The following is a 56,672-nucleotide window of genomic DNA, read 5'->3' as shown; positions in this document are numbered from 1 at the left end:
CTTTCCATCCTCGGTGCATACTTGCCCGTAGCCGAAGTCTTGTGACTGTTTTTGTGTTCCGCGGTCACGGCTCATCGCCATCCAACCGGCATCGACGATGGCCCACCCCTTCTCTTCTTGGTGGCCAATGACGGTCGTGAGGACACTTAGGGCGATGTCGTCCACTGTGCACACACCTACATTGCGCATCACTAGGTCGAAAAACACGTAGACGCCGGCACGCACCTCTGTCACACCATCGAGGTGTTCGGCCGACAAAGCCGTCGGAGTCGATCCGACGCTAACAACAGGGCATGACAAGCCAACATCATACAGTCTCTGCGCCGCACGCACGGCGCCTGCCCGTTCTTGTTCAGCGATGGCCAGCAAGGCTGCGGGGTTGTCATAATCGTAGCTGGATCCCGCATGGGTCATGATGCCACCCAGGCACATGCCAGCATCATGAAGCACACTCGCCACCTCCAGCAGGGCATCTTCTTCTGGCTTGATGCCCGAGCGGTGACCGTCGGTGTCAATCTCGATCCATACTTCAAACACTTCCTCATGCGCTTTACCGAAGCTGCCGATTTCCCGGCCCACCGCGACATTGTCCACGATGATCTTCAGGTCGCAGCCACGTTGACGAAGCGCGAGCGCTTGCGGGAGCTTGCTCGGTACCATGCCAACGGCATACAGGATGTCGGTAATCCCCGCGTCGAAAAACTGCTCGGCCTCCTTAAGTGTCGAGACGGTGATGCCCTGCGCCCCGGCTGCAATCTGGGCCCTAGCGACGGACGGGCATTTGCTCGTCTTGACGTGTGGGCGGAAGCGCACCCCGAGGGCGTTCATGCGCTCCTGCATGCGCTCGATATTGCGCTGCATGCGCTGAGTGTCGACGAGGGCGGTGGGCGTACCAAGTTCTTGCATGATGGTCATGGGAGGAGCTCGCTCAGTAAACATGGTGAAGTTGCATATTGACAGATTGTCCAGATTTATACAAACTGTCAAAACATCAACAACACCGGCCCTTGTCATGACACAACGTACTCAGGAGCAGCGATTGCTGCTCGAACAACTCAAACAGGTAGCAGAGGGGCTCGCCAAGACGTTCGCGCCCTTCTGCGAGGTCGTGGTGCACGACTTGCTGGACCCCTCACACGCTGTGCTTGCGATTCACAACAACCTTTCTGGCCGCGAAGTCGGCCATCCAGCTACCGAGCTCGGACTTGCCCGTATCATGGACGCCAAGTTCGAGCAGGTCATCGCCAACTATCCTAATAGCTTCTCTGATGGCCGCCAGATCAAGAGTACTTCGATCGGCATCAAGGATTCAGAAGGACGATACATTGCAGCACTCTGCATGAATATTGACCTCACCGTGTTTCAGGGCTTTCAGGGCATGTTGAATCAGTTCGTCGATATTCAGGTAGATGCCCCCGCCAAAGAGTCGCTGGACCCTACGGGCGCAGACGCCATTCGTGCCCGTATTGATGAGTTCGCGGCACGCCTAGCCACGACGCCACGAGCCCTCAAGGCGGAAGACCGTCGTATTTTGGTCAAGGAGTTAAAGGCGGAGGGCTTGCTGGAGTTACGTCGCGCGATGGAAATCATTGCCGCGCACCTGGGAGTCTCCCGCGCATCGGTATACAGCTATGCGAAGTGACAGCCGCAACTTGAGCTTTTGGAGTACAGGCTCAGCCACACTGATAATGCGTGAGGCTCTTGAGCCGCATTCAACATGACTGAATTCGTGCTGCAGGCGCTGAGCGTAGATCAGCTCGTTTACCACAAAGCATCCGCGGTCAGCGCGGGTGTCGGAACTGTGCGGCCTAGGATACAGGCCAAGAGAGGACTCCAATGATCAATCTTCCCACTTTTGACGACGTGTCCGAAGCGTCTGAACGCATCAAGGGCCAGGCCCACAAGACACCGGTGATGACATCTCGCACCGTCGACGAAGCGCTTGGCGCCCAGGTCTTCTTCAAATGTGAAAACCTTCAGCGCATGGGTGCCTTCAAGTTCCGCGGTGCGTTTAACGCGCTGTCGAAATTCAGTTCCGTGCAGCGCAAAGCCGGTGTCGTCGCATTCTCTTCCGGCAACCATGCCCAAGCCATCGCGCTATCAGCCAAGATCCTAGGCATTCCGGCAACGATCGTCATGCCGCACGATGCACCGGTAGCCAAGGTGGCAGCTACTCAAGGCTATGGCGGCAACGTAGTGTTCTACGACCGCTACACTGAGGACCGTGAGCAGATCGGTCGCGACCTGGCCGAGAAGCATGGCCAGACACTAATTCCTTCTTACGATCATCCCGACGTACTCTGCGGCCAGGGTACGGCCGCGAAGGAACTGTTCGAGGAAGTCGGCCCTTTGGATGCCTTTTTCGTGCCATTGGGGGGCGGTGGGCTGCTCTCCGGCTGTGCGCTGGCCACGCGGGAATTGTCGCCGAACTGCATGTTGTACGGCATCGAGCCAGAGGCGGGAAATGACGGCCAGCGCTCGTTCCGCGAGGGCAGCATCGTACATATCGACACGCCCAAGACCATTGCCGATGGTGCACAGACTCAGCATCTCGGGCATGTGACCTTTCCGATCATCCAGCGTGATGTCGACGACATTCTGACTGTCTCGGATGCTGAGCTCATCGACTGCATGGCCTTTATGGCAACGCGCATGAAACTTGTCGTCGAGCCCACTGGCTGCCTTGGCTTCGCCGCGGCTCGACAGATGAAAGCCGAACTGCAAGGCAAACGCATCGGTGTGCTCGTCAGCGGAGGCAACGTCGATATGGCGCGATTTAACAGTTTGCTGTCCTCGTAGCGTCGCGCCAACCAGACACTAGAGCTTCAATTTCCGTTCCACCCCCAGCCGCCGGTCTCTTCCGATCGAGGGTAAGGGACTCCTTTGTCCAACACTCAGAGAAATGCTCACCATGAATCAAGCCATCCAACGCCCCGATATTTATTGCACGAACAGTTCGGAGCTCTCTTCTCCTGCCGGCCATTATTCCCATGTCTGCATGACAGCCGGTCAGGTCTTCATTTCCGGCCAGCTCCCGATCCAACAAGATGGCACGCCTCTAAGCGATAGCTCATTCGAGGAACAGGCCCGTCAAGTGCTTGAGAACGTTGATGCCTGCCTTGCATGCGTAGGCCTTGATAAGACAAGGCTGACACAGGTGCGTATCTACGTCACCGATATCAGCAACTGGCCGCTGTTCAACGAGATTTATGCAAGCTGGCTTGGTGATCATCGCCCTGCCCGATCCGTTGCAGGAGTCAAAGAACTTCACTTCGGTACAGCGGTGGAAGTCGAAGCCATCGCATTGCTCCAGCCCACCACCGATTCCCACAAGGAGATCTTTTAAACCAAAGCGGGCAAGCCCGCCTACTAGAGCACTCTTCAAGTGCTGTCCGGCCGTGCGCCATGCTGCATCGGGCATGGTGTATTGAGGCCTTACCTCAAAAGGCGCCAAAAATTCCGACTCTCGCGTTCCTGTGTTCGCCAGACACGCAGAGGTGATGGCGTCAAACCTGACACAAAGAAATGTCGGAGAAATAGGAGAAAAACAATGACAAAGCATGTCTCTCATCCGCCCACTCGTCGTGGCCCCTTCGCATTATGGAGGGGTATGCCACTCTGGAAGAAAATATTCATCGCGCTAACGCTAGGGCTGGTTTTGGGTATAGCGCTCAATCAAACAGGTAATGCGGATATTGCTACCAGCATCAAGCCGATCGGCGATCTCTTTATCCGCGCGATCAAGATGTTGATCGTTCCGCTGATTTTCGTTTCGCTGGTCGCTGGCATCGCCTCACTGCAGGATCTCGCCACCATGGGGCGGCTCGGAGCAAAAACGTTTGCTCTGTACTTGGCTTTAACAGCAGTGGCGATTTCGATCGGTCTCGCCTTATCGATCATCTTCAAACCCGGCGTCGGCGTCGATATAGGCACGTCCACGGCCAGCAACGTAAACGCTGATGCCAGTGAAGCACCGACCATTATCGACACCGTTCTGGGTCTTGTTCCAACCAACCCCATTGAAGCGTTCGCGACCGGTAACGTATTGCAGATTATCGTCTTTGCCGTCTTGTTCGGTATCGCGATTGTTCTCGCTGGCGACGTCGCCAAGCCAGTGAAAAACTTCTTCGATGCAGCAGCTGAGGTGATGTATCGGCTGACATCGATCATCATCTCCTTTGCCCCCTATGGTGTGTTTGCGCTGATGGCCTGGGTGGCCGGCACCTATGGTCTCGATATGCTGGCCCCATTGGCCAAGGTCATCGGCATGGTCTATCTCGGTTGCGCCATCCATGCACTTGTGGTTTACGGGGGGTTGATCAAGTTCGTCGCTCGGCTTAACCCCGTACGCTTCTTCCAGGGCAGCATCGAACCGATGATGGTCGCCTTTACCAACACATCCAGTTCAGGAACGCTACCTGTCACGATGATGGCAACCGAGCGTAATTTAGGCGTGTCACGCCGCATCTCAAGCTTCGTCCTGCCGTTAGGCGCCACCATCAACATGGATGGCACAGCAATTTACCAAGGCGTATGTGCTGTATTCATAGCGCAGGCCTATGGCGTCGACCTTAGCACCAGCCAATATCTGACCATCGTGCTGACCGCGACGCTGGCCTCCATCGGTACCGCTGGAGTGCCCGGCGCTGGGTTGATCATGCTATCACTGGTACTGACTTCAGTCGGCCTTCCGCTCGAGGGCATCGCAATCATCGCGGGCATCGATCGAATCCTCGATATGGCGCGCACGTCGATGAACGTAGTAGGCGACTGCGCGGTAACCTGCTTGGTCGCGCGCAGCGAAGGTGAACTCGATCAAGCCGCCTACGATACCCCACATGTACTTAAATCCGAGGAAATAAGCGGTCGGGCAAAACCGGACACAACCCTCGCTTGAGCCCTCCTCAGCCTAGCCTTTTGCGGGGCGGACTCCGGCCCGCATACCACTCTTCCGCTGGCACTTGGGCATCGGCAAAGATAGTCATTTGACGACATGGCAAAGGATGATCGATAGGTTCTATGTTGTGCGTACGACCAACGAGCATCTGGAGAAGGTCCGCAAGGCACTCAGAAAGGAGCTAACAGCCAACCAGCGACGGGGGCCCCTCAAGGATGATCGGAAGATCCTATTGAAGCGGGCTCACGACGCTTCAGGCCGTGAGCAGCTCATCATGGAAATCTGGACAGGGGGCTCCCTCAACTTCTGGAAGCCTACGAGCTAAGGAGCGGTTCTACCACATTCGGAACTGTGCCACCCGGCGTGAAAACTTCTGTACTTAATGGGTTCAGCAAAGTCAGTAGCACTTTCCCCAATAAAGTAACCATCGCCGTGCCCCCTCAGGCTTGTGATACTAATCAACGACAAACAATTTAGCTCCTAGCTTTGTCGAAGAGCGATGAAGTTCGGCATTATCGGCAACTTGATAGCTCGACCCAGGCGTGAGAACAAAGCAGCGTCCATCGTCTAGCTCAGTATGAAGTTCACCTTCAAGGCAGAGCAATATGTGGCCTTTAGCACACCAATGATCCGCCAAATAGCCAGGACTATATTCAACCATACGCACCCGGATATCCCCAAAATTTCGGGTCTTCCAATAAGCAACGCCACTTTCTCCAGAATGCTCAGTCTGCTTAACCTCAGACCAATCTGTCACCCCAAAAGGTAAATCTGTAATGTTCAAACTACGTCTCCATAAGTAGATAACACCAAGTATTCCAGCACGGGCTTTGTTTGGTATCGAACAAATCAAAGCACTTCTCTACGATTAACTCAAGGTCTCCGCTCTGTTAGCCAGAGAACAGCGCAAGGGCTCCCTACTGTTGCCTTTAACTAAGCTAACCGCTTCATAGCACGAATTCTCTCAAATACTAATAAAGTTGCTTAAATTCTCTAATGCTACTCGATATTCCAAATTGAGGCGCATTGATGCACTCATCAACGACAATACTGAAGAAAAGACACAAAACCCTAGACTGATGGATGCCACTGCGAGTCGACCTCGCGGTTGATCCCAACAACTATTAGTAAGATTAGAACCTTAATTAAGTATTATTAGTCAATGAATTAAAAAATTACATTACGCAAAGAAAAAAAAACATCAAATTTTAAGGTTGTTGCTATGTTAAATAAAGTGAACCTTCAGGTATCCATGCGTAGGGAGTAGATAAATGTCACAACAATTTGACGAGCTTGCCGCCTTATATGAAAAAATGGCCGAATGGCCATTTCGAAAGTACTGCGAGATACCTTCCACTATTGAAGCTCTCGGAGATATTAGCGGGCTTTCTATTCTTGATTTCGGCTGTGGAAGTGGCTTCTATACCCGGCTGTTAAAAAAGCATGGCGCCAAGGAAGTCGTCGGCTACGATATATCTTCAGGAATGATAAGTTACGCACGTCGTCGCGAAGAGAAAGAGCAACATGGCATCTCGTATATTGATAATAAAGACAATATCCCAGAGAAACACTTTGATATCGTTCTTTCTGTATATACTTTACCCTACGCGAAAAACCTAGCGGGCCTTATGGAATTATGCAGTGATATGGTGCGCCCCATAATCCCAGGCGGTCGTCTCGTAACACTTCCTCTTCACCCGAACTACGCGCTACAAACATCTTACTATCGCCCCTACGGTTTCGACCTCATCAGCAGCACTACCACTCCTAGAACTGACGAAACGCCGCTGAAACTTCACTTGTGCAAGCCCCCCTATGATGACTTTGTAACGGCTTACTACTGGTCGAGTGAGGCATTAACTAGCGCCTTGGAACACGCCGGGGTGAAAAATATTGAATGGCAAAACTTTCATGTAACCGATGAGGGCAACGAGGTTCACAAGAGCAATTTCTGGGAGGCTTATCAAACATGCCCACACTCAATCATTCTCTCAGGACACAAAGGAGTGTGAACGTGCTGACACCTCACGTGTCCACCACCACCTCCCTGCCTCCCTTCGGAGCCGTTTGGGTCCGCTGGTTCAATTCGATCAGCTCTCTTGACCATCACGAGTGGGACTCATTGGTCGAAGACAGCAATTTTTTTAATAGCTACAGATGGTTACAGTCTCTCGAATACTTCAGTCGACCACGCTCTGTCTTGACGGTTTTCGGCCCAGGAGGGCTCTTGGCAGGCTGCCCGATATGGGAAGGACAGCCTGACGATCCTCTGTTTTCCCCCTCACACTGGTTTACAGGGCTGCCAGGACCGTGGGAGGAAAAATTTCTGTGGGTGGGGGCATACCGATCCACGCATAATGAGTTGATTTGCGGACATGGGGCTCGTCATCAAGAAGCGCTGGCACTGCTGCTTCATGAGCTCCAAAACAAAGCCAATCATGATGGGTTGGCTGGCGTTCTACTGCCCTATATGCCGTTGAAAAGAGCCCTGTATGTAGCCTCATACCACCCTGATGCACAAGTGCTGCTACATGATGCCGAAGCTTCCCAGCACATCTCTCCAGGAGGCTTAGACGACACCATCTCGTCCTGGAAGAAACACTATAGAACACGGACACGAGCCGAAATAAATGCCTTTCACAATCAGGGAAACCAAATAGAGTGGTCACCCATTACGCCAGCACTAGAGGAAATACTGGTCAACCTTGTTGCCATGAATCGATCCAAACACGGTGCGACCACTGGAGAATCATGGATGCGCAAGGTGTTCATGAGTCAACACCAGTCCAAAGCCATTGATCACTCAATCGTTGCCCTTTCTCGAAACAAGGGGAAGATTAATGCTGCCACCATATTTTATCGTTTCGGAAACTCGCTTCACGCCCGATATTTCGGTTCCGACTACACGGAAGAAAAGGATGACTTCCGTTACTTCGTTCTCAGCTACTACGCACCTTTAAGATACGCACCCAAATATGGCTTAAAAACATCCCATCTCTCAGTTTCAGCCTTGGATGCTAAAGCAAAACGTGGAGGATGCATCGAGCCGCTCGCCACCGTCGCAATTTTTAGAAAAGAAAAGTTAGCGGACGACCTTGTGAAGAAGCACAACTTCGCTGTTGTTGACAGTCACCAGAACAGGTTTCGCAAACACCTGACCCCGGAATGGTTCGACGATGGAATCATCTGATAATAGGAGAGATTCATGCTTCATCTAGTCTATATTCTTCAGCCTACCGAGCATGCACGAACCCACACAAAAGAACTCTGGGAGTGGATACGCTCACGTCAGTCATGGTTCTACGATGGCTTGGACATGGTCCATGAGCCCCGTTGGTTCAACTACGTTATCGGTAATAACGTGCACTGCCTGGAGCACTCGGTAGCTTTCGAAGACGAAGCGGCCTGGGGCGCCTACCGCAAGGCAGTTTCACTGCGCTCTAAGGATCCTGAGTGGGAGGCAAGGCGAATCGAACAGGAAAAATGGTGGGAAATCATTGACTCCCGACTCATGAACGATATTCAACTGGAGAGTTAAGAATGACGGAGCATACAACAACAACGCTACACACACGTGCGAACCGACTTCTGGATACAGCCTCTTTCATCACATTGGCCACCTGTAACGATACTGGAACGCCTTGGGCATCCACCGTCAACTATGTGGTGCTTCGCTCTCCACTGCGCCTTATCTGGTACTCCATGACCCAGGCGCAACATTCGATTAACATCGAGCGACAACCCATGCTATCAGGTTCAATCTTTCGCACCGATCTCGGCGAGTTATCACCTCCCGCAGGCTTAGATGGTTTGCAGCTCCTTGGAGATGGACGTGCCCTACCCGATGAAGAAGCAGAGGCTATCCATACCTTGTACTACCGCTTGAACTTTCCCGATCCAGAGCTAAGAAAAACCTGGCAACTGCCACTCACAGAATTTCTCGAAGGCGGACGAAGACGATTCTATGAAATGCGCCCACATAGTCTATGGTTGCTCGATCTGGACCAGTGGCGAGAGGACAAGGTGGACCAACGAGTAGCGGTCGATATTTCGCAGTTGGTTTGAAACGGCACGAGCTACTGTAATCTTCACAATACGCTTCGTGGCGGCTAAGAGCGTTGATCAACAAGATAGCCAAGCCACTCAGCGTATCCATAAAGAACTGCATCCATGAAGAGCTAGCCAGCGGACGGCAAAAGCTTCTCAAGCCTGCAGCTTACAGCAAACGCCCATATTAGCTGCCAGCACGAGCCAAATACGCTTTTGCGCATTCACCTACAAAGCGTCGACCGGGATTATCACCCGCTATCCAGTCCTCAATAGGAAAAAGGTCAAACAGGCCAACCTTCACAAGCGTTGGAACGGCAAGCTCAAGCTCTTTTTCTACTTGGCCTCGTTCGCCAGCGTTATAAAGATTAATGTTATAGAGCATCGTTGCAACCGTTCCCGTCTGAACCTTACTGCCATCTTTGAGATGAACCGAAGGAAGAACTTCCCCACCGCTAACGACTTTCTGATTTACAGCGGCCAACTGCTCCGTATGCTCAACGCTTTTTTTCATTAGCACTCTCCTTTTTTCAAGCGGCTCTACTTTTAAACAGCTCAGCTTTCTCGCAGCAGCACAGCGGGTAGTCGATCAGTATTACACTGATCGAGAAGTGGCTGAAGCCATGAATGCCGGATATTCGAGCATGGATAAATGGGTGCGAGTGCGTCAACTACGCCAAGAGCGTGATGATCAAACCCTTAAACAACGCCCATGACACCCACGCCGGCACATTGTTTGATATTAAAAACATCAACCCCAAATTATGGAGATTCTTTATTAAAGCCAGAATTATCTTTCATTATACCATGGGTCTATATCAATACCTCCGTCACATGTGATTTCAGCTCGATAATATCCTGAGTCCGTCTCAAAACTTTGTAATATCAAATCTCCTGAGTCCCCTTCAAGATACTCAAAACTTTCTTGCATACGAAACCCACTCATTGCAAAAACTTGTGGAAAATCATTATGAAAGCCATCAATAGTACTTTTAATTTCCTCATGCGAAAGATTATTGCACCCCGTGCCGGTACTGCTATATTTCATATACAAGGCATAAGCTAACATCAACAACCCTACAGCCAGCACCATTAACATAAAAAAATATATTAAAAATTTAAAATATTTCATAAAAAACCCGAACCCACCTCGTACTATTTAACTCATAGCCTCGCCTCAAAACCCTAAGAAACTGACCTATAAGTATTAATTGCATAATCATCATAACCAAAGAAATCACCTATTGCTCAAAATACATTAGTTTCCGCTTCGCGAAAAGGATAGCAAAAACCTTTATTTCGATGATGACCTAGTTTAGTTAAAATATGATTTAGGACACAAAAAGCCGTTTCATAAGCAAGGCCTTACTTTTTTTGGGGTTAACAATCCGGACAATGTCATAAATATGACCTCCAAACCAAGCGTTGCGAATCTGCCCTGAACACGTTGTTAAACGATTTTCTCACCATCTACGGAAACGCCCAAGGTTATTAGCCTCGGGCGTTTCTTCTAGCAAGCTTGGTTACCACAAATCGAGCCTTAAAGTGTCATATGCAGAATTGGAAAGGGTTTTCCCATATCATCAATGGGTGAGCGTGAAACTACCTTGAACCCCATATGCTCGTAAAATCCAACAGCCTGTGGGTTTTGTTCATTGACGTCCACGTTGGTTGCACCTAACTGCTCAATCGCATATTGCAGTAGTGCCTTACCGATACCTTGCCCTCGCGCTTCATTCAGGATGAATAGCATTTCAATCTTTGAGTTTTGGGCACCCAAAAAACCTAGGATTGAACCACGTTCATCTTTAACGCACCTCAATGTAACAGCGGGAAACGCCTGCTCAATGATAATTGGTTTAAAAAACTCAATATCTTCTTCCGTTATAAAGTCATGAGTTGCTCGGACTGACTCTTCCCAAACATTAAGCATCTCTGCATAATTTTCAGGGAGCACATTTTCTACGATCATCGTACTTCTCTACAGTTGACTGAAATTCATGCGCAGACGCACTTCTCTAGTGACTATTTTCATCACTCTTTCTCCTCGAACCTCCTCACCTGTCACTGGGTGAATTACCTGGCTCCTCGTTCTCACGGATAGCGCAGACATCTTCGATATCCACCGGCCGTGCGAGTATAGATTTATACCGCACCAGATCATCCTTAAGCATAAGAGGAAGCTCAAGACCCAACAAATGCACCGTCAAATAACGAGAAAAATCTATGTTGAGCGGCACCCAGGTTTCGCTACTTGCATCGAAAATTTGTGAGCCGTCAACGTTACCCACCTCCACTTTAATACCTTCATACTTGAACTGGACGTAGGTTAGATCCCAGCCTTCCTCCTGGCGGTGAGCGGCAGCTTTGGATACAAACTGCTGACCGGCCTGAACCACTGACGCAAAGTACTCGCCGGGGACAAACAAGTCGATGTCATTAAGCTCACGCTCTGAACCATACCCCTTTGCTGCAAGCCCCCCGCAGATCAAAAAAGGAATACTCCTTTCTCTCAGTAACCCCACAATCCATTGAGCTGCTAAATGATGCACGTCTCCTCCTTTTTCACATACCCTCCTTCAACCTTAACTGAATAGACCACACGATCAGATATTAATTGAATGCGTAGCGCTGCTATCGCGGGTGCCTTATGGCTCGTTCCTCGCCAAGCGTTACGCCGCACACAAACGTGCCATCGTTTGATTTTGTAGTGCGTGGTAAGCGCAGCGCACCCGCAATTGTGGCTCGAAAATATGCGTGGCTTAAAGCGACTCCACTGCCATGGTCGGCTACTTAGTAAAAGCTAATCTACTTAATAAACACTAATAATAATTCAAACTCACCGTATTCGGAATTTTAAAAGATCATAAAAAACAAAACGCACCATAAAAAATCACTTACTATTCATTAAGTTAATCTCTGTCCTTTGGTCATAAACTGCGCCATTCCACACAATTGCGCTAATTATTCTATTCGAGTAATGAATGGCTGCTTTTACGCTATACTGCGTCATCTTTTATTTTTGACACACCTGACGACCATCTGTCTGAGCACCTCATGCCATTTTCAAAACTAGGCTTATCCCGTCCTCTTGTTCAAGCGATTACCGAACTCGGTTACAAAACGCCAACGCCCATCCAGGAACAAGCGATTCCAGCCATTCTTTCGGGCAAAGACTTAATCGCCACCGCACAAACAGGTACAGGCAAAACCGCGGCCTTTGTTCTGCCATTGCTAGAACGATTCAGCCAAGCGGAAGCATTGCGCGGCAAACGCATACGCGCGCTGATTCTGGTGCCGACCCGCGAGTTAGCGGTTCAGGTCGAAGCCAATGTGGCTCAATACGCTAAACACACGCAGTTAACCTCTATGGCAGTGTATGGCGGTGTGGATACCGCGCCTCAAAAAGAGCGGCTAATCGAAGGAGTGGATATTCTGGTCGCCACGCCGGGCAGGTTGCTGGATTTAGCGCATCAGCGTGCGCTGCACTTTGATGAACTTGAAGTTATGGTGCTGGACGAAGCGGACAGAATGGTCGATATGGGTTTTGTCGATGACATCCACAAAATCTTAGTACGCCTGCCTGAAAACCGTCAGAACCTACTGTTTTCAGCCACCATGACCGGCGACGTTCGCGCCCTGGCCTACGGTTTTTCAGATAGTAAGATGACCGACCTGGCGTCTGACATCTCCATCTCTCCCAGCATTCGCGCCGCCGCCACTATCAAACAGTGGCTAATCACGGTAGACAAAGACACCAAGTCTGCCCTGTTGAGCCACTTGATCAACGAGCAAGCGTGGGATCAGGCGCTTATTTTTGTCGAGAAAAAACACAGTGCAGCCAAGCTGGTTGCTCAACTGGAAAAGCGCGGTATTCAAGCGGATTCCATTCATGGTGGTAGAAGCCAGGCCATGCGCGAAAAGATTTTGGCGCAGTTCAAAACAGGCGAACTGAAGTACCTAGTGGCCACGGGCGTCGCCGCTCGAGGGTTGGATATTGGTGAGCTGAGCCGCGTGGTGAATTACGATTTACCTTTCCAGCCAGAAGAGTACATCCACCGCATTGGCCGCACCGGCCGCGCGGGAGCCTCAGGTGAAGCCATCTCTCTTGTCGACATCAGTGACTTTAAGAACCTTTGTGCGATTGAAAAGCGCTTAAACAACATTATTGAGCGCAAAGAAGTTGAGAGCTTCCCGGTTAAAAAAGCCGTCCCCGCTTCCAACTTGAACCATGCTAAAAAAAGCAAGCGCTAAGAACTAGCAAAGAAGCTCACCTCTTACAGAAGTGAGCTTCTTGATCGCATACATTTACGAGGCGGGTAAAAACGCATCTAACAGCTCGGCATTGGTTGGATATTTATCCAATAACGCCAGCAGTTTCTGCGCCCCTTCTACTGGCTTAAGATGTGTCAACGCTCGACGCAATGCGCGTACTTTTTCAATATCTTTCGCATCAATCAATAGCTCTTCTCGGCGGGTACTGCTTTTGGCAATATCTATCGCCGGGAAAATCCGTTGATTCGCCACTTCCCGTGACAGCACGATTTCCATATTGCCCGTGCCCTTAAACTCCTCGAAAATCACCTGATCCATACGGCTTCCGGTATCCACCAGTACGGTGGCCAGAATGGTGAGTGACCCACCGTTTTCGATCTTTCTCGCAGCGCCAAACAGTTTGCGTGGTATTTCCATCGCACGGCTATCCAGTCCACCCGACATGGTACGACCATTGCCGCGCTGCTCGGCATTATGCACCCGCGAGAGTCTGGTAAGCGAATCGATCACAATCATCACATTATGACCCTCACCCGCCTGCTTACGCGCCGTCTCAAGAAGCTTATCGGCCAAATGCACATGGTGTGAGTAGCTTTCGTCTGAAGATGAGGCATGGACTTCTGCCGACACACTGCGCTTAAAATCGGTCACTTCTTCAGGGCGTTCATCAATCAGCAAGGCATACAGCTTTATGTCAGGATACGCGCCTGCCACGGCCTGACAGATATGTTTTAACAGCGTCGTTTTGCCAGAGCCCGGCGGCGCAACAATCAACCCGCGCTGCCCCATCCCAATAGGCGTAATCAAATCCATCGCCCGCACACTACGCTGCGAAGAGCCAAGCTCTAAAACAATGCGTGGGCTAGGATGAATCGCCACGCCATTTAAAAAACGTTTTTCGAGATCATCAGGAAATGGACTTTCAACTTCATCGGCGGGCTTGGCATCTAGCTGCCTTTTCGTTTTCAAACTGAGTGTTTTTCTCGCCATAATATTGATGGATCGCCTTGAATAGCCTGGATTAATAGCATAGCCATCCGAGCAGTCGCACAGTTGCGGTACTCGGCATGGAAAACGGATAGGTCTAACTGGTGCTCAAAGATACTGAGTTGGAGCAGATCTTGGTAGTTTATAGAGCTTAAAACGTGGCATGCAGAACACTTCTCGACTGTTTTTCCGATCCTAGCAAAACTTAGCCTTCAGCGGAGTTTTTCTACAGGCGACGTCAGGAGCCTCCCTTGCCTGCATTTGTTAGAAATTATTGGCTATCCCGCCATGTGAGGAAGAAGCAGGTATTTGGCTCGTGCGGGCATAGCCAAGTCATATCGCATTGCTCGCATTTTTTGCCATTGTATAAAAGCTTCTTTACCCAAAAACTCTGAATCAATTTTCTTCATCAGCCGAATCGCCTTCGCCACAGCGACAGTTAGAGTTGCATATGTGATCCTGATATCACCTTTCTGAGGCCACTCTTCCGGCTGTTCACGATGAGCAATCTCACGATTTCTTTTTTCTTTGAGCTTGTTAGCCACTATGAACCGTCTGAACTCTTGAACCTCGTCCTGCAGTGTTCCTAGCTTTTCAGACGCGAAATAAAACGTAGTTTGTCCGATCTTCTGTTCCGAAAGCTCTGCCAACGTAAGCACCAGGTCATTGCTGATCCGATCTCTTACTGCGTAGATAAATGCGAGGCTTTCGTTCTTCATATCTGCTTGAATATCATCAGTTTGCAGATGATTCGCTGAACCGATTAGCTGCCTCAAAATTATCCAATTGGTAATAGCTTCACCGACTTCGCCGCGAAGGTTGCCAATTAGTACCTCAGGGTTAGTCTTTTTTAGCCTTACGCGGGAGTCAGCCACAGCTACCTCGAATTTTTAACGCCGCTAAGCACACGCGGCTTCGGAATGGAGGCGAAGCCGCAATGCAGTAGACGTCGCCGTGACTTGCCTTGTTAAGCTTCTTGATGTTGTCCATCCACCATTTTGCGCCTTATTTCCGAACTCATTCTGAGAGTTTCTTTGTCATCTGGAGGTAAATAACCAATCTCGTCTAGCTTTTCCGCCAGATGCCGGATAGTAGGCTCGTAAAAAAATAGAAGCGCATTATTATCACGGTACTGAGCGAGCATTGTGAGCTGCATTGATAGCTTTACAATCGTTAGATGAAGCTGCATCAGGAGTGACTTAGTCTTCACCAATTCAGTTTCAAATTCTGCTGGCGGGCTCTCTTCTGGCTTAATGATCTGCTGCAATGCGTCATCAGTTGCAAAAGATAAAACAAAATACAGCTCACGTTCTCGAAGCTGATCTCCAGCGACGAAATATATTGGCTCTCGATACAGTTTTTCAAGCCGTCCTTCTAAAACCTGGATGGTTTTATATACATCAGTTTTTTTGCTTTCATTCTTAAAGTGAGCCACTTGTTCCTGAGCGGCAATCCTTGATTGCGAAATTTCTGCCCTAGTTGCCTCTAATTCCCGATTTTGAAGAACTATCGTGAGCAACAGTGCCGTTAAGGCTAAAAAGCTTAGTATGGGGCTTAACGTGCCTCCCATGAAATCACCAAACGTGCCCCAGCGTTCGTGCTCCAAAGTGAGACTGCCCTGAAAGTTGAAGATATAGAAAATGAACACTGCCGCGACTGCAGCAATAGCTGAGACAAATATCCAAACCAGCCACTTCAGGAGCTGGTCAGAGCTTGCCAACTTGAATTTTTCTTGGAGGTTTCGATTTTCCACGAATCTATGATCCTTGTGAGGCTTAACGCTCGGCTCTGGGGCTGCATAGAGCGTAGTGTAATGCAGCCCCTAGCAGCCGCTTGTTATGCCATTACCTCTGATCTTTCGCTTCTTGTGTTTCAAGAAGCTGTTTGACAAAGCACGTTTTGATTATCTTACCAAATGGAATCCTAGTTCTTACGTTTGGAGCATCATCAATTGGTAGTGTCGCCTGGGCACTTACTACGCCGACTAACCTTCCATTCTCAATTACAGGACCACCACTGTTTCCTGGATATATGCTCATATCACACCAATAAAACGGTAATTGAGCATGCAACATAGAAACTTTCCCCCATGAAAAAACGGGTAATGATAAGTGGCTTGAAGACCAGTGTGCCGATGCGGGGTGTTGGCTAACTTGCCCTAATAGAGCAGTCGCACTAGGAAATCCTACTGTAAACACTTCTGTACCTTCGGAAGAGGGGCCATCTTCAATTAGTTCCGAAGGAATTGGGCTATACCCCAAAGCAATCAGTTCATCAGCGAACCGTTCATCTCGCTGATCCAGTGAAACAAGAGCCAAATCCAAATCGGGAGAAGAAAATGTGTATGGCACGGTGAACGATGCACCAGCACCCAGGTTCATCAAAAACTCTCGATGGCCCGAATCGCTTCCTGACATTACTTCATCGAGGGAGGGGACCCTAAAGACGATGTTAAAGATATTATTAAGCGCTCTTTCATTGGCAGAAGAGAGAATATGATCTCTTGAATGCTCCGGCCATCCTTCGGTTCTCTGTATCTCTTCTTCTAACTCTCTCTTCGCAGAATGTTCATCAAATAGAACGTGTCTAGCTGTTAGTAGATATCGCCTTTGATTGTGAGAAATGAATAAAGCTGTACCATGAAATCTTAAATCTCGACTCCTTCCGGATATTTCTTGACCGAATTCTGTTTGCGAAATTTCACCGCTCTCGAGTTTTTGTCTTAGCTCATCCATTCTCTTAATTCGATCATAGAAATGTTCGCTATCGGTCGCGCACTCTAAGTGAACTACTGCTTTTTTCCATTCTTCATTCATTGCTCATTTCCCTATAGGGGCATAACGTTTGAGCTGAGCGGCACACAACGACTGGTATTTTAGTCGTTGTGTGTCTGCTCAAGTAAATGGTTAGGTGTCGCGACGCTCAAGGACAACTTCCCACAATGCCTTCTCCTTGACGTACTTCCTTGTCGTGAAATGCTCCAGTGAGAGAGTATTCCAACCTTCCTCGAATAGCGACTCGACAGATTGGTTATCGAAGAAGCGCTTGGGCTCCCCATTGACTAGGAAAAAATCAGGTTCAACTTCCGGGTAGCCACTTGCTCCGAAGTTGTGATCCGTGGTGGAGTTCAGGCGGCAGAGGAGAACCCCACCAGGACGCAGGGCCGAGCGAATTCGTTGAACAATAACTTGAGTCTCGTCCCAAGCAAAGTAGTGCAACGAAAGACTTGCGACGATGACGCCCAAATCTGTTGCTTGCTCCGGTAACGGCTCCTGTATATCTATGCACTCGACCGTTGCAGAGGGAACGCGAATTTTAGTCTTCTCTACTGCCAAGCTTGAAACGTCGAAAGCATGCAATTTTAATCCAGCTGCTGAAAGCGTCTCTGTGTCATCTCCAGGTCCGCAACCAACCTCAAGAACACAACCATTTTCTGCACGTTCAAGGACAAGGGGTAGCCAACGACTTAGCCATGGGTCAATGATCATGGGGAACTTGGACTCCTAACGCAGAGCGCACCGGTGACCTTGACGCAGCGAAGCGGAGACAAGGGCATCCGTGTGACGCGTATTGTTAGCGCTAGAACGGGATGTCATCGTCAAAGTCATCGACCGGCTCCGGGCGTTTAGGTTGGATTGCATCTTCGTTCTTTAATAGGGTATCTACCCCCAAGTCCGTAATCGAATATGCAAAATAATCGTATCCGTCTTGCTCATCGGTTTCGATGACCTTATCCAGCAACCCCATTCTCTCAAGCTTTACGAGCGAGAGCTGGAGGACCGCCTCGTTTATGCCTCGAAAACTGTTCGAGATTCTGTAGAAAGCCATTCCTCTCGGGTCGCATGTATGGCTTTGTAAGCAAGCAGCGAGGAACCGATAATCCTGGTCCGTGAGCGTGTAATTTGCTGGATTTGCGACAATTCTCTGTGTAGCTGACACGCTCGCATGATCAATCAAACCAATTCGATCAATCTCAGATTTGATCAGCGCACAAGCACGATTAGTCGCTGATATAAGATCGTTATCTGATCGGCTTGCATCATAGTCAGCAGGTGTTACACCCAGAAGATCCGTTGGCAAGTGCATTTCGATATCGCGCGGCTTCAGGATAAACGAGCGAGCTTTACCGATCGCCCCAACGAATAGGCCCATTTCAAAAATTACGTTATCGCGCACAACATGTTCTGCCCTGCTTCGTATCTGGGCGATGTCATCCGGAGCGAATATAAAGAGAGCGAAATCAATGGCGGATGATTTTTCTACGAGGTCATCAATTGCAGACGAGGAGAGCCTGAACGTTCCGTTTTTCCATATTGTGACCTCAAGATCATGATCCAAGTTCACATTGACAGCTTCAGCTACCGGCAAGGTCTCAACGGACGAAGCTATGAATAAACGGGGTTTTCTCAAGGCCATCTCCTGATTCTATAAAAGTGCTAACGCAAAGCTCACCGGTGCATATTGTGGAGAGCGTTTTTGTGTGAGAATGGAGCACCGCGACATGCACAAAAATGAGCGTAGCAATATGTATCCGCGTGCAGCTTTTTGTTAGGAGGCATTTAGCCAACCTTGTTCAACGGCATATTCAAGTTTTTCGATAAACCATCCGTATATTTCTGGGCTTTCACTTTCAATAAACTGATGCATTTTTAATACTTGGCTCTTATGCACGCCATTATCCTTCCACGCTCGACCTTCGCTGGTAATGTTGTGGAGAAATGGCAATAAACGGTCGATAACTTTCAGCAACTTAGACTCTTTGCTTTCCCCAGTCTCTTGTTCCTCCCAAAGCTCTACGATATTTTCAATTGGATTTCCGGGGTGCGAAGCAATTTTTTTAACACTCAGACGCTCTTCAATATGTGCCTCATTTCTATTTTTGCTGTAAAGAAAAGTGTCTCCTGCACCAATTTCACCAAGGTCGTGGAGCAGTGAAAGTTTAATGAGTTTCGGCACATCATAATCATCCTGCAGTAGCTCTGCGAAAGCCCAGCAGGCCATTGCTAAATGCCATGAGTGTTCGGCTGAGTTTTCGATCCGCTCTCCGCCATTAATGTAGGTTCGGCGATTCACGGATTTAAGGGCATCTAGCTGAAGCAGGAAGTCTGATATTCCTGAAATTCTATCGGTCAAGTTTACCTCCTAACAGTGATTATATAGCCTAACACCCTTGAACATGTCAGCACGTTAATTGGTATTATCTAGCCACACCAAAAAATCATAAATCACTGTTTTTATAGATTTATAAATCCAGCATGGCAACATATCCCAAATTCGCGTGCCAGCTCGTTTTTACGATTTAAGCATACTTTATTGATAAATTTGGCTTAGGTCACGTGGCTTTGAAGAGAAATTGAGCTGGAGCAAATTTTGGGCAGCTATCGCGGGTGCCTTTTGAATCGTTCCTAGACAAGCGTTACGCCGTGCTACGGGGTGGCTAGATTGCTTATGTGGCGTGATCATCGCGCGCTAAAGCGCCCTCCCACAACATTATTAATGTAGTAACGGGTTGCATTGCGGGAGGTGTTTGGGCTTGGGCATAGGCTTCTTTCAGCGGGTGATGTAGGGGCTTGGCGAATGCAGAGGAGCATGAACCAATCTCCTCAGCCCCGTCATTCCCGAGTGGGGTTATCGGGAATCCAATTTGACCTTTTCAGCCGAAGCTAGGGTACTTAAATCGAAATGGATTCCCGCTAAAATCATGCGGGAATGACAGCTAGAGAGAAGCAGTCATTCCCGTCGCCTTATTAGGCACCGTGCCTCATCAGTCAACGTTAAAAGCCCAGTGTTAACAGCGGGCAGTTACAAACAGGGCACTCAACTCTACAGGTGTTCGGAAGTGTCATCCCTTGGACTCAGCGGCTCCAGAGACTTCAGTTGCTACCTGTGTAGAACTCTGGTGAGGCGATGCAATGGTCGGCGAAAACCACTGCACAGTCACCATACCCACCAGCACCAGCGTGACACCTGCCAAACGCCCAATGCTGACCTCCCTCACGGGCAGATTCAGCCAGCCATGATAATCCAACAACAGTGAAGTAATCAGTTGCCCTGCAATAACACACACAATGAAGTTGGTCGCCCCGACGCGTGGTACTAGAACCAACGCTGACGAAATATAGATGACTCCTGCTACACCGCCCAGCCAGGCCCAAGCCGGTATGTGCCTGATGGCCCCCAGGGTAGGAAGAGGCACTTGCATGGCAATCACGATGGGTATTACGACAAGCATACTGACAACCAGAGAGACCAGTGTCGCCCAAAGGGGGTGGCCTAGCGCTCGGCCCAATTCAGCGTTGCTGCCAGCTTGAAAAGGCACCAAGGCACCCGCGATAACCGCCACAGCCGCAAGCGCCACTAATGTGAAAGATGAATTCATGACAAGACTCCTGAGACATTGCAAAAGGTCTTTTATCTTTTATGATTCACGCCATAAATTGAAATTCATTTTCTTATTTTACGATATTCGCCTCATGAATAATTTAAGACGCATTGATCTCAACTTACTGGTTACCCTGCACGCGCTATTGGTGGAAAAGCACGTGTCGCGGGCGGCCCAGCGCTTACATAAAAGCCAACCGGCCGTCAGCCATGCTCTCGCCAATCTGCGGGCCATCTTTGACGACCCGCTGCTGATGAGACGAGCAGGCAAGCTGGAGCTCACCTCACGTGCCAATGAATTGCTACCGAAATTAACAGAAGCACTGCATCAGCTCGGCGCGCTGATTGAACAGCCCGCCTTTGACTCCGCCCATGAGAAACGAGTGTTTCGGCTTGCCATGTCAGACTATGGAGCTCGCGTAGTGCTTCCTGGTTTGGTTAGGCGATTGCGTTCAGAAGCTCCAGGGATTGATCTGCAAGTTTCTCAGGGCAGCCGCGTCACGATGCTGGCAGGTGTCCATGATGGGGAGGTCGATATGGCTTTTGGCGTGTTTCAGCCGCCTCTTTCGGATGAGTTACGTACTCATAAGCTATTCATTGAGCACTTCGTTTGTGCTGCGGATAAAAACACGCTGCCCCAAACGGGCGATCTTGATAAAACACAGTGGCTCTCGCGACCGCATGTCCTAGTCGCCATGCAAAGTAGTGAAAGCAATGAGATAGAAAACGCATTGCATAGAGAAGGCGTCAGCCGCCGGGTTGCGATGACCCTACCCCACTGGGGAGTGGCCAGCCATGTGGTGCCAAATACGGACTTGATCTTGACGGCCGCTCGGCGCAGCTTTGATCTATTTCTGAAGGACTCACCACTGCAGCTCTTCACACCGCCTTACCCCATTGATCCTTTTGAGTTCAGCATGGTATGGCACTCACGGCGGGAGAGCGATGCCGGGCACAACTGGCTGAAGCAGGCGATCATTGAGATGCTTCGAGAAGATGGGGAAAAAGAACAGGATGAGTCAGCAATTGCCGTACCGGCATTGACCATTCCCCCGACATCAACATCATAAAAGTGGCTAACATCTCAAACACTGGCGGCGCGTAGCAATGTTCGAGTGTTTTAACTTGATACTTATTGGGTCTTCCCCCCAGCTCAGCCCGTTTGGCTAAGCGAAAAGGCGACCAAACCTAACAGGAGAAGGCTCGGTAAATTACCACGTTAAAGAGCCTTAATAGGTGTTTGCTGTAAGCCATTCACCTGATTTTACGATTGGTGGCACCACGATGCTCTCCTTGCATATAACGCCGCGTTAAGTAGTGAGCAACGCTAACCACCCAACCTAAACTACTGTGCTGTAAACACTTAAGCTGAATCAAACCGAAAATGCCACACGTTGCGAATCTACCTTAAACGCTTTGTTATGGCGATTTACTTTAGACTTGCTTGGATTATTAGTAACTCAATTTCATTGTCCGATGTATTAACCAAACTATGGGTGCCAAAACGTTTATTAACTATCATATCTCCTGAAGCCACCTTTCTGTCCTCACCTTCAATGGTCATAGTGCCTTCACCTTTCAAAATGATATACATTTCTTCATCGTCTCCGTGAGTATGCTCACCCATAGAACTTCCCGGTGGCATAACGACACGGATGGCAAAGTCCCAAGCACCATCGAAATCTTTACGTCTGAATGCACGATAGATATCTATTGAACCTTCTCCATCATGGCTATTTTCGTCGACTTCTTTATCACAAGTGTAAAAATTACGTATCATCTTTTCCGAATTCCTTTCTGATTATTTTCCGCAGATCTACTGAGCGCCATAACGCCGCCAACACAGGCGGCCGAAGCGTAGCGTAGGCCGTCCAGCACGGCGGCTTTTTGCCGTGCGATTGTGCTTGGCCTTGTTAGCAGGCACCTTCACCACCCCAAAAAGTGAGACAGGAACGCCAATATTGTTAGCGGGATAAAACTGAAGTAAAAAGCGCGAATGACGCCCTTTAATACAGCATACTCCGGGATAACTGGCTCACTTCCGATATCATATTTTAACGGTCCGCCCACCATAGTGTGATGTTGTACGTTGAGAAGAAACGCGTACCAATCATCGCAGCCCTCAATAACTCGAGAGAGCCTTACAGCGTAGATGCTAGAAACAACTGCATACACAATGGTCAGGGAAAATACTATAGCAAACAGAATCGTGGTCATAATACTCAGTGCCTGCTAACGCCGCGTTAAGGTGTGAACAACGCTACCATCCAACCTAAACCATTGTGCCGTAAACACTAAAGCTGATACAAACCGAAAATGCCAAGCGTTGAGAATCACTCTTAAACGCCTTGTTATGTGAATTCTCGATTGAAGCGCCGAACTTTTGTACGCATATTTTTCATAGGTGATGACGTATTAAACTGAATCATGCGCCCTAGAGTCCATTGCTCATACCACGCTACACCATACAACTCATAGTCACTTAAACTGGAAATAAGTAAAAGTATCTCGTTAACCGTAGACTCTAGCTCAACAAGCAGATCATCGTATTTCCAGTCACGATATTCTTCGTGGAAACTTTCGGCGAGTAACCCCAGTTGATTCCATTTATAACCAGTTTCAGGGAAATCCACATGCTGATTTTGAGATTGTAGGCGATACCATTTAAGAACGAGTTTTCCCCAACCAATCAAGTAAGCCACTGTATCACTAACGCTAATGATTGTACCTTTGACGTTTCCCTCGACGCCAGATTTACGAGCTTTGCTTTCTGGAATTGAGCGATAGTCAGCCATTAGTTTTGGAAATATTGACTTTATGGCTAGCTCTAATTCATCCTTATTTCTAGGTACAGAAGACATTTTGACCTCCATTCACATAACGCCGCGTTAAGTAGTGAGCAACGCTACCACTAAACCTAACCAGACCACCGTAAACACAACACCCAACGATAGCACTAAAAATGCCATGCGTTGGGAATCTGTCTTAAACGCTTTGTTATAACTCTTTTACAAGGCAGTATGTCGTGTGACCTTTGGGATAATCGGGCAGCTCACCAAAAACTTTGTACCCACGTTTTTCATAGAACGGTTTAGCCTGAAAGCTAAGAGTTTCTGTACGCATGTATTGAAAGCCTTTTTCTTTAGCAAATTTTTCTGCGGTGTCCATAAGCTTATTCCCTACACCTTTACCTCGAGTTTCCACTGAGAGCCAAAGCAGCTCAAGGATGCAATAATTCCAGAAACCTGTTGCTCGAATACCACCTAAAACTTTGCCATTTTCATCTTTCGCAAATGCCGCAAACTTTGTGTCAGGCTCGAACACAACTTCATCTGGCATATGCTATTGATTAAACGACTGAATACCTTTACTTATTACTTCAAGGTCATTTTTATTAGGATTATCTGTTACTTCAATATTCATTTTTCATCCATACCGTGGAGAGTTATAACAGCGATTATATAGCCTTCTGCATAACACCCTTGAACATGCCAGCACGTTTATTGGTGTTATCTAGCCACCCAAAAAATCTTAAACCACTGTTTTATAATCTTATTTACCCAGCATGGCAACATATCCAAAATTCGCGTGCCGGCTCGTTTTTACGATTTAATCATACTTTATTGATAAATTTGGCTTAGGTCACGTGGCTTTGAAGAAAAATTGAGCTGGAGCAGGCTTTGTGCAGCTAACGCTACCTTTTGGCTCGTTCCTCGCCAAGCGTTACGCCGCTCTACGGGGTGGCTAGCTTGCTTATGTGGCGTGATCATCGCGCGCTGAAGCGCCCTCCTACAACACTGCTAATACAGTGACGATGTTGCGGGAGACGCATGGGCTTAGGCTTTGAGGACGTAACGCAGGGTTTCAACGACTTGATCTGTCGCGGTGCACTAGGCTTGGGCATCGACTTCTTTCAGAGGGTGATGTAGGGCTTGGCGAATGCAGAGGAGCATGAACCAATCTACTCAGCCCTGTCATTCCAGAACCACCTCAATCCCGTCATTCCTGAACCACCTCAGCCCCGTCATTCCCGAGTGTGGTTATCGGGAATCCAATTTGACCTTTTCAGCCGAAGCTAGGGTGCTTAAATCGAAATGGATTCCCGCTAACGGCATGCGGGAATGACAGCTGGAGAGAAGCAGTCATTCCCGTCGCCTCATCAGGCAACATTGAAAGCCCAGCGTTAGCAGCGGGCAGTTAATGATCTTAGCTGCTTGGCCTTGTTATAGGGCGTGTTTGCCGCTATTCCAATCCCTGATTTGATCAATCGTGGACGTAGCGCCGCCACATACTACGACCAATATATTGCTGAAATTTTCGAGTTCTGATGCATTCTCATACGCCATTGCCAAGCTCGCACCGCAGGCAGGCTCTACCACGATGCGATGATCGTCAAGGAAACGTTCGCAGGCAGTCAGTGCGCTTTGGTCTGATACCACGACGCTGTGGATAGGGTGAGTTTTTGACCATTGGAAAGCATTCTCGCAAACACGCTTGGCACCAAGTGAGGTGGCAATGCTTGTTACCTTTTCCAACTCGACCGTATGACCGGCGTTTACGGCTGCATGAAATGAGGCGGCACCCGTAGTTTCTACGGCGAAAACGGGGAGATCACTCCATCCGTTACGATGAAGCCCTTCTACCACACCTGAAAGCAGACCACCTCCGCCAACGGAAAGCACGACAGCGTCGGGCTTAAGACCGGAACGAAAAACTTCATCAATCAGCGTGGCGTGGCCCTGCCAAAGCAGCGGATCATCAAAGGGGTGGAGAAATGCATCCGATGCGCCGATCAACGATTGTGCAAAGGCGTTGGCTTCTTGCCAGGAGTCACCATGCACGATGACCTCCGCTTTCTCCAACCGCAGCAGTTCTTTTGCTCTTTCAGTGGTGGTTTCCGGCACTACAACCGTAACCGGAACACCTAGCCGACGACCGGCGTAGGCGACAGCCAAGCCAGCATTTCCTCCAGATGACGAAATGAACCTTCGAGCACCTCGAGCTAGATAGGTTTCACACGCATGGCCAATGCCCCGTATCTTGAATGAACCGGGCGGCTGCAGTGCATCAAGCTTAATCCAGACCGAACGTCCAGTGGTAACGCTCATTGTGCGGAATTCGATCAGAGGAGTTTCAATGTGTAGTGTCATGAGTACCTATCACGAGGCTGAAGAAAAGCCCGATTTCGAGCCGTTTCCGTCGCCTGTTTTCCTTATTAGTTTACTCAGCCGGTCATCCGGCTGAGTCATCTTAATATCGGCATTCAGCCACTTGAACGCTCAGCTCAAGTGAGTTGAAAACTGTATTTGCCCTAATAAAGTAACTTATTCCGCTCTGCAAATAGCACACCAGCAGCACTTGTTCAGATAGTGCTTCAATCTCATCGGCATGCCGACTGACGAAGCTGGCCAGTGTGGTTAGGTGGGGAACCTGTCAGGGGCTCCCCCTTTACATTCTACGTTTTCACGAAATTGGCGAAGCCTGATAGCTGGCTCAGCCTTGAAGATCGCCCTCTTTGGGTTCCGACATCACAGCTATTACTTCTGCATCTTCATCACCCTCGGCCAGATAAATATGCCCGATGGAACTGTTGAAGTAAGCCGTTTCTCGTTCACCCAGGCTGATGCTTTCACCATTTTCAAAGTGAATGCAGACGCGCCCCGATAGCACCATGGCAAACTCCTCTCCGGGGTGGCGGATGAAGTCTTCAAATTCACCCAGATCACGCGCCTGAATCCGAGCATAAACCGGCATCATGCTCCGACCGGGAAACTCACCCGCAATAGGATGATATTCATAGCTGCCAGTAGCATACCCAGTCGCCTCAGAAATTTTGCTGGTGACCACCGTTGGTTGATCTGACCTGTCTGCACCCGATTCAGGGTTGAACAGCTGGGACAGGCTGACATTCAGAACACGTGCGGCAGCAGCAAGCTTGTCATAGCTGACAGTTGCCTGCCCCAACTCCATTTTCGACAGCGTCGAAAGCGCAACACCACTTTTCTCAGACACCTGCTTAAGGGTGAATTTCTGCTGTTTACGGTGAGCCCTTAGGCGAGAGCCGACTAGTACTCGGTCGATCAGTGTATCGGACGGCTGGGATTGTGAGTCTGTTGGCATGAAAGCTTCGCGGCTCGACCTGGCTATGAATACGAAGTCCTAGTGTATCCCGAAAACAGCTTGACTTTAAGGTTCTCACATTTGATATTCCCTTTTACGATAATTATCATATAAGAGAAATTGTGATTCTATCGTGCCGCCCGTGCGGCTCGGCCACTCAATAGCCATCAACGAGATATAACCCCATGTCCAATTCAATCGAACGTATCCCCAGCGACTTGCCCTTCCCATTCTCCCGTGCCGTTCGCGTGGGAGGTTTCCTGATGCTTTCAGGCCAGATTCCCATGACTGCTGAAGGCGAAGTCGTCAAAGGCAGTATCGAAGAGCAAACCGAAGCGGTCATGGCCCGTATCGGCGAGTCCCTTGAACACTGTGGTGCAAGTTTTGCGCAGGTCGTTAAAGCGACCGTCTGGCTGTCGGACATGAAGCACTTTGCGGGCTTTAACGAAGTCTACAAACGCTATTTCGAAGCAGGTCTGCCGGTTCGTTCCACCGTGACAGCAGGCCTAGCACTGGGCGTTGATGTCGAAGTAGAAGTGCAAGCCTGGGTCGGTGAAGCCTAATTCAGCCAGCTAACTGGCACAGAAAAATAAGAAACTGAGGATTTGGCACCATGAAAGATGTATTGAAAATCGCGGGCGCTTTTGTCGGATTTCTGGTTGGAGCAGGCTTTGCTTCAGGCCAGGAGCTGCTTCAATTCTTTGTTAGCTTCGGCGTTTGGGGGCTGGCAGGTGTCGCGCTGAGTACTGCCGCTTTTATCTTCCTGGGCATGACACTGGCGAATCTGGGTAGCGAGCTTCAAGCGACTTCTCACAAGGAAGTTGTGCGAGCTATCTGTGGCCCCTGGCTTAGCAAGCCCATCGATTTGCTGATGACATTTTTCATGTTTGCCATAGCCGTAGTGATGCTGGCCGGTGCCGGTGCACTGCTGGAACAAAAACTGGGCCTACCTGCAGCCTGGAGCAGCGCACTGGTGACTCTGCTGGTGATTGCAGCCACCTGTCTCAAACTGAAAAAAGTGCTCACGCTGATCAGCAGCATCACTCCTCTGCTGATTCTGGTGGCACTGGGTATCGCGATCTACGCACTGGCAACCCGAGAAACCGACCTGACGACACTGAACCAGTTGGCACTCGACCAAAACGCAGCCACCAGCCATTGGGCACTGGGCGCCATGCTGTACGTTTCGTATAACATCTTCGGCTGCGTCGCGATTCTTGCCATCTCCAGCGGTGCTGCAAAAGACCGCCGCAAAGCAACCTGGGGCGGTATTCTTGGCGGCATTACCCTGGGTGCGCTGATGATGACGATCAGTCTGGCCATGCTGTCGCGTCTGGACAGCCTAGTCGATACGCCTATGCCGATGCTGGCTTTAGCACTAGAGGTTTCCCCTGCGCTTTCCTCGCTGGTGTCGGTCGTCATTCTGCTGATGATTTTCAATACCGCAGTGGGCTGCCTCTACTCTTTTTCATCCCGATTTTTGCCGGCCGATACCACGTCTTTCCGCGTTGGATCCTTAATAGCGGGCATCATTGCCTATGCCTGCAGCATGTTTGGATTTGTCAGTCTGGTCGGCATGGTGTACCCCGTGTTCGGCTACATCGGGTTCATCCTGATTACCGCAATTACCGTTGCCTGGGTGCGCCAACGCATGAAGCGCAGTCACAAGGCACAAACTGCACGAGCCCAATAAGAAATTAATGGATTTATGGAACGTGAGATTCTGGTTCTGGGTGCTGGCATGGTCGGAGTATCCGTTGCCTGGCACCTGCAGTAGAGAGGCCATAAGGTCACACTGGGGGATCGCAAAGCACCTGGGTGCGCCTTGCTCCTAACGCCTTACTAAGGTGTGAGTAACGCAATGCAAAAGTTACCGCACCTTAAACACGTAAGCCTACGCATACCAAAAATGCCACGCGTTACGAATCACTCTTAAGCAATCTATTAGAATTCAATATCAACACTAAAACTTAGTCTTTATCTTTTTTACAAAAGACTCAACCCTTGAAGTTGATGCACTCTCACTTTTATAAAATGAAAGCATCTCGAATTTACAACCTTTTGTACACGCACCTAGCAAAGCTACTTTTAGTATCCGCTTTACTGGCTGCCAAAGAACAAGCTTATCTACCCACCAAGGAGAACCTAGCGTAGTGATAACCTTTACTTCTTGCAATTTATCTAGACAAGGAGTAATTGCACCTAAATCTGACGCATGATTGTATGCGTACCCAGGAGCCCACACTCGATCAAACCACCCCTTTAAAATGGCAGGAAAACCAAACCACCAAGTAGGAAAAACTAACACGAGAGACTCCGCTTGCTGCAATTGGAAAATTTCCTGCTCCAACAAAGAATGGTCAAAATCCGGCTGATAATAGCTGTGTCTTTCTCGAGCCGTCAGCGTAGGTGAAAAATTGCTTTCGTATAAGTCAAGTAGCGTAACTTGATAACCCTTAGACTCTAAATGCGCAATTGTTTGATCCATCAAATAGTGACATAAACTCTCTTTTAAAGGGTGTGAAACCACCGCTAAACATTTCATCAAGTTCCTCCTTGAATTCTAACGCCGCCAAGAGCGGCCGAGCGAAGCGAGTGTCAGGCGCCGCCAGGCGCGAATTGCTGCACCTTATTATGTGCGTCTGAAAAAATGACAATTACTCCTGATTCAGTGTGCTCATATCAATTTTCCTTCCTAACTCGAACTCCGCATGGCCAATATACTCTTCGATAGTTGGAAGGCCCACTGCAAGTCTTCGAGCATTAATATTCTCAGGGTCGTGCACTGGATATAGCATCAGGCCGCCGTCAGGACTACTCGTTATTTCCGTGCCAAAGATTTGATCGTTACCTTCCACCACAAGGATATCGTCCTCTAACATCGCCATGCTTGATGCATCTGCCTCACCCTGTAAAACAGCCTCTTTAAGACTGGGAAGTAGATACTTCTGGTGTTCAAGTGCGGAATGCTGAACTAGCAACTGCGCAGCTTTACTTGCTTCTTCTCCCACCTCGCTCTTTTGGGGCCATCCATGAGCATCAACTATTTCTCGTAATCTAAGTGTATTTCTTGTGTCAATTTCATTTTGCTCGCTAACCAATGCCAGGAACTCCCCTGTGGGAGGGGCGCTAAAATCTACCGTCGAAAGCATTGGTGCCAATCTGCTTCTGAATTCTTGGTCTTCTGCAGCCATTTCGATAAGCTCGTTCCGAATACTTTCAGTTAGTCCACCTGAAGAAACACAGGCTACCAGAGGCAATATCAAAATAATCGCAATGACGAAACTTCTCACCATTCCTCCGGTTGCCACCAAAGTACATAACGCCTGGCTTTGCGGCGTGCCGAAGCGCCAGCGTAGGTGCGTCCGCCAATAGCCACTGGCTAGCTTTTGTTGATAAATGGTTTTGCAACGAGGTTCCACGAGTAAACATCGGGTTCACACTGCATCATCTTTATATCTTTTCTTCCCCAAGATTGAAGCACACCTTTCAACTCTTCATCAGTAACAGAGCCACCCTTGGTAACATTCCTATATAAATGTCGCCCCAAGTAAATTTCTTTAAGCGAAGTCTCCGTTACATCAAAGCAGTATAGAGGTCGACCAGAGACAGTCACCTTATTCCATTCACGATAGCGACCACCGCCTGTGTGATAACCGAAGGGGATATTCGCTATATTCTTTACGATACGGACTTCTTCTTCGTATGCCCACTCGAGAGACTTGTACAGAAAAGCTCTCTTCATTAGATTGAAGGCATTTGAGTCAAAACGAAGGCTACCACCAATATTCAGCAGCTCATGCTCGCCAATCACGGGTAGATCGTTGTGCGGCTTCGTAGCTGAGTAGATCATCTCTCCGTACTGGCTTGGGATCACATTTCTTTGTGGGTCTGAAAAGCCAGCCGAATCACAATCGAACCCAAGGACTACTCCTTGATGAGAGTCTCCATAATGCGACCACATAAGCGCATTTAACGGTTGACGAGTCAACGATAAAACACCGTATTTCCTCGAGAAACGATTTCTACAAGCATCCGTGGCCGTTTTCGCGCTTATAGACTCGTCGCTATCTTTAAAACCAAAGGCTGTGCATTCAAAAGGATCGTTCAAATCTTCAAGACATGAAAATCCTAGTGACAGCGTATCGATCACCTTTCGAGCGGCACCGAAGGACATGTACTTGTATAGAATCATAAACCTGCCTCAAGAGAAGCTAACGCCGCCAGCAAGCGCGGCTTGGTAATAAAGGCGAGCCGCAATGGAAAAAACGTCGCCGTGCCTGCTATGGTTATATCTGTCTATGATCACTTTGCAACCGGGCATGAACTTTTTGCAGTGCTTTTAACTCTTCGCCGAGCTTAAGCACCAGTTCTCCAACATAAAGGGAAACTTGTTGTACTTCCTCGACAGAATGCGGCGTGTATGAGCTTTGGGAGTTCCGACTCATGAACTCATGTGCAAACGCATTGTGGGCGAAAAAATTCCGCCATTTCCCGAGCTCTTTCGCTTGAAGCTCTTTGATTAGTGCCTGGTTATTGGAAACCTTGGCAAACATCTTAACAAGGTTCCCTAATGGTGCGTCATTGATGCTTGCTGGAGAAAACTTGAAGCTGACCTCTGGTGGATTCGATGCAGCTATAACCTCGTAGGAAACTCCGATACACAGTTTTAGCGCTTCCTCCACCATTTGGTAAGAGAGCAGTGCCTTGCTAACCGATACAAAATACTGGTCATCTCTCATCGAAACCGAACTCCAAGGATATAACGCTTGCAGCATGCGCGCCCACGCAATGGAGCCGAAAGCGCAATGTAGTGGGCGTCGCCGTGCCTGCATTGGTTATATATTGCTGATGCTGCACAAGCTGAGATGTTCAGCAATATTTTTTGGAAACTCTGTTGCAGGTAAATTATCGGAGAATACCCAAACGAAGTATTCATGCACAAGAAACAAGAAATCCGATGTAGAGTAATACGCAGATTTAGTTGAAATACCATGCTTGGGCCCAAAAAAATATGAATGCCAATCTCGGATTTCAGGGGCATGCACTTTCTCTACCACTTTCTTATCCATGTTTGGCTTATCCAACTTGAAGTGCTTACTGCCGTTGGTGATATCTCTAGCAATATTTACGACTTCTTTCATCTGTTCCGGGGCCTGATTAATTTTTCTCATCGCGTGGGCAGGCCTCCCTTCGCGATCATTTTTTAGCCAATCATTCTGCAAGTGCCAAGCAGTGACCGTGAAATTGAAAAAATCATAAGCATTCCACTCTTTGTCGAGCTTCGATTTCTCATACTTCAATTTTTCGAATAAATCAGCGCAGCTTTCCAGACCTACCTTCATGACATCAAGCTCGGTTTATGTATAACGCCCAGCACAGCCGCCGAAGGTCGGCCTGCTGCTACTTGTTAACTGTGGCAAGCTGAACATACGCCTCCAGCCACTCAATAAAATTGCGAGTCACCTTCTCTATCTCACAAAATTCATGATCAAAGAACCATATTCCTGGCTCTCCTTCCCATTCGCATTCCTCTGCTTTGAAGCAGAACATATTCCCCATGCAATCAGAAGCGAAGCAAACGAAACCTTCTGGCATCCCCATTCCTGAGTATGCTCTGATGTTCTTGATCACATCATCTGGGAGATCGAAATTTTGCACATCTGGCAGATCCGCTTCGACTGCCACGATGGCATCGAGAAGACCCGGGCAGTAAACACTCCCAAACCTTGTAACCATTTCTACATAAGCAGCAGGAAGACTAAATCCCAATAGAGATTCGGCCTTCTTTATTTCTTGATCAGTGGCCTTAGGGTGTTCTTCTTGATCTGACCACGACGATACGAACTTCTCTATTACCTCGATATCACTCATGAGTTCTCGATACAGTTAACGCCTTTTAAAGGGGTGAGCAACGCAATACCAAAGCCGCCGCAAACCACCATAATCACTAAAGCCAACACATAGTGAAAATGCCACGCCTTGCGCGACTTGTTAAACGTGGCTTAGAAAAATTCCAACACGTCATCGCTCCACTCATGACTGTATTGTGTCCATTTTTCGTCCGGTGGTGGAAAGTTGGTGCGGCAGTAGCCTCTCTTACCTAAGAAATCGAAGGCAGCGTGCGGATAACCGTTTATCAACAGTAGGGTCTTATTTCCATCTCCTGACCAGACGATTTGCGCCTCAGATAACAGATGCTTGTCGGTTACATCTGCTACGTTATAAATATGCAAAGCGTCTAAAATCGGGTTGCCGTTTCGGTTCCTGTCCAAACCATAGAGATACCCTGTATCTCCATCGTCTTCAAACACAACCATAAAGCTATTTTCGGGCGACCCGCTCTCTAAAATGATTTCTTCTCCAACTGTGAAGTCCATTTCAGCATAAACCATTGCCTCGTCAGCCATTGTTTGAAGGCTCCATATCAGAGTCACTGCTAGCAGTAGGTGCTTGAATTTCATAATACGTTTAACGCCGCCAGCAAGCGACCATTTGTAGTGGAGCGAAGCGCAACGAAAAATGGGTCGTGCTGCCTAGCCTTGTTATGCATTTTCCAGCGAATGCTAGCATTAATCTTGATATAATGACCTACTGAAATGGCGTACATGCCCAATACTCTCAAATGCTTTTCATTTCACAAGAAATAACTTATCAGCTTATCCCTATGGCCGAAAAGGAATATTTGATTTTTCCACAACTACGTCATCGTAAGAATGAGCCTTCAGAAGCTCATTTATTGATATATAATTCCGATCGAAGTCAACTCCAGGGCCAATGACAATTCGCTTTATGGGTAGTCTCGGCACTTCTCCATCCTTAAGCAAACTTAAAGATAATGGAATATAAGGAATTAAATCACTACCTCTTGCCCTAAATAGGAGGGGCTTTTCGTTCTGAAAAAGATCATTGTCATCGCCAGAATAGGAGCATACTAAACGGCTTTCTTGCTCTTCACTATAACTTGGATCTTTAAAGGATTTTGCTAAAACGCTCAATGTAAACCCCCATTCATCGAACATCATATCTTTCCACTTATTAACGGAAGATACAAACAGATCGAGAAGATCGAAAGCGAGTTCTTCGAGACCATCATCTCCATATATCACATCGTAATATGAAGCAACTTGGGGATGGGGTAACAAACCCTCAAGACTTAGACCAACAGCGTAACCTTTACCGAAGCTACCATATCCTCGCCATTGACTCAGAAGATCTCCGTTCGCGGAGAGGCTAGTACAGAAGCTAGAATAATTCGAATTCGGGTTTCGAAGTGCATCTTGTAACCCTTTAATTACTTCCCGTTCAGTATTATTTATTCCGCCAGGTTTCGATTCCATGAGGCTAATTAGTCGTTCGGGTAGGAATGATCCTTCTGATGGATCATTAAGGAAACGAATATCGGTAGCCCACAAACGACCATTCTGAATTATACCAAGTAAACCTTGAGCATCTGTATAGTGGTACCGGAGTCCATTGTTTCGCCACCCATACCTAGGAAGGTCGTGTTTCTGATGCAAGTAACCGAGTAACGCCATCATATGTGGGCACTTTATAACTTCCTCACGGGAACATAGCTTATCGTAATCGTTCTGCACACTTTTTTTGTTAGACAAGCTTAACCCCCAGAGTTATTGAATAATTTTTCCCGAATGCATAACATTTTATTATGGCCGCTGCACAATCACACAACTAAGAAACATGATTCTCATTAACGTACCAGACACCGGCATTTTGGTGTATCCCCAAGACGATAAGAGCCTCATTCTTTTCATAAATTCCACGCCACACAAACCTTAAAGATCTCTGTGGGCTACCTTTACCCGAACAATTTAACGAGCCAAGATATACCCTTTCTTTGTATGTCCCTAACTCATCTTTCATCGCCTCTACGTCTTTGATAAAAACATCTTCGCTAAAACCTGAATCAACAGTTTCATAACGTTTTATGAAAGAAGCATAATCTCTGTTTTGATCTGCTTTTAGCATTTCAGCGAGATACTTTTCCGCAATTTTTAACTCTTCTTGATTATCTTCCATATCGACTGTTCCTTAATCACTTGAGCTGAATTCGAGTTCTATTGCCATAACATTGGTTATATAGCCTGCTATATAACATCCTTGAACATGTCAGCACGTTTATTGGTGTTATCTAGCCACCTCAAAAACCATAAACCACTGTTTTTATATATTTAACCCAGCATGGCAACATATTCAAAATTCGCGTGCTGGCTCGTTTTTACGATTTAATCATACTTTATTGATAAATTTGGCTTAGGTCACGTGGCTTTGAAGAAAAATTGAGCTGGAGCAGGCTTTTGGCAGCCGCCGCTGCGGGTGCGGGTGCCTTTTGGCTCGTTCCTCGCCAAGCGTTACGCCGCGCTACGGGGTGGCTAGATTGCTTATGTGGCGTGATAATCGCGCGCTGAAGCGCCCTCCTACAACACTAGGGCAGAGTATCAATTCAGAGGCGGGGGTTGTTAATGGGGCGGGATCATCGCGCGCTGAAGCGCCCTCCCACAACACTAGGGCAGAGTATCGATTCAGAGGCGGGGTTATTTATGGGGCGGGATGATCGCGCGCTAAAGCGCCCTCCCACAACACCACTAATGCAGTGACGGGGTTGTGGGAGGCGCTGTGTGCTTAGGCTTTGAGGACGTAACGTAGGGTTTCGACGACTTGATCGGTGGTGGTGCACCAGGCTTGGGCTTGGGCGTCAACTTCTTTCAGCGGGTGGACGATGTCTTCGCTGTGCAGGGTGATGTAGGGCTTGGCGAGTGCGGCACAGTAGCCTGCATCAAAGGCGGCGTTCCACTGTTTGTACTTGTCACCGAAGCGCACAACTACCAGATCCGCTTGCTCGATCATGGTACGAGTTCGGATGGCGTTGACCTTGGAGGACTGGTGGTCACGCCAGAAGCCATTTTCCGGCTTGCCCAGGTGATCGCCTGCGGCGTCACTGGCGTCGTGGTCGGTGACCGGGGCGGTGAAGACGATATCCAGTCCTGCTGCATCAGCGCCGCGCTGAATCTCTTCGCGCCAATCGGTGTGGATTTCGCCAGAAAGATAGACGTAAAAGCTCATAGTCGCTCCTGATAACTTGGTTATTTAATAGGCAGGATTATTTTATGGAAAAATATTCCATATTGATACCTGGGTTTATTTTTCCGGCTTTTTGGCGAGCAGGTAAATATCCATAATCCAGCCGTGGGTGTCGCGTAGTTCCGCGCGGCGTTGGATGATTTGGTCACTGACCACGCTTAGCCAGCCTTTGATTAAGCACTGTTTATCCATGCCTAGGTAGGCGCCCCACCAGATGTAGGTGTCGTCAAACGGCAGTGTGGTAAACGCCCCGCCGCTATCCAGCATTACGGCTACCGTTCCGGCATCGTTCGGCCAGCCGCGCTCGCGCAGGCGGCGGCCGGTGGTGATTTGTACTGGCTCGGCAAGCGCATTGAGGGGAATTTTATGTTCAGAGGTAAGCACCTGCAGGCTGGTGATGCCAGGCACGACCTCGACATCCACTTGCTTACCCGTAGCATTTAGCCGCTGGCTAATACGCAGGCTGCTGTCGTAAAGCGAGGGGTCGCCCCACACCAGCATGCCGACCCGCCCGCCATTAGGGAGATGTTCATCCATCAACTGCGCCCACACGCTGGCAATCGCAGCGTGCCAGTCGTCTACCGCGCCAAGGTAGTCATTACGGCTATCACGGCTGGGGAGATCGAACTCGACGATCTTGGTAGTCACCGGTTCTTCTAACAGGCGCTCGCAGAGTAAGCGGCGTAGATCGATTAGATCCGATTTGGCCTCACCCTTGCGGGGCAGCAGGATCAGGTCGGCGCTATTGAGGGCGCGCACTGCGGCCAGGGTGACGTGATCAAGGTTGCCGGTGCCGATGCCTATTAGCGATAGCGTGATCATGGGTCGCTCTCTTGGTCTTGGCTTGCCGTGGCAAAAGGCGAATCCGCCGATTGAGGGCGAAAACGGCGGTCGTAGCCTACCGCGTAGAGGCTGCTCTCCTGGAAGTCATCGCTTTCAAGCACTGGCCCCACCAGGATCAATGCGGTGCGCTGCATGGAATCATCGATCAGCCCTTCTATAGTCGCCAGCCGCCCCCACACTACTCGCTCATCGGGCCAGCTTGCCCGCCACACAATCGCCACCGGGCACTGCGCACCGTAGTAAGGCGTCAGGCTTTCCACTACCTGGGAAAGGTTATGGATCGAGAGATGGATGGCCAGCGTTGCCCCAGTGCGGGCGAAATTGGCAAGCGTCTCGTGACTGGGCATGGCACTGGCACGACCCGGTGTACGGGTGAGCACCACCGACTGGGCCACACCGGGCAGCGTTAACTCCTGACCTAAGGTTGCCGCCGCTGCCGCAAAGGATGGCACGCCAGGAGTAATGCTGTAGGGGATATTCAGCTCGCGCAGGCGACGCAGTTGCTCGCCCATGGCCGACCATACCGAGAGATCCCCCGAATGCAGTCTGGCGACATCCTGGCCTTCGGCGTGGGCGCGGCTGATTTCCTGCATAATCTCATCCAGCGAGAGCGGCGCGGTATTAATCACCCTTGCCCCCGCCGGGCAGTGTTCCAGAATCTGCTCCGGCACTAAAGAGCCCGCATACAGGCACACCGGGCAGGCGGCGATTAAGTCGCGCCCGCGTAGGGTAAGCAGATCCGGCGCGCCGGGGCCTGCGCCAATGAAGTGTACGGTCATTCGGTGGCTCCTTCTGGTACTTCTAACAACGCCAGGGCGGCGGTGGCCTGTCTATCCGCTGAAATGATCCTGGGCCCCACTAATCTCGCATTCGGGCCTGCGGCTATTAGCGCTACGGCCTCGGCAACGCTGCCTGTGCCGCGTGCCTGCAAACTTTGTGTTGAATGAGTAAGCGTTGCCACTGTTGATAGCTCGGCATCCGCTACGGCGATGACTTCAATATTACGCACTCGGCCTAGCTCTTCTACCAACGGCAACATAGAACGCGCCGCCGCCAGCCGGTTGATAAGGCCGTACTTGTCGACAGAACCGTACTGGTCGATAAGCTGATCTAACGCTTGAACAAGCGATTCAAGCGTGGCTTCACTGCGAAAACCAAACCCTGCGATTCTTAACGTCGATGGCTTCATCGAACGCCCCGCCACTGAACAATCGGGTAGCTGGCTTTCCAGCCCCGCCGTGTGCCGATGGGGGCGGCGTTGGCAAGTTCTAAACGCAGCAGTTCGCCGCCTACCTGCTGGTGCCAGTGCGCCAGCAGCGCTTCGGATTCCAGAGTGACGGCATTGGCGACGATACGCACGCCCTCAGGCAGGCGCTGCCATAAGTCGTCTAGTAGCGCTTGGGATAACCCACCGCCGATAAATACCGCATCAGGCAGCGGTGTGTCGTTTAGTACATCAGGCGCGCGGCCCTGTTTTACTTCTAGCCAGTCAACGCCCAAGTTCTCTGCATTGCTGCGCGCTCGCGCTGCCCGTTCAGCGTTTTGCTCGAAGCCCACCGCCTGATTATCCGTATGCGCGAGCAGCCACTCAATGGCAACGGAGCCTGAACCGGTGCCGATATCCCACAGCCGCTCGCCGGGCATGGGGGCAAGGGCCGCCAGAGTGATGGCGCGAATGGTCTGTTTGGTAATCTGGCCGTCGTGGTCAAAAAAATGATCCGGCAGGCCGGGCGTCAGCGGCAAGCCGGGGCCGTTACCAGCAACTTCCAGCCCTACCGCAACCGGGTGGGCAATGTCGTCGGGCAAGCTGGCGTCGCTACGGCAATGGCGAATGCGTTCATTATCGCCGCCCAAAGATTCCAGCAGCGTTAGCTGGGTACCTTCAAAGCCAAAGCTAGTTACCAGCGCCGCCAGCTCGATCACCGCCGCGCCGTCTCTTACCAACACCAGCAACCGCCTACCAACATGCAGGTAAGGCCGAATGCGCGATAGCGGTTTGGCGTGCAACCCCAGGCAGGTGCAACGCTCCAACGGCCAGCCCAAACGTGCAGCCGCCAGGCTAAAAGAGGAAGGGGCTGGCAGTGCCTGCCACTCGTTTGCGCTGAGATGCTGCGCTAATGTTGTCCCCGCCCCGAACCAAAACGGGTCGTTTGAGACCAGCATCACCACCCGGCGGCCGCGCTGATTTAGCAGCCCAGGAATGCCATCGGCAAAGGGCACTGGCCACTCAATTACCTCGGCGTTTAGCGGCGGTAAAAGGCGCAGGTGGCGGCGTGCGCCGAACACCACCTCGGCACTTTCCAGTGCCTGTCGGCTTGCCGCTGTCAGCCCCTGTGTGCCACCCTCTCCCCAGCCTAAAAGGGTAAGCCAGGGAGCGTTGTTAACCTCAGCCATGATCAAAATCCTAATTCTCGGGGGAACCAGCGAGGCCAGCGCCCTGGCCAGCGCTGTTGCCAAGCGTGGCATTCCCGCCATTTTTAGCTATGCAGGGCGCGTTAACACGCCTAAACCCCAGCCACTGCCGACCCGCATTGGCGGCTTTGGCGGCGTTAATGGGCTGGCCACGTTTTTAGCCCAGGAGCGCATTACCCATATTGTTGATGCCACCCACCCGTTTGCCGCACAAATGAGCAGCAACGTGTTAGCCGCGGCGGCACAGTGCGGTGTAAAGGCCACCGCTTTTACCCGGCCTGCCTGGCAGCCTGTTACCGGCGACCAATGGCAAAGCGTGGCAAGTATTGATGAGGCCGTTAACGCCTTGGCTGGCCCGCCCCAACGGGTGCTGCTTGCGATTGGGCGAATGCACCTTAGCGCCTTTGCCGACCAGTCTCAGCACCATTATGTGCTGCGTTTAGTTGATCCGCCGACCAGCCCGTTGCCACTGCCGGATATCAGCAGTGTGATTGATAGAGGCCCGTTTACGCTGGAAGGCGATCTCGCCCTGCTGGAAAATCAGCGCATCCAGCGCATCGTGTGTAAAAACGCTGGCGGCGAAGGTGCGTCGTCCAAACTTACCGCGGCAAGAAGGCTCGGCCTACCCGTAGTGATGATAGAACGGCCTCACCTGCCATCTCGTCTTGAAGCTCATACTGTTGATGAGGTTATCAACTGGCTAACTTAACCCTACATCAGCGGCACATCTTGGTAGCGAGGGCAGGCTGCTGCGAGGGCGCTGTAAACCCGTCCTTGGGCGCTACTTTTCCCATCTGACCGCCATGGATGGCGGAAATGCCGAAAATGTCGGGAACATTTTCCGGCCATGGGAAAAGACCCTCGCATCAACCTACCCTCGCCCCTTTCATGCTCACTGGGAGGAACGCGGCGTATAAACCAGCGGCACGCCACTGCGTTCAATCAAGCGGGTTTGCTGGGAACCAACGATGACCAGCGTACGCATATCAGCCATATCCGGCGTTGCTTGCTCTAATGTGGTGACGCGAATTGCTTCGTCCGGGGTCGAAACCGCGCGGGCAAAGATTATCAATCGATCCGGCCCGCAGGCTTCCCGCAGTACCTCTAGCGTTCGTTCAAACCCCGCTGGCCGTGCCTTGGAACGCGGGTTGTAAAACGCCATGGCGAAGTCGGCCTCGGCAGCCAGACGCAGGCGCTTCTCAATCAGCGTCCAGGGTTTGAGGTTGTCGGATAGATTAATGCAGCAAAAGTCGTGCCCCAGCGGTGCGCCGACGCTTGCGCTGGCGGCCAGCATGGCAGAAATACCCGGCAGTACCTGAATATCCAGCGTGCGCCACTGGGCATCCCCCGCCTCCAAGGCTTCGAACACCGCAGCGGCCATGGCAAATACGCCAGGGTCGCCAGAGGAGACAACCACTACCCGGTGGCCCTCAAGCGCCAGCTGTAAGGCCTGTTCCGCCCGGCGAATCTCTTCGCGATTATCAGAGCCATGGCGGACTAATCCAGCCCTGGGAGCCACGCGATTCACGTAGGGCACATAGCCCACTACATCGGTGGCTTCGAGTAGCGCAGCCGAAACCTCCGGGGTAATCATGGCGTCGGCACCCGGCCCTAGGCCGACGATTTTCAGCCAACCGCTCATGGCCGCCTCCCGTTGCCGTGAATCAGTACAATCGAGAAGTAAGGCACGCTTTCGCCAACCTCACTCAGTGGTAGCACACGCTGCTGGGTCATGGCGGCGTACTCGATCAGCCACGCCTCGCCTTCACGGCCAACACGCGTCAGCGCTCGGCGAAGTTTGGTCAGGTTGCGGCCAATTTTCATCACCACCAGTGCATCGGTTTGGGCGATGCGCTCGGCCAGCGTCTCTTCCGGCAGCGTGGCCATCAGCACCGTCATGATGTCATCGCCCCAGGTAATTGGCTGAGCGGTAGCCGTCCAGGCCGCCGACATGCCGGTAATACCTGGCACCACCGAGACCGGCACGCGATTCAGCAGCCGCGTGTAGAGGTGCATAAAGGAGCCGTAGAAAAACGGGTCGCCTTCACAGAGCACCACGACATCGCACCCGGCCTCTGCCATCTCGATCAGTTGGGCCACGCTGCGTTCGTAAAAGGCCGACAGCATTTCATTGTAACGAGGGTCATCAAACGGAATTTCCGTGGTAACCGGATACTCCATAGGCAGCTCGGTTGCCTCGGGGGCGATCAATCCTTCCACGATGGTACGCGCATGTCCGCTGCGACCCTGCTTGCGAAAATAGGCCACATGGCTGGCACCACGGATCAAGCGGTCGGCACGCACGCTCATTAGGTCTTGGCTGCCGGGTCCTAACCCCACTCCGTAAATGGTTCCTTGGGTCATTCGATACGATCCGCCATGGCGTTGATGGCCGCTACCGTGACGGCGCTACCACCCAAGCGGCCACGCACGATACAGCTGGGCAGCGCGGGGTTAGCCAACAGCGCTTCTTTGGATTCCGCCGCGCCAACAAAGCCGACCGGGCAGCCAATAATGGCCGCCGGGCGCGGGCAGTCTGGGTCTTCGAGCATATTAAGTAGATGAAACAGCGCGGTGGGCGCGTTGCCAATGGCGACCACGGCGCCTTCCAGGTGCGGCCGCCACAGTTCCAGCGCTGCCGCTGAACGGGTATTGGCCATTTCCTGGGCAAGGCCTGGAGTGCGCTCATCGTTAAGGGTGCAGATGATGTTGTTATTAGCAGGCAGCCGTTTGCGGGTAATGCCTTCGGAGACCATCCGAGCATCGCAAAGAATCGGTGCGCCCTGCTCTAACGCTGAGCGCGCACGATTGACCACATCATTCTGAAAATGGATATGCGCCGCCAGCTCCACCAGCCCGGCGGCGTGAATCATGCGTACCGCAACCGTTTCTTCTTCCGCTGAAAAGCGATCAAGCTCAGCTTCATTGCGAATAATCGCAAACGACTGCCGGTAAATCGCCGGTCCGTGTGTTTCATAAACGTGAGGCACCCAAACTCTCCAAATAAACTAATTCGCAGTTACTGGTCTGCAAGGCATCCGTGCTAGGGCAGGTTTCCGCGAGGGCGCTGTGAACCCGTCCCTGGGAGCTACTTTTTCCACCCCTGGAAAAAGACCCTCGCTACAACCTGCCCTGGCACTCAGCTATCCAGCATATAAGCTACTATTTTTTAATCTCGATAAACCTAACGGCTTTCGCTGAGCTTTTTAATAACATCCAACGCCTCACTCTCAGTGACGCCTGACTTAACCGGTGCGCTATCGGCGCGACCGTTAACAATCACGTCAAAGCGCCCTTCGCGGCCGGTTAGGCACAGCGCTGCAGGCCGTTGGCGGGCGCAGCCTTTAGCGCACCCGGATATATGTACGCTTGCTGCCACCCAGCCACTTAGCCGTTCGGCAAGCGGCTGGGTGGCAACACTCGCCTGTTCGCAGTATGGCGCGCCGGGGCAGGCGTCCATCGCTAACCGCGGGTCGCTATTATGACGGATTAAGCCATCAACCGCGGGTAGTGTATCGCAATCCTTTAACAATAAGCGCCGCCAGGGCGTGACCTGCACAGCGCTGATCTTTACTAAAGAGCCACTTGTCTGGGAGACAGTCTCACGCAGCGTATTAGCCGCTACCCGGCCAAAAGGCAGCCCCACCACCATACCGTTGCTATGTTCGCCCAGCGCCAGCTTCTCGCCAGGGGATGCGGGGGCAGTATCAGCGGTCGCCCAGTCAGGCAGCGGTGCTGTGTGCCGCCGCATGCGCCCAGAGTCCCAGCCACCGCTGTCCACAAACCAGTGGGTCAGGCGTATTAGCTGCTCAACGGCGGCTTCGGGCTCGTTCACCGCCGTGCCACACTCATAGCCATCGGCACGTACTATCAAACCGCCTTCTGTCGAGCGCTCAATACGAAAATCGGCAGCGCTATCGCACAGCACCGGGGCTTTTCCCGTATCAATCGCAATGCCGATCTTGCCGGGCATGGGCGCTAATTCGCTGCCCCGCGTTTGCAACAGGCGGGCAATGGTATGAGTGTCGTCGCCCTCTTGCCAAGCAGGTGCCAGCATCAGTTGCGGCTGGCGTTCTGCTTGCGGGTCGTCGTTCACCAACTGATGCTCAACCAGAAACGCCATCAGCGGCGGCCAGCTGGCCTCGGTCACTCCCCGTAGTTGAATATTGGCCCGGCTGGTTAGCTCGATTAAACCGCTACCGTAGGTCTCGGCGGCCTCGCACAGTGCCACTACCTGTTGGCGTGAAAGCTGGCCCAGCGGTGGGCGTACACGCACTAGCAGGCCATCGCCGGTGGCCATGGGCCGCCACGCGCCGGGACACCAGCCTTTAATGCGCGGGCTGGTGGTCATAGTGCCCCGTCTCTTTGGCTTCATCCATTTCCAGCAGCAGATCTTGTAGCGCCTGGCCATGTTCGCCGGGGGCTTGCCACATGCCTCGCTGGGCGGCTTCGAGTAAGCGCTCGGCCATCTCTTCTAAGGCTGCGGGGTTGTGCTCACGCAGGAACTGCTGATTAGCAGCGTCGAGCACTAGGGCGTTACTCACCTGGGCGTACTGGTAGTCGGCGACTAGATCAGTGGTGGCATCGTAAGCAAACAGGTAGTCCACCGTGGCAGCCATTTCAAACGCGCCTTTATAGCCGTGCTCGCGCATGGCATTGATCCACTTGGGATTCAAAACGCGCGAGCGAATCACCCTCGCCAGCTCCTCTTTCAAGGTGCGAATCTTGGGCACCGCGGGATTGGCGTGGTCGGCGTGATAAATGGTCGGTGCTTTTCCGCTTAGCGAGCGCGTGGCGTTGGCCATGCCGCCCTGAAAAGCGTAATAGCTATTGGAATCAAGAATATCGTGCTCACGGTTATCCTGGTTTTGCATCACCGCATCCAGCCCTTGGAGTTGCTGCTCGAACGCCGCCCGCGCAGCAGTGCCGGAAGCCTTGAACTGGCCGTAGGCGTAGGCACCTGTATCCATGTAGGCCTCGGCTAAATCGTCGGCGCTGTCCCAAGAACGATTTTCAATTAGCCGGTTCAAGCCCGCGCCATACTCACCGGGCTTGCTGCCGAAGATACGGTAGCTTGCCTCTTGGGCGGCCATCTCTGGGCTTAGCCCTTGGTCTTCCAGTGCTTGCTGGCGAGCAAGCACCGCCTCGCGGATGGTGTTGCTGTTACCCGGCTCTTCATAACTGGCCACCGCTTGCACGGCGGCGTCAAACAGACGGATCACATTGGGGAAAGCGTCGCGGAAGAACCCAGACACCCGCAGCGTGACATCAACCCTTGGCCGATTGAGCAGCATCGAGGGGATCACTTCGAAATCACTCACCCGCTGGGAGCCCAGCGACCATTTAGGGCGCACGCCCATCAGCGCGAAGGCCTGGGCGATGTCATCGCCGCCGGTACGCATGGTGGCGGTTCCCCAAATCGAAAGCCCCAAACGGCGCGGATAGTCGCCGTTATCCTGCAGGTAGCGCTCAACAAACGCCTGGGCGGACTTTTCCCCTAGCGTCCAGGCGGCAGGCGATGGAATTGAACGGTTATCGACGCTGAAAAAGTTACGCCCGGTGGGCAGCGTATCTAGCCGCCCTCGGCTGGGCGCACCGCTAGGCCCAGCGGGAACGAAGATACCTTCTAGGCCGTCGAGCAGCGACTGAATCTCCATCTTGACGCCGCGCTGCATAGCGACCCATAGCTGGTCGCGGGCATAGCGCAGTTGCTCCGCCGTGTTGGGGTAATCTTGGGCCAGTTCCTCCAGGCAACCAGGGGCTAATACATAGTCGGCCACCCAGCGCTCGGCCAGCAGTTCAAGGCGCTCGCGGGTATCCGCGCCGGTGCGCCAAGGGGTATCGAGCAGCTCACTTAGAACAACGGGTTTAGGCTCCTGCCAAGGTTCGTTGCCAGCGGCTAACGGATCAAAGTCTAAACCCAGGTCGCTAGCCAGGTTGTGCAGCAGTCCGCGGCTGGCCACCGCTTCACCACGGGGTAGCCGTAGCAGCGCCACCAAGGTGCCCGCCCGCTTCTCTTCAGGCGGCAGCGTGCCGAGTATGTGCAAGCCATGGCGAATCTGCGACTCTTTGATATCGCACAGAAAGGTATCCAGCTCGTTGAGAATGTCGGCATCATCAGTACTGTTTTCACAACCGTCGACGGCGTGCGCCAGTTCCTGATCGATACCGGTATCACGCAGGTGAGCGAGAATCTGGCTGCGTATCAACGCTTCCCGGCGCGGGTCCATATCCAGCGCTTGATAATACTCATCACATAGCGCTTCAAGCTCGGCCATAGCACCGTAGAGTTCGGCTCGTGCTAGCGGCGGCATCAGGTGGTCGATAATGACCGTCTGACTGCGGCGCTTGGCCTGGGCACCCTCGCCGGGGTCATTAACAATAAACGGATAAAAGTGCGGCAGCGGCCCCAGGGCAATATCCGGCCAGCAGTCCGCGCTCAAGGCGATGCTTTTACCCGGCAGCCACTCTAAGTTGCCATGCTTGCCCACGTGGATAACCGCGTCGACTTGATAGTGCTCGCGCAGCCAGTAGTAAAACGCCAGATAGCTGTGGGGCGGCACCAGCTCCATATCGTGATAGGACTGGGTGAGATCGTCGATAAAATCGCGTTCCGGCTGGATCCCCACAAAGGTTTCGCCTAAGCGAATACCGGCGATCATCAAACGCCCCTGGCGGCATTTGGGGTCTTCGTGAGGCGTCCCCCAGCGCGTACATACGGTTTCTTGCAGCTCGCTGGGCAAGGTTTTAAACCAGGCTAGGTAATCATCAACGCTGATACTCTGCCAGCAGGCGCGCTGGTCGAGGCTGCCGTGATCGTTGGTCACCGCGCCCTGAAGTTGGCGGATCAACGCATCGCCATTTTCCGGTAGCTCGCTTAACGGATAACCCGTCTCTTTCAGGGCGCCTAGAATCTGCAGCGTCGACGCGGGCGTATCCAGCCCGACCCCGTTACCGATCCGGCCATCGCGATTGGGGTAGTTAGCCATAATCAGCGCGATACGCTTCTGCCCATTGGGGGTTAGCCGTAGCGAACAGATGCGCCGCGCCAGCTCAGCGACAAAGGCAGCCCGTTCTGGATGAATCACGTGGTGGGTCACCGCCAGCTGGCAGCGCTGGTTGTAGTGGGCTTCGGCTTTAAACCCCACCGCCCGGGTGATAATGCGACCATCCATCTCGGGGAGCACCACCTGCATCGCCACATCGCGGCTATGCAGTCCGGCGGCCATGTCCTGCCAGTCTTCCGAGGTATTGCTGGCAAGAATCGCCTGAAGTACCACGGGTCGCCCAACAAACAGGCTGTCGGGTAGCTTTTCACCCAGAGCATCCAGCCCGTCGGCGTTGCGATTGACCGCAAAGCTGGTGGTATTAATCACCAGCATGGCGCCGGTCTGCTCAATCAGGTGGTTGATAAAATCAATGCATGGCCCCTCTTTCAGGGACGCCACGGCTACCGCTAGCGGCTCTAGGCCTTTTTCTCTCAGCGCGGCCAACAATCCGTCTGGGACAGCGGTATTCGCCCCCTGCAAGTGGCTGCGATAAAACAGCAGCAGGCACACCGGCCGCCCTTGTATCTGACGATCGCGCCACTCGCTAAGGCTTAGCGCCTGCTGGTCTTGCGACGCATAAATCACCGCGGCCGGAATAACTTTCGGCTCCTGCCAAGCTAGAGAAAGCGAAAAACATTCGCTGGCGATAAAGCGCAGCAGTTGCTCGGCGTTATCCACACCGCCTTCTCTTAAATAGCGCCACACCCGGTAAGCGCCATCAAAGGCGATGGTGGAGTCTTCCAGCAGGGCATCATCAGGTGCGTCGCAACCCGGCACCAAAATCAGCTGGCGTTCGGGTTTGGCCGCCGCCCAGGCGAGCAGGCGTTCATGACCGTACTGCCAGTAGGCTTTCCCCCCCAGCAGTGAAACGACGACCAGTTGGGCGTTCTCCAGCACCCGATCTTCATAGAGATCGTAGGCCGCCGGTTTTACTAGATTCATCCAGTTGGCTAGCCGTACCGAGGGGTACGCTTCACCCAGGCGGTCAACCGCCTGAGCCAGTGCCGATAGATTGCTATCAGCGGCGGACATTATCACGACCTCGGCGGGACTCTGTTGCAGGTCGATAATGCCTTCATCATCGACAAAGCCTCCGGGCTTGGCGGCAAATAAGTGCATTAGTTGGCCGTTTGAACCTCTGCCTCAGTTAGCGCGTCACGCAGCGCGGCGCTATCCAGCGATTTGCCAATAATGACTAGCTGGGTCTGGCGCGTCTCGTCCTGGCTCCAAAGCCGATCGAAGTAACCTTCCAAACGCTCGCCAACCGCCTGAATAACCCGGCGCATGGGTTTGCCCGGAATTGCCGCAAAGCCTTTGGCGCGGTAAATTTCGTGGCTTTTCAGCAGTTGCTGCAGCTTGCTGGCCAGGGCGTCGCCATCCACTTCACCCAGGGTAATCACGCAGGAATCAAAGTTATCGTGGGCGTGGTCGTGGTGCGCGCCTTCAGCGTGGTGCTTATCGTGGTGATTGGTGATGCTGTCGATATGCTCTTCGCTGGCCGCACCAATGCCCATCAGCGCTTCCAACTGGGCGGTGTCGGTGGTTTGGGTCTGATCGATAAACAGCGTTTTTACCGATTCGCTCACCCGCGACTGAATTACCGCTTCAACCTGCGTGCGCTCTTCCGGGCTAAGCAGGTCGGCCTTGCTGACCAGCACCAAATCCGCCGCGCTTAGCTGGTCATCAAGCAGCTCGCGCAGGCTGGGGTCGTGATCCAAGCTTTCATCAGCGCGGCGTTGGGCTTCGACCTTATCCACATCACTAGCATAACGGCCAGCGGCTACCGCGGGGCCATCAATCACGGTAATAATCGCATCGACGGTGCAGTGCTGGCGCACGTCGGGCCAGTTAAACGCTTGCACCAGCGGCTTAGGCAATGCCAGACCGCTGGTTTCGATCAGAATGTGGTCGATATCATTGCGACGGGCAACCAACTTCTTCATTACCGGCAGAAACTCTTCTTCCACGGTGCAGCAGATACAGCCATTGGCCAGCTCATAGATGCTGCCATCTTCCCCGTCTAGCTGCCCGCCTTCGCTACCCTCTTCACACCCCAGCGCACAGCTGCGCAAAAGGCTAGAGTCGATATCCTGCTCGCCGAACTCATTGACGATCACGGCGATCCGCTTGCCGGTGACTTGGCGCAGAATATTGGCCAACAGCGTGGTTTTGCCGCTGCCGAGAAAACCGGTGACGACCGTGGCGGGAATCTTATTCAATTGCATGGGTAAATGCCTCGCTGTGCTGCAGTTCGCAGTGCGCCGGGCTGGCAGAAAAAAGCCTCGCCACAGCGTCAGGATTGTTGGGGAAAAACAGATGTAAATAGGTCGCCGTTAAGCGATTCTGACGGTAAATCGCTTCCCCCGGTGCGGGGTGGCGCTGGCGACGGCCATGAGCAATCGGCTCGGGAGTGCCTTCTGCCATAGAGCGGTGGTGCGCATGGCCGCGAACCGGGCCTTCCGGCAATTCGGCAGTTTGCATACCCTGACAGCCGCGCCGACCGCGCATCGCCCCCTGCCCTGACAGCAAGCCGAGCATGGGGTAGATGATATCGTCGTAGTCAGTCAGGGTTTCCAGGCAGTACAGCAGGCCGCCACACTCAGCCAGAATGGGCTTGTCGGCGCGATGGAAAGCCTCAATGGCCGAACGCATGGCGCTGTTATCCGCCAACGTGTGAGCGTGAAGCTCCGGGTAGCCCCCCGGCAGCCACAGCGCATCGCATTCGGGCAGGTGGCTATCCGTCAGCGGCGAGAAGAAGCGCAGCGTTGCGCCCATCTGCTCCAGCAGGTCGAGATTGGCCTGGTAGATAAAGCTGAAGGCGGCGTCACGAGCTACGCCAATGGTGCGGCCTTTAAGTACCGGCTTAACGGCCGCAAGCTGCTCTTGCGGAGCGGCAAAAGTCACCGGTGGCAGTGCTGCAAGCGCTTCCAGCAGCCCAGCCGCTTCCAGTGCCTTGGCACCCGCTTCAAAGCGTGCTTCCAAATCCTCGCGAATCTCCGCAGCTTGCACCAGCCCAAGATGGCGTTCGGGGAGCGCTAAATCAGGGTCTCGTGGCACCGCTGCCAGCAAAGGAATCGTCGCTGGCAGCGCTGATTCGATCAGCTCGCGATGGCGCTGCGAGCCGCAGGCATTGGCGATAAGCCCGGCGATATAGATATCATCACGAAAGCTGGCAAGCCCAGAGACCAGCGCGGCAGCGGTCTGCGCCATGCCTTTTACATCCATGACGATCGCCATGGGAATAGCAAACAAGGCCGCCAGATCGGCGCTAGAAGGCTCGCCATCAAACAGCCCCATGGCACCTTCCACTAAAATCAAATCCGCTTCACAGGCGGCATCATAAAAACGCTGGCGGCAGTAAGCTTCGCCTGCCATCCATAAATCTAACTGATCTACCGGTTGACCTGACGCCTGAGCCAATATCTGCGGGTCCAGATAATCAGGCCCGGTTTTAAACACCCGCACCACCTTGCCCTGATTACGCAGCAGCCGCGCCAAGCCCGCTGTGACGGTAGTTTTACCCTGGCCAGAAGCCGGGGCAGCGATAAACAGCGCGGGGCAGCGAGCGGTTGGCGTGCTCATTAGTATTCGATCCCCGCCTGGGCTTTGACACCGCCGCGAAACGCGTGGCGCTCATCCTGAACAACGCTGATGGTATCGGCGATTTCCTGCAGCGGCGTGGCCATAGTACGCCCGGTAATAATCACGTTCTGGTGCGCCGGGCGGCGTTGCAAGGCTTCTACCACCGGTTCGGGGTCGAGATAGCCGTACTTGAACATGTAGCTCATCTCATCCAGCACGATCAGATGATAAGCAGGGTTCTCCAGCAGCCCTTTGGCGACGGCCCAGGCGGCTTGAGCGGCTTCGATATCCCGCTCACGGTTCTGGGTTTCCCAGGTAAAGCCATGGCCCATGATGTGCCAATCAAGCTTGGGATGATCGCGAAAGAACAGGTATTCGCCGGTTTCGCGGCGGCCTTTAATAAACTGAATGACCGCGCACTGCTGACCGTGCCCTAATGAACGCGCCATGGTGCCAAAGGCCGAGCTGCTTTTGCCCTTGCCGTTGCCTTTAAGCAGTATCAGCACGCCGCGCTCTTCGGTGGCGCGGCTAATGCGCTCATCGACCACGTCTTTTTTGCGCTGCATGCGGTTTAGATGGCTAGCGTCACTCATGGGCTTTCCCCAGGTTGATGTGCAAAAACAGAATGTGCGAAAACAGGATGTGCCAAAGAGGGTTTACCAAACGAGGCTGGCCAATAACGGGCGCCTAATTGCTGGGCGATGCGTACGCCCTGCCCGCGTTTAACTCTCGACTGCTCGGTATCGATCAGCAGGCAATCACCTAGCGGGGCGAGGTCGTCAACAGATTCCCGTGTGCGGCCATCGGTAATCAAATAAGTACGTACCTGTAAGCCAGGCTCGCGGCGCTGCCACTGTTGAATTAGCCGTTTGGCTTCAACAATCGCTTCCCGCAGCGGCGTGCCACCGCCGCCCTTGGCATGATCAAGCGTGCCCCGCGCGTTTTTGGGAGCACGACGACGTGACAGTAGCGACACCACGCCACCATTACCAAACCCCAGCACCGCGACCTGCTCCCGTGCAGCGTAAGCTTGGGTGACCAGTGACTCAACCAGCCCTTTGGCTTGGCCTAACAAGCGCTGCCCCAAGGTGGAACCAGAGGTATCCAGTAGCACCAGATGGGCTATCGCCTGCCCTGCGCGAGATTTGCGCATTTTTAACTGCCACCAAGGCCACTGGCCACGGTTGGCGATCAGCGTCGCGAACCCGTCTAGCCGCGAGGTTTCCGCCAGAGAACGCCCTCGACCGGAGACACTTCCCTTGCCTGAGCTAGCCGCTGTATCGGCGCGTTGCACACGCGGGGAAAAGGTATTGCTCTCGGGCAGGTTAACCGCTGGCTGGTTAATGGACTCCTGTGCTACAGGCGGCATAGCGCCCCACTGGCCCTGCTCACCATTTTGGTGGGATGATCCGCCGGTGGGCGCGTTATTAGCTGACGACGATCCGCCCTCCCCATTCGAAGGCGTTTGATTAGGCGGGGAGGACGGCGGATGTTGCTCTGGCGGCTGGGTTCGACGATGTGCCAGCACCCAGGGCTCAACGGTGTCGATATCTTGCTGTTCAACGCTCGCCACGCCACGCCAGGCGGCATGAGCCTGGGCGGCTCGGTGCCAAGTAACGTCTGCCCGCAGCCCTTCAACGCCGGCGGCTTCGCAGCGTGCCGCAATGGTCTCGTACACCCAGTCTTCGCTAGTCACCGACGCTAGTGCCTGTTGGGCATGGTCAAGCTGCTGAGTCAGCGCTGCCTGCTCTACCGCAAACTGTTGTATGTAAGCCTCAGGGTCGCGGTCAAAGGCTTCGCGCTGCTGAACAATAGCAATGCGCTGTTTAACGCTGACGCGGTCAGCCTGTTCAATACAGAGCCCAAAACGGTCGAGCAGCTGCGGACGCAGCTCGCCCTCGTCAGGGTTCATGGTGCCAATCAAACTAAAACGCGCCGAGTGCGAGTGGCTGATGCCATCACGCTCAACGATATTGACCCCACTAGCGGCCACGTCTAGCAGCAGGTCAACCAGCATATCCGGCAGCAGATTAACTTCATCGACATACATCACCCCGCCGTGGGCTTTGGCGAGGAGCCCTTCATGAAAAGTGGCTTGCTGCTCGGCTAGCACCTTTTGCAAATCTAAACTCCCCACTAGCCGGTCTTCGCTGGCACCGAGGGGTAAAGTGACAAAGGGTGGCTTTTTGCCATTGGTGTCGTTCGGCAAAACCGCCGCCAGTGCCCGCGCCAGGGTTGATTTCGCACTGCCCCGAGGACCACTGATCAGCACACCACCAATGCGCGGATTAATCGCATTCAGTAGCAAGGCGGTTTTCAGCGCTTCCTGGCCGACAACCCCCACAAAGGGAAAGTCACTCAAGCGAACCTCCCATGCAGAGCATGCCCGAAGCTTGAACTTGATTCATGATGACTTGGTAAGTAATGATAAAACCATTCATAAGGAAGCGATGAAATAAAACGTTGCAGTATAGAGGAAGGCGCGGCTTTGAAGCCAGCTTAGTGCCAAGCATTCCCTAGAAGACAGTCCCTATTAGTACACGGTAAGACAGGCCTAATGTCGACGCTAGGCCAAATTGATATGACATTTAAGAATACCAAGCCACAGAAGATTTGGTTTGTCTTATCGTAATGAAAAAAATGGATTTAATGTCAAATTTAGCCGAAAGATCGGGCTTTTTGTTGTTCTACCTTTACCCGCCACCTAGAATAGCTGCCATCGGTGTTCCTCACGGAACTTAATAGAGAATCCGCTGCGGCTTAGCCGCGAAACGGAACTGCCCCCGCAACTGTAGGCGGTTAGCGATGCTCAATGAGCCACTGGACGTATTGTCTGGGAAGGCGAGCTAGCCATGACCCGTCAGTCAGGAGACCTGCCGACCATGTTAATTAATCGAGCGAGACAGTTCGGCCAGATATTTTTTCTGGCTGTACGCATCGCTCATCATGCACGGGAGTGTACATGATGTTGAGATTGACCACGGCGGTAGCTGCCAGTGTTGTAAGCCTTAGCCAAGCGGCTTACGCCGCTACCGATTACCCCCTCACACTCACCAACTGCGGCGTAGAGATAAGTGTGGCGTCGCCCCCCGAGCAAACGGTAACGGTGGGTCAATCGGCCACAGAGATCCTTTACTCACTAGGGCTCGCTGATAGCGTAGTTGGCACCTCAGTCTGGTTTAATCCGGTCTTGCCGCAATTTACTGACGTCAATGAACAGATCGAGCGGATCGCTAACGACGACCCCAGCTTCGAAGCCGTGGTCAATAAACGCCCTGACTTGGTTGCGGTGCAGTACGAGTGGCACGTGGGGCCTACCGGGAGCGTGGCCAGCCGAGATCAGTTTCATGAACTTGGTATCGCCACCTACATCATGCCCGCCGATTGCGACACCAAGGATAACTCTACCGGTGGCGATGGTACCCGCACCGCCGCTTTCTCGACGCAATCGATCTATAAAGGGATCACCGAGCTAGCCGAAATTTACGATGTTCAAGACGCTGGTGATGCCCTGGTGGCAGACCTAAACGCCCGTGAAGAACACGCTATCAACCTGGCAAGCAGCGTTGATTTGCCAGAAGACCTGTCGGCAGTCTTTTGGTTTTCATCAACGGATCTGGGAGTTAGCCCTTTTGTTGCCGGTCAACTGGGCGCACCAGGCTATATGATGGACAAACTGGGCATTCGCAATGTCATTGAGTCTGATGAAGAGTGGCCCACCGTTGGCTGGGAAAGCATCGCCCAGGCTGACCCCGATGTGATTGTTATCGCCGCTATGGATCGTCGCCGTTTTCCTGCTGACGACATCGAAGCAAAGCGTGAGTTTCTGCACAACGACCCGGTTACCCGCGAAATGACGGCGGTTCGAAATAACCGCATCGTTGAGATGGACGCTCATGCGATGAGTGCCACCATGCGCAGCATTTACGGCCTTGAGTCACTCGCCGAAGCGCTGTCGACGATGTCTTTCAATTGAGATGGCTTTTAACACATGAGCATAGCGCTAACACGGCCGACCGCTAGACGCTTCGGGCTGCGCTGGCTTTGGGTAACGCCTCTTGTGCTGGTGGCCGCACTCATCGCGGGCACCGCCATCGGCGAGACATCAATTCCCGTTGATACGATACTCAAAGTGCTCGCCAATCAACTACTTGGCGCGGACTATCCAGTTGACCGAATCGACGAGGGTATTATCTGGAACTACCGCCTCAGTCGCGCCGTCGTTGCCGCTTGTTGCGGCACCAGCTTGGCATTGGCGGGAGTGGTATTGCAGGCCCTGCTGCGCAACCCCCTAGCCGACCCCTATTTAATGGGCATTTCTGCTGGTGCATCTACGGGTGCCGTTGCGGTAGCGGTTGCTGGGTTAGGCGCCGGCATGCTGTCACTCTCCTTGGGTGCCTTCGCTGGCGCTCTACTCGCCTTTGGCATCGTAGTGATGCTCGCCCATGCGGCCAACAGCGGTGTCGGTGGTGGGCGTGGCGTTCAGGCAGCAGGGGCAATTATTCTGGCCGGGATTGCTGGCTCGCAGCTGTTTAATGCACTGACGGCTTTTATCATTACCAAGTCAGCCAGTGCTGAACAGGCGCGAGGCATTATGTTTTGGCTGATGGGCAATCTCTCCGGGGTACGCTGGGCTGATGCCACCTTAGCGGTGCCTGCCGCGCTGCTAGGGCTAGTGGTTTGCCTATGGCACCGCCGTTCCCTGGATGCGTTTACCTTCGGGGCCGACAGCGCCGCGTCTATGGGCATTGCAGTGCGCCCGGTACGCGGCATGCTGATTATCGCAATGGCACTGGTCACTGCGGTGATGGTCTCCATCGTAGGAGCGATTGGCTTTGTTGGCTTAGTGATTCCCCATGCGATGCGCTTTATTGTCGGCAGCCAACACACGCGATTGATACCCGCCACGGCGCTTGCTGGCGCGGTATTTTTAATCGGTTCAGATATTCTCTCGCGCACGCTGATATCTGGTCAGGTGCTTCCCATCGGGGTGATTACATCGCTAATCGGCGCACCCGCTTTTGCGCTAATTCTTGTCCGTGGCAAGAGGCATTAATGCAACTATCCGCAGAACAACTCACCTGGGCGGTACATGGCACGCCACTGGTCATTGACGTCACCCTGACTGTCGAGCCTGGTCAGACCTTTGGTTTGGTGGGGCCCAACGGCTCGGGAAAAACGTCCCTGCTACGTCTGTTGGCCGGTTTGAACAAACCAAAGTCAGGACAAGTGCGGATTAATAACCAGCCTTTGCACGCCCTCACGCAACGCTCTATCGCTCAATCTATTGCCTTAGTTGAGCAACAGGCTGACACCACCGATAGAATTACCGTGCGCCAAGTGGTCGCGCTGGGTCGCACGCCTTTTCTTTCCGCCTTACGCGCCTGGTCGATTGAAGATGATGCCATCGTGGCTAAAGCGCTGATAGATGTTGATATGGCGCATATGGCAGACCGGCTTTGGCATACACTTTCTGGCGGTGAGCGCCAGCGCGTGCATATTGCTCGGGCATTGGCCCAACAGCCTAAGATCCTGCTGCTGGATGAACCCACCAACCATCTGGATATTCGCCACCAGCTGTCGATTCTTGAACTGGTCAGGCAACTGCCGATTACGGTGATTATTTCCCTGCACGATCTTAACCAAGCCATGGAGTGCGACCGAATCGGCGTTATGGATAGCGGCCGCCTGATCGATAGTGGCCCACCCCACGACATACTCACCGCCAGTAGGCTACAACAGACCTTTGGTGTGCATGCCCACGTGATCGATGACCCTGTCGATGGCAAGCAGGTCATGCGTTTTCGCAATGCTGTTTAGAAACGTTAGCAAAGGGTCAATGACTTGGGGTAAATGACATAAGGTAAAAGCCAAGTAAAAGGTGGCGATACCTCAGGGTATAGTGAGGCGTTTTCTTGGTTAAGATATTGGGGCCCAAATGAGTACTGACCATCCACCAAATGCGCATCTTGCCAAATGGGAAAATGCTAAAAACCCTGTGGTGTCGATGTTTAAAGAGTACCCTGCGGGCCATCACATCCCTCCCCATCAACATCAGCGTGGACAGTTAATCTATGCCAGCACAGGTACGATGAGACTGTGTACCCGCGATGAATACTGGTTATTACCTCCGTTTCGTGGCGTGTGGATGCCTCCTTACGTAGAACATGAAATGCGCGCCAGCACGCCGGTTTGTTTGCGGACGTTATATGTCAATGTCGAATCGTTCACCTTGAACTTGCCTAATCATCCAGTAGGAATAGGCGTCACTGCGCTTTTACGCGAGCTGCTGATCAGGGCCTCCTCTTTTTCAATCACCTATCATCCAGACAGCTTCGAAGAGCGCTTATTGCGGCTAGCATTAGAAGAAATGAAGCTGGCCTTCGAGTGTGGATTAAAACTGCCCATGGGCAGAGATAAGCGTTTGAAAAAGATCTGCGATACGTTGCTGGAAAATCCGGGTGATGTGCGCTCACTGGCAGATTGGGCGAATGAGGTCGGAGCAACGACGCGGACACTATCCCGACTATTTCGCACTGAGACAGGTATTTCTTTTATTCAATGGCGAGAGCAGGTACGCATTGTAAGTGCCATGTCGGGGTTAAGCACCGGGCAACGCGTTAGCCAAGTTGCAGAGCATCTAGGATATGCTTCACAAGGGGCGTTTACCGTGATGTTCAAACGTGTCACGGGTAAATCTCCCCGAGAGTATTTAAACGATCTGTCCTGTTCTCAAACAAAGTTGTCTCGCATGGAAGAATAGAATCCGAGTGAGATTGATATTGTTTCTCTACTTCTTGAAATAATCGGTAGAGGAATATGAAACGTTTACTAACGTCACTCACTGACCACTATTACGTTCTGATAATCGCATCTACATTCCTGCAAGGGTCTTCTTTTGTCAGCACTAAGCTCGTTATGGAGCAGATGTCGCCGTTATGGGCGGCGTCTGCTCGCTTCCTGGTCGCAGCAGTATC

Annotated in this window: 61 protein-coding genes, 1 pseudogene and 1 riboswitch (2 of these 63 cut by a window edge); of the genes and pseudogenes, 19 read left to right on the top strand and 43 right to left on the bottom strand. The window is 52.0% G+C overall.

Features of this window, described 5'->3' with window-relative positions; genetic code table 11:
- A protein-coding gene (locus tag NF683_RS14980) for a DSD1 family PLP-dependent enzyme (RefSeq protein ID WP_253920366.1) crosses the window boundary here: on the bottom strand, positions 1–915 show its 5' portion. The gene continues 219 nt to the left of window position 1, outside the view; 915 of the gene's 1,134 nt are visible here — the first part of the coding sequence; its start codon is at positions 913–915; its stop codon lies beyond the left edge, outside the window.
- Positions 916–1,012: 97 nt separating this feature from the next.
- On the opposite strand from NF683_RS14980, the gene NF683_RS14975 reads away from it, so the two are divergent.
- From NF683_RS14975 to NF683_RS14955, 5 genes and pseudogenes are all read left to right on the top strand, one after another.
- Positions 1,013–1,642 carry a helix-turn-helix transcriptional regulator gene (locus NF683_RS14975; protein WP_089040850.1) on the top strand — a complete coding sequence of 210 codons (630 nt, stop codon included), beginning with the start codon at positions 1,013–1,015 and terminating at the stop codon, positions 1,640–1,642.
- A 194-nt stretch (positions 1,643–1,836) separates the two neighbouring features.
- Positions 1,837–2,799 (top strand): threo-3-hydroxy-L-aspartate ammonia-lyase, encoded by a 963-nt coding sequence (locus NF683_RS14970; protein ID WP_253920365.1) that lies wholly within the window; start codon positions 1,837–1,839, stop codon positions 2,797–2,799.
- A 112-nt stretch (positions 2,800–2,911) separates the two neighbouring features.
- Complete coding sequence (locus NF683_RS14965) at positions 2,912–3,346, top strand: RidA family protein (protein WP_253920364.1); 435 nt, start codon at positions 2,912–2,914, stop codon at positions 3,344–3,346.
- Positions 3,347–3,610: 264 nt separating this feature from the next.
- A complete protein-coding gene (locus NF683_RS14960) occupies positions 3,611–4,897 on the top strand; it encodes a dicarboxylate/amino acid:cation symporter (protein ID WP_253920363.1) in 1,287 nt (428 codons plus the stop codon).
- A 106-nt stretch (positions 4,898–5,003) separates the two neighbouring features.
- Positions 5,004–5,259: pseudogene (locus tag NF683_RS14955) on the top strand (transposase); the annotation flags it as partial.
- Positions 5,260–5,351: 92 nt separating this feature from the next.
- On the opposite strand, the gene NF683_RS14950 reads toward NF683_RS14955, so the two are convergent.
- Complete coding sequence (locus NF683_RS14950) at positions 5,352–5,681, bottom strand: DHCW motif cupin fold protein (RefSeq protein ID WP_089038030.1); 330 nt, start codon at positions 5,679–5,681, stop codon at positions 5,352–5,354.
- 487 nt (positions 5,682–6,168) lie between these two features.
- Here NF683_RS14950 and NF683_RS14945 point away from each other — a divergent pair, with 487 nt between their 5' ends.
- The 4 genes from NF683_RS14945 to NF683_RS14930 are packed head-to-tail and all read left to right on the top strand — an operon-like array spanning position 6,169 to position 8,962.
- Complete coding sequence (locus NF683_RS14945; protein WP_253920362.1) at positions 6,169–6,909, top strand: class I SAM-dependent methyltransferase; 741 nt, start codon at positions 6,169–6,171, stop codon at positions 6,907–6,909.
- 2 nt (positions 6,910–6,911) lie between these two features.
- Positions 6,912–8,087 (top strand): peptidogalycan biosysnthesis protein, encoded by a 1,176-nt coding sequence (locus tag NF683_RS14940; RefSeq protein WP_253920361.1) that lies wholly within the window; start codon positions 6,912–6,914, stop codon positions 8,085–8,087.
- 15 nt (positions 8,088–8,102) lie between these two features.
- Positions 8,103–8,435, top strand: coding sequence for a hypothetical protein (locus NF683_RS14935; RefSeq protein ID WP_253920360.1), 333 nt, complete (start codon positions 8,103–8,105; stop codon positions 8,433–8,435).
- A gap of 2 nt (positions 8,436–8,437) precedes the next feature.
- Positions 8,438–8,962 carry a pyridoxamine 5'-phosphate oxidase family protein gene (locus NF683_RS14930; RefSeq protein WP_089038026.1) on the top strand — a complete coding sequence of 175 codons (525 nt, stop codon included), beginning with the start codon at positions 8,438–8,440 and terminating at the stop codon, positions 8,960–8,962.
- A gap of 169 nt (positions 8,963–9,131) precedes the next feature.
- Here the strand turns inward: NF683_RS14930 and NF683_RS14925 are convergent, their stop codons facing one another.
- From NF683_RS14925 to NF683_RS14910, 4 genes are all read right to left on the bottom strand, one after another.
- The gene (locus NF683_RS14925) at positions 9,132–9,458 is read right to left on the bottom strand and encodes a DUF7709 family protein (RefSeq protein ID WP_253920359.1); all 327 of its coding nucleotides are present in this window, start codon (positions 9,456–9,458) and stop codon (positions 9,132–9,134) included.
- Positions 9,459–9,734: 276 nt separating this feature from the next.
- Positions 9,735–10,076, bottom strand: a complete 342-nt coding sequence (locus NF683_RS14920; protein ID WP_253920358.1) for a hypothetical protein — start codon at positions 10,074–10,076, stop codon at positions 9,735–9,737.
- A gap of 408 nt (positions 10,077–10,484) precedes the next feature.
- Positions 10,485–10,916: a GNAT family N-acetyltransferase gene (locus NF683_RS14915; RefSeq protein WP_125747167.1), complete on the bottom strand. Its 432-nt coding sequence runs from the start codon at positions 10,914–10,916 to the stop codon at positions 10,485–10,487.
- 85 nt (positions 10,917–11,001) lie between these two features.
- Positions 11,002–11,496, bottom strand: coding sequence for a nucleotidyltransferase family protein (locus tag NF683_RS14910; RefSeq protein ID WP_253920357.1), 495 nt, complete (start codon positions 11,494–11,496; stop codon positions 11,002–11,004).
- A gap of 505 nt (positions 11,497–12,001) precedes the next feature.
- Here NF683_RS14910 and NF683_RS14905 point away from each other — a divergent pair.
- Positions 12,002–13,198: a DEAD/DEAH box helicase gene (locus tag NF683_RS14905; protein WP_253920356.1), complete on the top strand. Its 1,197-nt coding sequence runs from the start codon at positions 12,002–12,004 to the stop codon at positions 13,196–13,198.
- A gap of 54 nt (positions 13,199–13,252) precedes the next feature.
- On the opposite strand, the gene rho is transcribed toward NF683_RS14905, so the two are convergent.
- The 8 genes from rho to NF683_RS14865 all read right to left on the bottom strand — a co-directional run bounded on the left by rho (position 13,253) and on the right by NF683_RS14865 (position 20,585).
- On the bottom strand, positions 13,253–14,209 hold the full coding sequence (gene rho / locus NF683_RS14900) for a transcription termination factor Rho (RefSeq protein WP_253920355.1): 957 nt from the start codon (positions 14,207–14,209) through the stop codon (positions 13,253–13,255).
- 275 nt (positions 14,210–14,484) lie between these two features.
- On the bottom strand, positions 14,485–15,081 hold the full coding sequence (locus NF683_RS14895) for a hypothetical protein (RefSeq protein WP_253920354.1): 597 nt from the start codon (positions 15,079–15,081) through the stop codon (positions 14,485–14,487).
- A 92-nt stretch (positions 15,082–15,173) separates the two neighbouring features.
- Positions 15,174–15,959: a hypothetical protein gene (locus tag NF683_RS14890; protein WP_253920353.1), complete on the bottom strand. Its 786-nt coding sequence runs from the start codon at positions 15,957–15,959 to the stop codon at positions 15,174–15,176.
- 91 nt (positions 15,960–16,050) lie between these two features.
- Positions 16,051–17,022, bottom strand: a complete 972-nt coding sequence (locus NF683_RS14885; RefSeq protein ID WP_253920352.1) for a trypsin-like serine peptidase — start codon at positions 17,020–17,022, stop codon at positions 16,051–16,053.
- A 90-nt stretch (positions 17,023–17,112) separates the two neighbouring features.
- Positions 17,113–17,694 carry a class I SAM-dependent methyltransferase gene (locus NF683_RS14880; RefSeq protein ID WP_253920351.1) on the bottom strand — a complete coding sequence of 194 codons (582 nt, stop codon included), beginning with the start codon at positions 17,692–17,694 and terminating at the stop codon, positions 17,113–17,115.
- Between the two features lie 91 nt (positions 17,695–17,785).
- Positions 17,786–18,616: a TIR domain-containing protein gene (locus tag NF683_RS14875; RefSeq protein WP_253920350.1), complete on the bottom strand. Its 831-nt coding sequence runs from the start codon at positions 18,614–18,616 to the stop codon at positions 17,786–17,788.
- Positions 18,617–18,754: 138 nt separating this feature from the next.
- Entirely contained in the window at positions 18,755–19,339 is a 585-nt protein-coding gene (locus NF683_RS14870; RefSeq protein WP_253920349.1) for an HD domain-containing protein, read from the bottom strand.
- A 709-nt stretch (positions 19,340–20,048) separates the two neighbouring features.
- Positions 20,049–20,585, bottom strand: a complete 537-nt coding sequence (locus NF683_RS14865) for a DMT family transporter (protein ID WP_253920348.1) — start codon at positions 20,583–20,585, stop codon at positions 20,049–20,051.
- 94 nt (positions 20,586–20,679) lie between these two features.
- Between NF683_RS14865 and NF683_RS14860 the strand changes: the two genes are divergently transcribed.
- On the top strand, positions 20,680–21,657 hold the full coding sequence (locus NF683_RS14860; RefSeq protein WP_253920347.1) for a LysR family transcriptional regulator: 978 nt from the start codon (positions 20,680–20,682) through the stop codon (positions 21,655–21,657).
- A gap of 359 nt (positions 21,658–22,016) precedes the next feature.
- On the opposite strand, the gene NF683_RS14855 is transcribed toward NF683_RS14860, so the two are convergent.
- The 6 genes from NF683_RS14855 to NF683_RS14830 form a co-directional block, all read right to left on the bottom strand.
- A complete protein-coding gene (locus NF683_RS14855) occupies positions 22,017–22,367 on the bottom strand; it encodes a cupin domain-containing protein (RefSeq protein WP_253920346.1) in 351 nt (116 codons plus the stop codon).
- Between the two features lie 146 nt (positions 22,368–22,513).
- Positions 22,514–22,804 carry a hypothetical protein gene (locus NF683_RS14850; RefSeq protein ID WP_253920345.1) on the bottom strand — a complete coding sequence of 97 codons (291 nt, stop codon included), beginning with the start codon at positions 22,802–22,804 and terminating at the stop codon, positions 22,514–22,516.
- A gap of 134 nt (positions 22,805–22,938) precedes the next feature.
- Positions 22,939–23,448, bottom strand: coding sequence for a ClbS/DfsB family four-helix bundle protein (locus NF683_RS14845; RefSeq protein WP_253920344.1), 510 nt, complete (start codon positions 23,446–23,448; stop codon positions 22,939–22,941).
- Between the two features lie 136 nt (positions 23,449–23,584).
- On the bottom strand, positions 23,585–23,926 hold the full coding sequence (locus NF683_RS14840) for a GNAT family N-acetyltransferase (RefSeq protein ID WP_253920343.1): 342 nt from the start codon (positions 23,924–23,926) through the stop codon (positions 23,585–23,587).
- Positions 23,927–24,810: 884 nt separating this feature from the next.
- Positions 24,811–25,737: a pyridoxal-phosphate dependent enzyme gene (locus NF683_RS14835; protein ID WP_253920342.1), complete on the bottom strand. Its 927-nt coding sequence runs from the start codon at positions 25,735–25,737 to the stop codon at positions 24,811–24,813.
- Between the two features lie 343 nt (positions 25,738–26,080).
- A complete protein-coding gene (locus NF683_RS14830; protein ID WP_051626445.1) occupies positions 26,081–26,707 on the bottom strand; it encodes a helix-turn-helix domain-containing protein in 627 nt (208 codons plus the stop codon).
- 185 nt (positions 26,708–26,892) lie between these two features.
- Between NF683_RS14830 and NF683_RS14825 the strand changes: the two genes are divergently transcribed.
- A complete protein-coding gene (locus tag NF683_RS14825) occupies positions 26,893–27,270 on the top strand; it encodes a RidA family protein (RefSeq protein WP_198350256.1) in 378 nt (125 codons plus the stop codon).
- Between the two features lie 50 nt (positions 27,271–27,320).
- Entirely contained in the window at positions 27,321–28,400 is a 1,080-nt protein-coding gene (locus NF683_RS14820; RefSeq protein ID WP_253920341.1) for a YkvI family membrane protein, read from the top strand.
- A gap of 270 nt (positions 28,401–28,670) precedes the next feature.
- On the opposite strand, the gene NF683_RS14815 is transcribed toward NF683_RS14820, so the two are convergent.
- The 14 genes from NF683_RS14815 to cbiE all read right to left on the bottom strand — a co-directional run bounded on the left by NF683_RS14815 (position 28,671) and on the right by cbiE (position 39,046).
- Positions 28,671–29,252, bottom strand: a complete 582-nt coding sequence (locus NF683_RS14815) for an NAD(P)H-dependent oxidoreductase (RefSeq protein ID WP_253920340.1) — start codon at positions 29,250–29,252, stop codon at positions 28,671–28,673.
- 112 nt (positions 29,253–29,364) lie between these two features.
- Entirely contained in the window at positions 29,365–30,129 is a 765-nt protein-coding gene (locus NF683_RS14810) for a DUF6624 domain-containing protein (protein WP_253920339.1), read from the bottom strand.
- The gene (locus NF683_RS14805) at positions 30,090–30,902 is read right to left on the bottom strand and encodes a DUF2971 domain-containing protein (RefSeq protein ID WP_253920338.1); all 813 of its coding nucleotides are present in this window, start codon (positions 30,900–30,902) and stop codon (positions 30,090–30,092) included. Before NF683_RS14805 ends, NF683_RS14810 begins: the two co-directional genes overlap by 40 nt.
- Before the next feature lie 94 nt (positions 30,903–30,996).
- Positions 30,997–31,449 (bottom strand): hypothetical protein, encoded by a 453-nt coding sequence (locus NF683_RS14800; protein WP_253920337.1) that lies wholly within the window; start codon positions 31,447–31,449, stop codon positions 30,997–30,999.
- A gap of 96 nt (positions 31,450–31,545) precedes the next feature.
- Positions 31,546–32,052 carry a hypothetical protein gene (locus NF683_RS14795; RefSeq protein WP_253920336.1) on the bottom strand — a complete coding sequence of 169 codons (507 nt, stop codon included), beginning with the start codon at positions 32,050–32,052 and terminating at the stop codon, positions 31,546–31,548.
- A 58-nt stretch (positions 32,053–32,110) separates the two neighbouring features.
- Positions 32,111–32,581, bottom strand: a complete 471-nt coding sequence (locus NF683_RS14790) for an SMI1/KNR4 family protein (protein WP_253920335.1) — start codon at positions 32,579–32,581, stop codon at positions 32,111–32,113.
- 131 nt (positions 32,582–32,712) lie between these two features.
- On the bottom strand, positions 32,713–33,117 hold the full coding sequence (locus NF683_RS14785) for a DUF2251 domain-containing protein (protein WP_253920334.1): 405 nt from the start codon (positions 33,115–33,117) through the stop codon (positions 32,713–32,715).
- A gap of 255 nt (positions 33,118–33,372) precedes the next feature.
- Entirely contained in the window at positions 33,373–34,248 is an 876-nt protein-coding gene (locus tag NF683_RS14780) for a DUF2971 domain-containing protein (RefSeq protein ID WP_253920333.1), read from the bottom strand.
- 151 nt (positions 34,249–34,399) lie between these two features.
- Positions 34,400–34,747 (bottom strand): hypothetical protein, encoded by a 348-nt coding sequence (locus NF683_RS14775; RefSeq protein WP_253920332.1) that lies wholly within the window; start codon positions 34,745–34,747, stop codon positions 34,400–34,402.
- Positions 34,748–35,350: 603 nt separating this feature from the next.
- A complete protein-coding gene (locus tag NF683_RS14770; RefSeq protein WP_009723617.1) occupies positions 35,351–35,791 on the bottom strand; it encodes a YtoQ family protein in 441 nt (146 codons plus the stop codon).
- A 75-nt stretch (positions 35,792–35,866) separates the two neighbouring features.
- On the bottom strand, positions 35,867–36,631 hold the full coding sequence (gene cobF, locus NF683_RS14765) for a precorrin-6A synthase (deacetylating) (protein WP_253920331.1): 765 nt from the start codon (positions 36,629–36,631) through the stop codon (positions 35,867–35,869).
- On the bottom strand, positions 36,628–37,431 hold the full coding sequence (cobM, locus tag NF683_RS14760) for a precorrin-4 C(11)-methyltransferase (protein ID WP_253920330.1): 804 nt from the start codon (positions 37,429–37,431) through the stop codon (positions 36,628–36,630). Before cobM ends, cobF begins: the two co-directional genes overlap by 4 nt.
- Positions 37,428–37,841: a cobalamin biosynthesis protein gene (locus NF683_RS14755; RefSeq protein WP_253920329.1), complete on the bottom strand. Its 414-nt coding sequence runs from the start codon at positions 37,839–37,841 to the stop codon at positions 37,428–37,430. Before NF683_RS14755 ends, cobM begins: the two co-directional genes overlap by 4 nt.
- Entirely contained in the window at positions 37,838–39,046 is a 1,209-nt protein-coding gene (cbiE, locus tag NF683_RS14750) for a precorrin-6y C5,15-methyltransferase (decarboxylating) subunit CbiE (protein ID WP_253920328.1), read from the bottom strand. The genes NF683_RS14755 and cbiE overlap by 4 nt, the downstream gene beginning before the upstream one ends.
- Here cbiE and NF683_RS14745 point away from each other — a divergent pair.
- Positions 39,045–39,773, top strand: coding sequence for a cobalt-precorrin-6A reductase (locus NF683_RS14745; RefSeq protein ID WP_253920327.1), 729 nt, complete (start codon positions 39,045–39,047; stop codon positions 39,771–39,773). The two genes, cbiE and NF683_RS14745, sit on opposite strands and share 2 nt — an antisense overlap.
- A gap of 183 nt (positions 39,774–39,956) precedes the next feature.
- Here the strand turns inward: NF683_RS14745 and cobJ are convergent, their stop codons facing one another.
- The 9 genes from cobJ to NF683_RS14700 all read right to left on the bottom strand — a co-directional run bounded on the left by cobJ (position 39,957) and on the right by NF683_RS14700 (position 52,057).
- Positions 39,957–40,706, bottom strand: a complete 750-nt coding sequence (cobJ, locus tag NF683_RS14740) for a precorrin-3B C(17)-methyltransferase (RefSeq protein WP_253920326.1) — start codon at positions 40,704–40,706, stop codon at positions 39,957–39,959.
- The gene (gene cobI, locus NF683_RS14735; protein ID WP_253920325.1) at positions 40,703–41,428 is read right to left on the bottom strand and encodes a precorrin-2 C(20)-methyltransferase; all 726 of its coding nucleotides are present in this window, start codon (positions 41,426–41,428) and stop codon (positions 40,703–40,705) included. The genes cobJ and cobI overlap by 4 nt, the downstream gene beginning before the upstream one ends.
- A complete protein-coding gene (locus NF683_RS14730; protein WP_253920324.1) occupies positions 41,425–42,054 on the bottom strand; it encodes a precorrin-8X methylmutase in 630 nt (209 codons plus the stop codon). Before NF683_RS14730 ends, cobI begins: the two co-directional genes overlap by 4 nt.
- Positions 42,055–42,248: 194 nt before the next feature.
- Positions 42,249–43,415, bottom strand: coding sequence for a cobalamin biosynthesis protein CobG (locus tag NF683_RS14725; protein WP_253920323.1), 1,167 nt, complete (start codon positions 43,413–43,415; stop codon positions 42,249–42,251).
- Positions 43,393–47,232, bottom strand: a complete 3,840-nt coding sequence (gene cobN / locus NF683_RS14720; RefSeq protein ID WP_253920322.1) for a cobaltochelatase subunit CobN — start codon at positions 47,230–47,232, stop codon at positions 43,393–43,395. The genes NF683_RS14725 and cobN overlap by 23 nt, the downstream gene beginning before the upstream one ends.
- Positions 47,232–48,338 (bottom strand): cobalamin biosynthesis protein CobW, encoded by a 1,107-nt coding sequence (gene cobW / locus NF683_RS14715; protein WP_253920321.1) that lies wholly within the window; start codon positions 48,336–48,338, stop codon positions 47,232–47,234. The genes cobN and cobW overlap by 1 nt, the downstream gene beginning before the upstream one ends.
- Positions 48,325–49,695, bottom strand: a complete 1,371-nt coding sequence (locus tag NF683_RS14710; protein ID WP_253920320.1) for a cobyrinate a,c-diamide synthase — start codon at positions 49,693–49,695, stop codon at positions 48,325–48,327. The genes cobW and NF683_RS14710 overlap by 14 nt, the downstream gene beginning before the upstream one ends.
- Complete coding sequence (cobO, locus tag NF683_RS14705; RefSeq protein ID WP_253920319.1) at positions 49,695–50,288, bottom strand: cob(I)yrinic acid a,c-diamide adenosyltransferase; 594 nt, start codon at positions 50,286–50,288, stop codon at positions 49,695–49,697. The genes NF683_RS14710 and cobO overlap by 1 nt, the downstream gene beginning before the upstream one ends.
- Entirely contained in the window at positions 50,285–52,057 is a 1,773-nt protein-coding gene (locus NF683_RS14700; RefSeq protein WP_253920318.1) for an AAA family ATPase, read from the bottom strand. The genes cobO and NF683_RS14700 overlap by 4 nt, the downstream gene beginning before the upstream one ends.
- Before the next feature lie 341 nt (positions 52,058–52,398).
- A riboswitch (cobalamin riboswitch) is annotated at positions 52,399–52,590 on the top strand.
- A 67-nt stretch (positions 52,591–52,657) separates the two neighbouring features.
- Between NF683_RS14700 and NF683_RS14695 the strand changes: the two genes are divergently transcribed.
- The 5 genes from NF683_RS14695 to NF683_RS14675 form a co-directional block, all read left to right on the top strand.
- A complete protein-coding gene (locus NF683_RS14695; protein ID WP_253920317.1) occupies positions 52,658–53,671 on the top strand; it encodes an ABC transporter substrate-binding protein in 1,014 nt (337 codons plus the stop codon).
- Between the two features lie 15 nt (positions 53,672–53,686).
- Positions 53,687–54,751, top strand: coding sequence for a FecCD family ABC transporter permease (locus NF683_RS14690; protein WP_253920316.1), 1,065 nt, complete (start codon positions 53,687–53,689; stop codon positions 54,749–54,751).
- Positions 54,751–55,515: an ABC transporter ATP-binding protein gene (locus NF683_RS14685; protein ID WP_253920315.1), complete on the top strand. Its 765-nt coding sequence runs from the start codon at positions 54,751–54,753 to the stop codon at positions 55,513–55,515. Before NF683_RS14690 ends, NF683_RS14685 begins: the two co-directional genes overlap by 1 nt.
- Before the next feature lie 118 nt (positions 55,516–55,633).
- Positions 55,634–56,458, top strand: coding sequence for an AraC family transcriptional regulator (locus NF683_RS14680; RefSeq protein WP_253920314.1), 825 nt, complete (start codon positions 55,634–55,636; stop codon positions 56,456–56,458).
- A 56-nt stretch (positions 56,459–56,514) separates the two neighbouring features.
- Positions 56,515–56,672, top strand: partial view of a DMT family transporter gene (locus tag NF683_RS14675; protein WP_253920313.1) — the 5' end (the start) only. The gene runs 781 nt beyond the window's last position; the window shows 158 of its 939 coding nt (coding positions 1–158); the start codon lies at positions 56,515–56,517; its stop codon lies beyond the right edge, outside the window.

Origin of the sequence: Halomonas sp. MS1, assembly GCF_024182575.1 — a bacterium.
GTDB lineage: Bacteria > Pseudomonadota > Gammaproteobacteria > Pseudomonadales > Halomonadaceae > Vreelandella.
This window is presented reverse-complemented; position numbering and strand designations above follow the sequence as displayed.

Bases quoted from the DNA above. Each gene is read 5' to 3' on its own strand.
- NF683_RS14960 (WP_253920363.1), top strand. From the start codon at position 3,611: ATGCCACTCTGGAAGAAAATATTCATCGCGCTAACGCTAGGGCTGGTT.
- NF683_RS14825 (WP_198350256.1), top strand. From the start codon at position 26,893: ATGTCCAATTCAATCGAACGTATCCCCAGCGACTTGCCCTTCCCATTC.
- NF683_RS14780 (WP_253920333.1), bottom strand. From the start codon at position 34,248: ATGATGGCGTTACTCGGTTACTTGCATCAGAAACACGACCTTCCTAGG.
- cobM (WP_253920330.1), bottom strand. From the start codon at position 37,431: ATGACCGTACACTTCATTGGCGCAGGCCCCGGCGCGCCGGATCTGCTT.
- NF683_RS14975 (WP_089040850.1), top strand. From the start codon at position 1,013: ATGACACAACGTACTCAGGAGCAGCGATTGCTGCTCGAACAACTCAAA.
- cobI (WP_253920325.1), bottom strand. From the start codon at position 41,428: ATGACCCAAGGAACCATTTACGGAGTGGGGTTAGGACCCGGCAGCCAA.
- NF683_RS14915 (WP_125747167.1), bottom strand. From the start codon at position 10,916: ATGATCGTAGAAAATGTGCTCCCTGAAAATTATGCAGAGATGCTTAAT.
- NF683_RS14935 (WP_253920360.1), top strand. From the start codon at position 8,103: ATGCTTCATCTAGTCTATATTCTTCAGCCTACCGAGCATGCACGAACC.
- NF683_RS14925 (WP_253920359.1), bottom strand. From the start codon at position 9,458: ATGAAAAAAAGCGTTGAGCATACGGAGCAGTTGGCCGCTGTAAATCAG.
- NF683_RS14695 (WP_253920317.1), top strand. From the start codon at position 52,658: ATGATGTTGAGATTGACCACGGCGGTAGCTGCCAGTGTTGTAAGCCTT.
- NF683_RS14920 (WP_253920358.1), bottom strand. From the start codon at position 10,076: ATGAAATATTTTAAATTTTTAATATATTTTTTTATGTTAATGGTGCTG.
- NF683_RS14835 (WP_253920342.1), bottom strand. From the start codon at position 25,737: ATGACACTACACATTGAAACTCCTCTGATCGAATTCCGCACAATGAGC.
- NF683_RS14865 (WP_253920348.1), bottom strand. From the start codon at position 20,585: ATGAATTCATCTTTCACATTAGTGGCGCTTGCGGCTGTGGCGGTTATC.
- NF683_RS14795 (WP_253920336.1), bottom strand. From the start codon at position 32,052: ATGAAGGTAGGTCTGGAAAGCTGCGCTGATTTATTCGAAAAATTGAAG.
- NF683_RS14685 (WP_253920315.1), top strand. From the start codon at position 54,751: ATGCAACTATCCGCAGAACAACTCACCTGGGCGGTACATGGCACGCCA.
- NF683_RS14930 (WP_089038026.1), top strand. From the start codon at position 8,438: ATGACGGAGCATACAACAACAACGCTACACACACGTGCGAACCGACTT.
- cobW (WP_253920321.1), bottom strand. From the start codon at position 48,338: ATGCAATTGAATAAGATTCCCGCCACGGTCGTCACCGGTTTTCTCGGC.
- cobJ (WP_253920326.1), bottom strand. From the start codon at position 40,706: ATGAGCGGTTGGCTGAAAATCGTCGGCCTAGGGCCGGGTGCCGACGCC.
- NF683_RS14880 (WP_253920351.1), bottom strand. From the start codon at position 17,694: ATGATCATTGACCCATGGCTAAGTCGTTGGCTACCCCTTGTCCTTGAA.
- NF683_RS14905 (WP_253920356.1), top strand. From the start codon at position 12,002: ATGCCATTTTCAAAACTAGGCTTATCCCGTCCTCTTGTTCAAGCGATT.
- NF683_RS14850 (WP_253920345.1), bottom strand. From the start codon at position 22,804: ATGACCACGATTCTGTTTGCTATAGTATTTTCCCTGACCATTGTGTAT.
- NF683_RS14745 (WP_253920327.1), top strand. From the start codon at position 39,045: ATGATCAAAATCCTAATTCTCGGGGGAACCAGCGAGGCCAGCGCCCTG.
- NF683_RS14680 (WP_253920314.1), top strand. From the start codon at position 55,634: ATGAGTACTGACCATCCACCAAATGCGCATCTTGCCAAATGGGAAAAT.
- NF683_RS14965 (WP_253920364.1), top strand. From the start codon at position 2,912: ATGAATCAAGCCATCCAACGCCCCGATATTTATTGCACGAACAGTTCG.
- NF683_RS14790 (WP_253920335.1), bottom strand. From the start codon at position 32,581: ATGAGTGATATCGAGGTAATAGAGAAGTTCGTATCGTCGTGGTCAGAT.
- NF683_RS14770 (WP_009723617.1), bottom strand. From the start codon at position 35,791: ATGAGCTTTTACGTCTATCTTTCTGGCGAAATCCACACCGATTGGCGC.
- NF683_RS14690 (WP_253920316.1), top strand. From the start codon at position 53,687: ATGAGCATAGCGCTAACACGGCCGACCGCTAGACGCTTCGGGCTGCGC.
- NF683_RS14855 (WP_253920346.1), bottom strand. From the start codon at position 22,367: ATGATACGTAATTTTTACACTTGTGATAAAGAAGTCGACGAAAATAGC.
- NF683_RS14860 (WP_253920347.1), top strand. From the start codon at position 20,680: ATGAATAATTTAAGACGCATTGATCTCAACTTACTGGTTACCCTGCAC.
- NF683_RS14800 (WP_253920337.1), bottom strand. From the start codon at position 31,449: ATGAGAGATGACCAGTATTTTGTATCGGTTAGCAAGGCACTGCTCTCT.
- cobO (WP_253920319.1), bottom strand. From the start codon at position 50,288: ATGAGTGACGCTAGCCATCTAAACCGCATGCAGCGCAAAAAAGACGTG.
- NF683_RS14755 (WP_253920329.1), bottom strand. From the start codon at position 37,841: ATGAAGCCATCGACGTTAAGAATCGCAGGGTTTGGTTTTCGCAGTGAA.
- NF683_RS14710 (WP_253920320.1), bottom strand. From the start codon at position 49,695: ATGAGCACGCCAACCGCTCGCTGCCCCGCGCTGTTTATCGCTGCCCCG.
- NF683_RS14845 (WP_253920344.1), bottom strand. From the start codon at position 23,448: ATGTCTTCTGTACCTAGAAATAAGGATGAATTAGAGCTAGCCATAAAG.
- NF683_RS14785 (WP_253920334.1), bottom strand. From the start codon at position 33,117: ATGGCTGACGAGGCAATGGTTTATGCTGAAATGGACTTCACAGTTGGA.
- NF683_RS14815 (WP_253920340.1), bottom strand. From the start codon at position 29,252: ATGAAATGTTTAGCGGTGGTTTCACACCCTTTAAAAGAGAGTTTATGT.
- rho (WP_253920355.1), bottom strand. From the start codon at position 14,209: ATGGCGAGAAAAACACTCAGTTTGAAAACGAAAAGGCAGCTAGATGCC.
- NF683_RS14830 (WP_051626445.1), bottom strand. From the start codon at position 26,707: ATGCCAACAGACTCACAATCCCAGCCGTCCGATACACTGATCGACCGA.
- NF683_RS14945 (WP_253920362.1), top strand. From the start codon at position 6,169: ATGTCACAACAATTTGACGAGCTTGCCGCCTTATATGAAAAAATGGCC.
- NF683_RS14970 (WP_253920365.1), top strand. From the start codon at position 1,837: ATGATCAATCTTCCCACTTTTGACGACGTGTCCGAAGCGTCTGAACGC.
- cobF (WP_253920331.1), bottom strand. From the start codon at position 36,631: ATGATCACGCTATCGCTAATAGGCATCGGCACCGGCAACCTTGATCAC.
- NF683_RS14820 (WP_253920341.1), top strand. From the start codon at position 27,321: ATGAAAGATGTATTGAAAATCGCGGGCGCTTTTGTCGGATTTCTGGTT.
- cbiE (WP_253920328.1), bottom strand. From the start codon at position 39,046: ATGGCTGAGGTTAACAACGCTCCCTGGCTTACCCTTTTAGGCTGGGGA.
- NF683_RS14725 (WP_253920323.1), bottom strand. From the start codon at position 43,415: ATGACCACCAGCCCGCGCATTAAAGGCTGGTGTCCCGGCGCGTGGCGG.
- NF683_RS14885 (WP_253920352.1), bottom strand. From the start codon at position 17,022: ATGAATGAAGAATGGAAAAAAGCAGTAGTTCACTTAGAGTGCGCGACC.
- NF683_RS14840 (WP_253920343.1), bottom strand. From the start codon at position 23,926: ATGCCAGATGAAGTTGTGTTCGAGCCTGACACAAAGTTTGCGGCATTT.
- cobN (WP_253920322.1), bottom strand. From the start codon at position 47,232: ATGCACTTATTTGCCGCCAAGCCCGGAGGCTTTGTCGATGATGAAGGC.
- NF683_RS14775 (WP_253920332.1), bottom strand. From the start codon at position 34,747: ATGGAAGATAATCAAGAAGAGTTAAAAATTGCGGAAAAGTATCTCGCT.
- NF683_RS14805 (WP_253920338.1), bottom strand. From the start codon at position 30,902: ATGATTCTATACAAGTACATGTCCTTCGGTGCCGCTCGAAAGGTGATC.